Below are 57095 nucleotides of genomic sequence, written 5' to 3' on the forward strand. Positions count from 1 at the left end.
AGTTGAACGTGCCGTTCGCCGCGGGGGTGCCCGCAATCGTGCCGTTGGTCAGCGTCAGGCCCGCGGGCAGGGCACCGGCCGTGATGGCAAACGTGTAGGGAGCCGTGCCGCCCGCAGCCGACAAGGCCTGGCTGTAGGCCGTGCCCTGCGTGCCGTTGGGCAGCGTAACCGGCGCAATCGAGATGGTGGGGGCCGCCACGGTCAGCGTGTAGCTAAGCGAACCGGTGTAGGGGCCGCCGCTGGCGCTGGTCGAGGCATCGGTGGCCGTTACCGTGAAGGTGAACGAACCGCCCGCCGTGGGCGTACCGGCCAGCACGCCGGCTGAGGAAATCGTCAGGCCCGCCGGCAGCGCGCCGGCCGTGATGGCATAGCTGTAGGGAGCCGTGCCGCCCGTGGCGGTGATGGTCTGGCTGTAAGCAGCCGCCACCGTGCCCGCCGGCAACGTCGCCGGAGCCAGCGTAATAGCGGGAGCGGCAATGATGAGCGTGTAGCTGCGCGAGCCGCTGTACGGGCCGGGAGCCGACGAGGCATCAGTCGCCGTCACCGTGAAGGTGAACGAGCCGCTCGCTGCGGGCGTGCCCGACAACGTACCGGTCGAAGAGAGCGTCAGGCCCGAAGGCAGGGCGCCGGCCGTGATGGCGTAGCTATAAGGAGCCGTGCCGCCCGAGGCCGTGATGGTCTGGCTGTAGGCCGTGCCACGCGTGCCGCCGGGCAGCGAGGTCGGGGCCACCGTGATGGTCGGGGCCACGAACTGCACGCTCGCCGTGTTGGTACCCGTGTTGCCCGTGTTGTTGTCGTCGAAGGCCACATTGTCGGCCAGGGTCACCGACACGATGCCGAATCCGCTCGGCGTTACGGTGAAGGTGTAGGTGCCGGCGCCGCTGCCGCCGAAGCTGCCGCTGGTCAGCGTACCGCCCGTCACCGTCACGTCCGAGGCCGTGAAGGTGGTGCCCACGCTCTGCGTGAAGCTCACCGAGAACGGAATGGGGGCGGTACTGGTCGTCGGGCCGGCCGGCCCGCTCACCGTGGCCGTCAGGGCCGGGGCTGTCACGTTGAAGGCGGCCGAGGTGAAGGTCGCGTAGAGGCCAAGACCACTAGTCTCGGGCTGAATGCTGCCCAGAAACACGTTATCATTGACGTTATTCACCAGGTACACGTTCAGCACCTGGTCGTCGTTCCGGCCGTTGTTGGTCCGCTGGGCAGTCCGGAAGCCGACCCGGTAGCCGCCCGTAGGCACGGCCAGGTTCTGCGCCACGTTGCCGTTGAGGCCGGCCGTGCTTTGCAGGAACGCCACCGCGGTGCCATCGGTGGCCGACGAGCCGAAGCCGCTGTTATTGCGCGACACCCCGGCCTGGGGGCCAAAGCTCCAGGGCGCGGCGACGACGCCTTGGCTTTGATACAGAAAATTACTTTGTGGTACATTGTTGGTCTCGAAGCTGCCGTTCTGCAAGCCGTTGGCGAAGGCCGCGGTGCCGCTCGTGCCGCTCAGCACCTTCACCTCGTCCACGAAGGCCGTCACGTCGTTGAAGCCACTGGGGCTGCCCACGCCCTGAATGCGCAGGGTGGGCTTGGCCAAGAAGCTCTTGTAGATGGTGTAGCTGGGGCCGCTTACCGGCAGGCTGCTCACCGTGGGGGATACTCCCGTGCTGTTGACCAGCTGCAGCACCAGATTGCCGTTACCCGTGCCCGTGTTCACGACCACGTCGTAGGTCGTCGTGCTGCCGCTCGCGGCGGTTACGCTGACCACCGAGGCCCCGCTCACCGTCGTGCCGCTGTTCGCCACCGAGAAATTGCCCGTGTTCAAGCCCGTGACGCCGCCGGAGAAGGTAACCCGGTAGGTCAGCGTCGCCGTCGCCGTCGGCGACGGCGTCACCTGCGTTAGGGTTGCCGTGACGGGCGGCAGCGAATAGGTAAACGAGTAGGTGCTCGAAGCCGGGTTGAGGTTACCGGCCTGGTCCTGAACGGTGTTGGCCAGCACCTGCACCGTCACGGTGCCCGCCCCACTGGGCGTCACCTGGAAGGTGAAGGTGTTGCCGCTGCCGGCCGTCGGGCCGGTGGTCACCGTGCCGCCGCTCACCGCGATGTCGCCGCTAGCGAAGCCCGTCACCGGCTCGCTGAAGGTAGCCGTGAACAGCACCGGCGAGGTCGTGGTCGAGCCGTTGTTGGCCACCGTGCCGCTGGTCAGGCTCGTCACCGTCGGGGCTACCAAATCCACCGTGAAGGTGTTGGTGTTCGAGTTGGCGCTCACCGTACTTCCGCTGGTCTGGGCCGTGGCATACACTTGGTAGCTGCCGCTGGTCAGGGCCGAGGGCTGGGCCAGGGAGAAATTGCCGCTGGCGGTGGCCGTGGTCGTGCCGATGGCGGAGGCCGCACCGGAGGCCGGGCCGACGTACACCGTGATGGTGCTACCAGCCGGGGCCGTGCCCGAGTAGGTCGGCTGCGAATTATTGGTCAGGCTGCCGTTGGCCGGCGCGGTGATAACCGGCGCCGCCGTCACCGGCTGCTGCACCGTGAAGGCGGAGGTCAGGGTTTGCGCGCAGGGAGCCGTCACCGTCAGGTTGCCGGCGCCGGTGGTGGCGCCGGCGGGCACCACGAAGGTGAAGCCGTTAGCCGTCAAGTTGCTCACGGTCGCCGTCGCACCGTTCACCGTCACGCTGTTCACGCCGCTCAGGTTGGTGCCAGTTACCGTCACCGGGGCGCCGCGCGGGGCCGAGGTGGGGCTCACGTTCGAAATCGTAATGGTGGGCGACGGGTTCACCGTCACCTGGGCTACCGACGTGCTGGTGCTGGTGCCGTTGGTCACGGTGAGCAGCACGTACTGGGTTTTGTTGGCCTCGCTGCAGTCGTAGGTCAGGCTGGTCGCGTCGGCCGAGTAGGCGGCCTGCACGGCCAGTCGCTTGGGCGTGCCCGAGCAGGGGTCGTCGAGCACGGGGTTGTTGCGGGTATCCGTGTTGCTGGCGTACATACTGCCGGTGCTGCGGCCCCCGAACGAGTTTTGGGCCGTGACCACGCTGTTGGGGGCGTTGCAGCTGCCCAGGGTGTAGTTGCCGTTGCCGTTGTCGTTCGGCGTGCCGTAGCTGGCAAAGCGGATGGCGTTTGTGCTGAGGAAGTTGCTGCCATTGGGCGTGCTCAGGGTCAGGGTCTGGCCTTCCGCTACCTGCCCGTACACGATTTTCTGGATGGTGTAGGTGAGCGTGCCCGGGCCGGTGCTGCCGTTGTTGACGCTGCTGGCCGCCAGCGTGCCGTTGCCGCTGGCATCCAAGTTCACGGTCACGGCCTGCGAGGAAGCCACCAGCGGCTGCCGATAGGTGACGCTGTACTGCGAAGCCGCCGTATTGCCGTTGCCGGCCTGGTCATTGGCCACGTTGGCCGCTACGTTCACCGTCACGGTGCTGCCGCTGCCGCTGGGCGTCACGTTGAAGGTGTAGGTGCTGCTGTTAGCGAAGAAGCCCGATAGAGTGCCACCCGTCACCTGTACGTCGCTCGACGTGAAGTTCGACACGTTTTCCGTGAACGTCACCGTGAAGGCAATGGGCGTGGTGGCCGTTGTGCCGCCGTTGCTCACCCCCGGCGTCGTGCTGGTGATGGTCGTCGTCGGGGACGTTGTGTCCACCGTGAAGGTGTTGGTATTGCTGTTGGCGCTGGCCGCGCTGCCGCTGATAGCCGCCGTAGCGTACACCGTGTGGCTGCCCTGGCTCAGGGCCGTGGGCTGAGTTTTGCTCCAGTTGCCCGACGCGTCGGCTGTCACCGTTCCGCTCAGGGCCGAGCCGTCCACGTACACCGTCACCGTTGAGTTGGCTTGTGCCGTGCCCGTGTAAGAGGGAGTGACGTTGTTGGTGGCGCTGCCGTTGGCCGGCGTCAACACCACCGGCGCACTGGGCGGGGTAGTGAACGTTGCCACCGCGCCGTAGCTGGTGCCCACCGAGTTGGTGGCATAGGCCCGAACGTAGTAGGTGGTACCGGACGTGAGGCCCGAGATGGTGGCCGAGAATGTACCCGTGCCCGTGCCGTTGGGGGCCTGCGTCACGCCGGTGCCGCCGATAGCGGGCGTGGTGTTGGTAGCGCTATAAACTACACCGCGGGCAGTTACCGAAGCCCCGCCGTCGGAAGACACGTTGCCGCCCAGCACCGCGCTGGTATTCGTAATGGTATTGGCCGCGGCTGTTGTCACCGCCGGAGGCGAAGCAAAGCTTACCCGTGCCGCGTAGGAAGTGCCCGTGGTCAGCGAGGTGCCGAAGTTCGCCGTGGGCACCATTTTGCCGCCAACCACGCCTTGGGTGCCGTTCACGGCGATGCCGAAGCTGCTATCGCTGCCGGTGCCGCCACCGCTCACCGCCCCGTTGCCGACGAAGGTGGTGCCGTTATCCGTGTATTTGGCAACAAACGCATCAGATGCGCCCGCGCTTGTCAGGGGGGTACCGGCGATGTTGGTCGTGCCATCGTAATCGGAAGTTATGTATACCAACGTGCCGTTCACCGCAATGTCTCCCCCAATTGAGCCGTCGACAGTGTCTTCGGAGTTAGCACCACCGTCGGCGATGGCATAGCCATTCACCAGGGCCGTGCCATTGTCAGTGTATTTCGCCACAAAAATATCGGTGCCTCCCGCCGTTGTCAGGGTACTGCCGGCTACCGAAACCACGCCTGCGGTGGCGGCGGTAACGTTACCCGTCACATAAATGGCGCCGCTCGCATTCACAGCGATGCCTTGGGCTCCGTCGGTACCGTCGCCCCCGCCCTTCTGGGCGTAGTTGGCGACGATGCTGCCCGTTGTGGTGGGAGCATTGTCGGTGAAGCGGGCCACGAAAATATCGTTCCCCCCCCCGTTCGTCAGGGTGCTGGAGCCGAAGACAGCCGTACCGGAGCTATTGAAACGCCCGCCGATGTAGATGTTGTTGCCGTTGAGGGCCAGGCAGGTGGCAATTTCGCCACTGGCACCACCGGCGCGGACGGCGCCACCGTTCGATAACGTTGTCCCGTTGTCGAGAAACTTCGCCACGTATACGTCGGCCGAGCCACCGCTTGTAAGCGCTGTGCCGCTGATAGTGGCATTTGGCAAAGAAGTAGAGCCGAAGTAGCCCGTCACGTACACGTTGCCGTTGGTCGGGTTCACGGCTATTCCATACGCATACTCCTGCGATGCGCCGGCGGTGCTGCCCAGCAGCCCACTCGCCGTAACGCTGGTGGTGTTATCGGTGAACTTGGCCACAAACATGTCGTAGCCCCCATTGTTGGTCAGCGTGCCGGCCCCCGTTGTAAACGTGGTGGCCCGGTATATGCCCGTCACGTACACGCGGTTGCCGTTCACAGCAATGGCATTGCCATAGTCGTTGGCATCGGTGCCGCCGGACGTGCCGCCGCCGCCGCTCGCGCCCCAGGCCCAGGTGCTGGCCCCGGAAGCCCACTTGGCCACGAACATATCCGCGTCGCCGGTGCTGGTGAGGGTGTTAGAGCCGAACGTAACCGAGCCCGTGAAAGAGCCGGTCACGTACACGTCGCCGCTGGCGGTGATGGCCACGTCGCGCACGTCGACGGCCGCCGAACTGAGCGCGCTTTGCCAGGTGGGGGCCTGCGCACGCGCGCCCCAAGCTGCCAGCAGTAGAAGCAGCAGCAGCAGTAGTTTTTGTCTCATATATTGAAGAGAAGCAAAAGTGAAAGTTAAATTATTAAAAATCAATTAATTAGAATTATACATGAACAGGCAATGCCACCGACACGGGTGCAGACACCATGCCCAGCACTTCGCCTACCTGCACGCCCATACCGGCCAGTTGCCCGCCGGTAAAGTATCCTTCGTCCAGGGCCAGCACGTCGAGTTGTAGCACCTGGTTTTCGCCGCAGGCTACCAGCAGGGCCTGGCCGGGGGCAGCCAGCACCACTGTGCCGGGGGCGGCCGCCACGGTTTCGGGCCGGGGCGTGGCCACCAGCAGCCGCAGCAGCTGGCCGCGCAGCGTGGCCAGTGCGCCGCGGTTCCAGGGGTTGGCGGCCCGCACCAGCCGGGCAATATCGGCGGCCGGCTCCTGCCAGTTGATGGCTACGTCGGCCAGGCCGGCGCGGGGCCAGTAGCGGGCGGCGGCTTCGTTTTGGGGTTGTTCGGGCAGGGGCAGTTCGCCGCGCAGGCCAGCCAGCAGCTGGCGCCCTGTTCCCACAGCCGCCAGGGCCAAATGGCCCCGGTGCAGGCCGTGCGTGTCGTCGGGTCCAATGGGTACCGGCGTGGCCAGCAGCACCGGGCCGGTATCGAAGTCCTCGGCCATGCGGTGCACCGTGACGGCCCCGGCCGGTTCGCCGTGGCGCAGCTGCCAAAACGTGGGCTCGGGCCCCCGGTAGCCCGGCAGGGCTGCAAAGTGGAAATTAAGAAAGCCCCGCGGCGGCAGGGCCAGCACCGCGGCCGGTATGCGCCACGGAAACGTGAGCACCAGTACGGCTTCGGCCCCGGTCGCGGCCACCCATTCGGCCAGTGCGGGCCCCAGGGTGGCCCGCGCCAGTGTGCGCGGCACCACGCCGGCCTGGGCCAGCAGCGCGGCTACCTGCCCGGCTTCCTCGCGGCCGCTGGCGGGCATGGCCACACCTGCCACCACGCCCTGGCTCAGCAGGTCTTGCAGCAGGGGCCAGCCCAGAAGACTACTAATGATGACGGCAACGCGCATAAAGTTTTTGGGGAAAGGAAAAAACACTGCCCGTCGGAGACCCGACGGGCAGTGTTTAGGCACGCGAGGGGTAGATGCCGGTCAGCGCGATGATGTAGTTGATGCCCAGCACCGGCTGGCGGTTCTCGTGAGGCTGGCTACTGCCGTTGTTACCCGATGTGCCCTGGGCGGCGCTGCCCATGGTGGCATTGGCCGGACCGGCCCCGTACTGGGCGTTGTTATCGGCCGTCAGGTAATTGCCTTTGGGGGTGCTGGGGTCGCCGAGCTCCGCCGTTTGCATGGTACCCGTAATGGGGTGCGTGTGGGCCGGAATCTGGTTCGTCGTCAGGGGCACCGACTCAACGCCTCCAGTCTGGCCCTGCGTGTAGGTAGAGCCACCCGTAAGCTGCCCACTGCCTACCGGCACGCGGCTGCGCAGGTCGGGCAGGTTGAAAGTTGTGACACCGTTGCCACCGAAGGTGACGCCCAGCAGGGAAAAGAGGGCCTGGTTCTGGTTGACGGGCAGCGCTTGCCCTTGGCAGAAAGCCCAGTTTCTGGGAGCGAAGGGAGCGCTCCAGGGGCGAATTTCGCCGATGTATGGTTCGTCCATATTATATAAAGACTGAAAAAGCTGGTGACTGGATAGGACTGGAGATGGAAAAGCCGGCCAGCCTTACGGCTGAGGCGGATAGATGCCTTCCGTGGAGATGATGAAATTCATGGCCAGCGAGGGCTGCAAGTTGCTGTGCGGCTGGCTGCCGCCGGTCACGCCCAGGGTCGCCGTCAAAGCCTGGGGGCTCAGCGTAGCGCCAGCCGTGGCCGCGGCCGCATAGGGCTTGGCGATGGGGCTGGTGGCCGGGAACTTGCCTACCGGGCCGGCAGATGCGGTGCCAGTAGTCACGGCTTGCAGCGGGGCATTAGCCGTGTGCCCGTGGACGGGCAACTGGGAAGTGGTCAGTGTCACGTTTTCTGTTCCCACCGTTGTTCCCAGGGAGTAGCTGCTAAGGCCTGGCCCTTGGCCTTGGGCTCCGACCGCCAGCCGACCGTTCATGTTGGGCACCGCGAACGTAGTTATACCATCGCCCCCGTAGGTAGTGCCTATCAAGGTGAAGAGGGTTTCGTACTCGGCGATTTGCAGTAGTTGGCCATTGCAGGCCACATAGCCCACGGGGGCAAAATTGAAGCCAACGGCGATAACCTGGCCGATATATGGAGTTGACATAAATAACCGCTTAAGCGCTGTTAGAATGGTGAAAGAGGAACGCCCGGTGGTTATTGCCGCTGCGGAAAAACACCCTGCAGGGCAATGCAGTAGTTCAGCGTCAGAAACGGCATGCGGTTTTCGTGGGGCTGGTTGCCCCCGACGGAGGAGCTAGTGCCGTTGAGCAGGCCCGCGGCCATGTTGCCACCGCCCCCCGAATCGCCGTACTGCGAGCCGAGCGAGGCGAAGTAGCCCCCAGCCGGCGTGGTGCTGGTGCCCGCGTCGGTGCTCACAGCCACCGTCGCGGCGAGAGTGTGGTTGTGTGCGGCCAACTGCGTATTGTTCAGCGTCACGCTTTCCGTCCCCGTCACGGTTCCCTGCGGATAATTCGAACTCATGCCCATCATGGCCCGGCCTCGCAAATCGGGCAGGGCAAAGGTGGTGGTGCCATTGCCACCGTATCGGGTGCCCAGCAGCGAAAACAAGGCAGTATTCTGGCTGATTGGCAATATGGCACCGTTGCACAGGGCCCACCCGTAGGGGGGGTAGCTGTATGGCAGCAGGCGAATTTCTCCAACAAAAGGGTCCATAGGTAAAAAGGGGTAAGAGTGGAAAATTGGCGTCAGCAAGCTGCTGGCGCTTGGAAAAACTATCAATAGATGGCCCCTTCGAGCGCCGAAAAAGCCAGCACCGAACGGTCCAACCTTGCCACCTGCTGCCTATACTGCGGTGTGGCGGGACCGATGCAGGTGCGCTAGGCGCAGCTCCAACACGGCGGTGGTAGTGGCCGGGGCATTGGCCACCTTAATGGCGAAGAGCTGCCCCAGCGGCGCTGCCCCAGCGGGCTGACGGTCGGCCGCGGCCTTCATCGTTGCCATTTCCTGGCGCAGGTCGGGCAGGGCGAAGGTGCTGCGGCCGTTGCCGCCGTAGGCTGCGCCCAGCACGGCAAACAGCGCCGGGTGCTGGGCCACGGGCAGCTCGCGGCCGTCGCAAAGGGCCCAGCCCGAGGGCAGCTCGGTGCCGGCCAGCAGCTTCACCACGCCAATGTATTCATCGCCGCCAACTACGGCCGAGGCCGGCTGTGGGGCTGCGGCCGTGGCTACTGGGCTGGCCAGCAAGGCCGTAGGCGTGGCCAGCAGACCGGTTCCGAGCAGGGCGCTCAGCCCTTTCAGCCAGCTCCGGCGCGACGCAAGTTGGGGCTGGGCCAGTGCCGAAACCTCTGAAGTAGTAACCTGAGTAGGGTGTGTAATCATATTTTAAATGGGATTCTAGTAGGAAAAGCAAGGTAAAGGTACACCTTGCCACACCATAACAAGCTGCTCAACATTAATTAATCTTAAGATTTAGAAGCCAGTGCATTTTGAGCGTGTTGCAAACGCAAATCCATCGCAAAAAAACAAACACTTTATTCCTATACTATCATCTTAAAAAGACGCTCAGCGCACTGGAAAGGCAGTTTGAAGAAGCATTTCTTCGTGTTTGGCATAGTACGCCCACGTTTACATAATAAATATATTATTTTATCGATATTACTTTAAAGTGGACCCAAAGTAGCCTGAAGGCTTCAAGAGCCAACAACACCACAAAATACCGGCACTGGCATCTGTGATAATAGCGTAGAAATACGTGGTTCGTGAACCCGACCCGGATGATTTTATCAATGCTGCAAAAGCATAACACCCACCGGTTTCGGCTGCCAGCGCAACCGAAACCGGTGGGTGTTATGAAGTTCTAAGGGTAGCTAAGTCCTTAGCCGAGCGCCGTTACGCCGGGCAGTTCTTTGCCCTCCATGTACTCCAGCAGGGCGCCACCGCCGGTGCTGATGTAGCTCACCTGGTCGCCGAAACCGAGCTGCTGCACGGCCGCGGCCGAGTCGCCGCCGCCGATGAGCGAGTAGGCCCCGGCCGCCGTGGCCTCGGCAATGGCGCGGGCCACGAACTCGGTACCGAGCGAGAAATTGCTCATCTCGAACACGCCCATCGGGCCGTTCCAGAGGATGGTTTTGCTGTTGCGAATGACTACGGCGAAGGCCTCGCGCGAGTCGGGGCCGAGGTCGAGGCCCATCCAGCCGTCGGGGATACTGGTGTTGGCAGCCACATCCACGTTGGCGTCGTTGGCGAACTTATCGGCGATGAGCGAGTCGCTGGGCAGCATCAGGTTCACGCCCTTGTCCTTGGCTTTCTGCATAAGCTGGCGGGCCAGGTCCACCTTGTCGGCCTCCAGCAGCGAGCTGCCGACGTGGCCATTCTCGGCCACGGCAAAGGTGTAGGCCATGCCGCCGCCGATGAGCAGGTTATCCACCTTATCGAGCAGCTTTTCGATGATGAGAATCTTGTCCGAAATCTTGGCCCCGCCCATGATGGCGGTGAAGGGCCGCTCGGCATTGTCCAGCACCTTTTTGGCGTTGTCAATTTCGGACTGGAGCAGGTAGCCGCCCACGCGGTCCTGCGGAGCGAAGCTATTGGCCATCACGGCCGTGGAGGCGTGGGCGCGGTGGGCGGTGCCGAAAGCATCGTTCACGTACACGTTGCCGAGCGCGGCCAGCTTGGCGGCGAAGGCCGGGTCGCCGGCTTCCTCCTCCTTATAAAAGCGCACGTTGTCGAGCAGCAGCACTTGGCCGGGCTGCAACGCGGCGGCTTTCTGGGCCGCTTCGGCTCCGAGCACGTCGCCCCCGAACTGCACCTCGCGGCCGTATTCCTGCGAGAGGCGCGCCACCAAGGCTTCGAGCGAATATTTCTGTTCGTAGCCGTCCTTGGGCCGGCCTAAGTGCGAGAGCAGCACCACGGAGCCGCCGTCGTTCAGGATTTTCATCACCGAGCGGGTGGCCATGCGGATGCGCGTGTCGTCGGTGATGCGCAGGTCCTTGTCGAGCGGCACGTTGAAATCGACGCGCATCACGGCGCGCTTGCCGGCGAAATTGTAGGTATCGAGGGTGTTCATGGGGTTGTGGGGACTTGGGGTGATACGGGCGCAAAAGTGCAGCGCTTTCGCAGATTTACCTGCTTACCGGCAAAACTCATTCGGGGTTGGGCGCAAGGTGATGGCGCACCAGCGCTTCAATCGGTGTTTCCAGAATCTGGCCCACGGCCATGCCGTGGCGGGCCGCCGCCGCAGCCAGCGCCTCACGGAAATGGTAGCCGATAGAGCCCACGCAGTTGAACGTATAGTTTTGGTAATCGGGGTATTGCGTAACGATTTGCGCAAAAAATGCGTCAAACGCCTCACCTACCACGGCCTGGCAATAAGGCTCGGCATAATGCTGGCCGGCAAACCGGGCGAAGCCGGCCAGGAAGCGGTTGGGCAAAGTCTGGTTGTAGAGCCGGTCCAACACTTCGCTGACTTCGCCCAACTGGTAGGTCTCTTTAAATTCATCGGCCAGGTTCTCGGGCAGTCGGCCGCGCAGGTAGTCGCGCAGCAATATCCGGCCGATGGACGTGCCCGAACCCTCGTCGCCCAGCGAGTAGCCCAACGACTCCACCACCTGCGTAATGCGCTGGCCGTCATACAAACAGGAGTTGGTGCCCGTGCCCAATATGGCCGCAAAACCCGGCTGGTGGCCCAGCAGTGCCCGTGCCGCCGCCAGCAAATCCTCGGCTACGTGCACCTGCCGCGCCTGCGGAAACACCTGGCGCAGCGCACCTGCCACTACTTCGGCCTTAGCCGGCGAGAGCACACCGGAACCATAATAATAGATGGCGCTGATGGGGGCCTGGCGCACCGCTGCGGGCACGCCCCGCGCCAGCGAGGCGGCAACGGCAGGCGTGTCCCAGAAATAGGGATTGTAGCCTTCGGTGCTGAAATAAACAGAGTTGGCGGCGTTAAGCAGGCACCAGCTGCAGGTGGTCGAGCCACCGTCGGCGAGGAGTAGCATAGTGCAGCGAAAGTACGCGGGAGCTGGCGGCTGGTGTATCTTTCGCCGTCTCAATTTATCCTGTTGTTATGTCGTCTCGCCGGAAATTTCTGCACACTTCCGCCGCCGGGCTGGCCGGGCTGGCGGCGGCTCCACTCGCCGCCGTGGCCTTGCCGGCCGCTCCAGCGGTGGGCAAGCCCATTGTGATTTCGACCTGGGACGCGGGCGTGAATGCCAATAAAGGCGCCTGGAAAATTCTCGGCCCGGGCGGTTACGCCCTCGATGCCGTGGAGGCTGGTGTGATGGTAACCGAGGCCGAGCAGGGCTGCTGCGTGGGCCTGGGCGGCAACCCCGACCGCGACGGCGTGGTGACGCTGGATGCCTGCATCATGGACGAAAAATTTAACTGCGGCGGCGTGGCCGCGCTGGAGCGCATCAAGCACCCCATCAGCGTGGCGCGGCGCGTGATGGAGCGCACGCCGCACGTGCTGCTGGTGGGCGAGGGCGCGCAGCAGTTTGCCGTGGCCCAGGGCTTTCCGCTGGAACCGCGCAAGCTGAGCGCCGATGCCGAGAAGGCCTATAAGAAGTGGCTCGAAACCAGTCAGTACAAGCCCGTAGTCAACATCGAGAATTCTAAAAGCCGGCCCAACGGTCCCGTGGGCGGCCCCCAAAACCATGATACCATTGCCATGCTGGCAATGGATGCGCAGGGCCGCATCTGCGGCAGCTGCACCACCAGCGGCATGGCCTTCAAGATGCGCGGCCGGGTGGGCGACTCGCCCCTCATCGGCTCCGGGCTGTTTGTGGACCCGGCCGTGGGCGCCGCCGCTGCCACCGGCCAGGGCGAGGACGTGGTGCGCATTGCCGGTGCCCACACCGTGGTGGAGCTCATGCGCCAGGGCCGCTCGCCGCAGGCTGCTTGTCAGGAAGCCATCGGGCGCATTGCCGCCATCAAAGGCGTGAAAGCGAAGGATATTCAGGTGGCCTTCATTGCCCTGAACAACCAGGGCCAAACGGGGGCCTACGCCCTGCAAAAGGGCTTTAACTTCACGGTGAGCACCACCGACACGCCGGTACTGCGCGACAGCGAGTTCCTGCTGAAATGAGCCGGCAACTGGAAATCTGTGCGGCTTCCCTGCCTTCGGCGCAGGCGGCACAGGCGGGCGGCGCACACCGCATCGAGTTGTGCCAGAACCTGGAGCAGGGCGGCATCACGCCGTCCTACGGCCTGATTAGGGAGGTGCAGGCACAAGTAAGCCTCCCGGTTTTTGTGCTGATTCGGCCCCGAACCGGCGGTTTTGCCTATAATTCCGACGAATTATCCATCATGCGGGCCGATGTTGGCATTTGCCGCGAACTGGGCTGCGCGGGCGTGGTGCTGGGCGTGCTCGACGAGGCCGGGCGCGTAGCCATGGCAGCCTGCCGGGCTCTCATAGCCGTGGCCGCGCCCATGCAAGTCACCTTCCACCGGGCTTTCGATGCCTGCCACGACCAAGCCCAGGCTTTGGAAGACGTTATTGCGCTGGGCTGCCAGCGCCTGCTCACTTCCGGAGGACAGGCCACGGCCGAGGCCGGTCAGGCCCGATTGGCGGCGTTGGTAACGCAGGCGGCTGGTCGTATTTCCATCATGCCGGGCGCCGGCATCACCGCAGATAATATTCAGGCACTTGCGAATAGGACCGGAGCGCATGAATTTCATGCCAGCGCCAAGCGGCGGGTGCCAGCCGACCCGGCCGCTGGGCTGTTTCGGGCCGAACGTTTTGAGACGGACGCGGTTTTGGTGGCCGAGCTCGTAGCAAAGCTGTAGCGCGGTCGTACCCGGCAGGGACTTTTAGCCCGCGCAAGTCGGTTGTTCACGCGCGGAATGAAAGTCCGCGCTACGGGTTCTTACCTTTGCCACACTTATGAAAATCGGTATTTTTTTCGGAGGCACTTCGCGCGAGCGGGAAATTTCTTTCGCCGGCGGTCGCACCGTGTTTGATAACCTGGACAAGGCGCTGTTTCAGCCCGTGCCCATCTTCGTTGATAGCCTGGGGCAGTTCATTCTGCTCGACTGGCAGTTTATTTACAAGGGCACCATTCGGGACTTTTACCCGCCGGTGAGCTCGCAGCCGCCGTCGCTGCACCATTTGCAGGTGTACATCGAAAGCCTGGGCGAGCTCAGCCACGACGAGAAATTTGAGGCCATTGCCAAAGTAGGCCGCAAGATTGACGCCGAGCAGCTACCGCTGCTGATGGATTTTGCCTTTCTGGCCCTGCACGGGCCGGGTGGCGAGGACGGCGCCATCCAGGGCATGCTGGAGTGGCTGGGCATTCCATACTCGGGCTCCGGCATTCTGCCTTCGGCGTTCGGCATCGATAAAATCGCGCAGAAAAACCTGCTGAAAGCGCTGGGCCGGCCCACGCCCGATTTCCGGGTCATCACGGCCGAGGAATGGGACCGCACCGACCACGCCGCCACCCTCGCCTATCTGGTGCGCGAGCTGGGCCTGCCGCTGGTGCTGAAGGCGCCGCGCCAGGGCTCCAGCATCGGCGTGAGCATCCTGAAAACCGACGATTTGTCCAAGTTCGAAGCCGCCATTGAGCGCAGCCTGTTCCGCAAAACCCTGACGCGGGCCGACTGGCAGCGCCTGGGCGAGCAGGACAAAGTGGCCTGGGTCCAGCATCTCACCGACATCCGCGAAGGCATCGGCCTGCCCGTGATTATGGAGGAAGCGGGAATCAGGAATCGGGAAGCGGCCCACTCCCCGCTTCCCGATTCCCGCTCTACTATCTACCATCCCGAAACTTTGCTCTTCACCCTCGACCAGGCATTCGAAACTGCTGAAACGGTGCGCCTGACCAATGTGGACGGCGAAACCCAGGTGCTGGTAGAGAGCTTCGTGGCTGGCCGCGAGTTCTCGTGCATTGTGGTGGAAGACCCCGACGGCGCGCCGCTGGCCCTCCCCCCCACCGAGATTGTAAAGGGCGAGGAGATGTTCGACTACCGCTCAAAATACCTGCCCGGCCTGGCCCGCAAAGTCACGCCCATTGACCTGCCGGAGGACAAAATCCAGGAAATCCGCGAGGCTTGCGAGGAGATGTTCCGCACGTTCGGCTTTCAGGTGTATGCGCGTCTGGATGGTTTCGTAGGGCACGATGGCCGGTTGTTCCTGAATGACCCGAACACGACTTCGGGCATGCTGCCGGCCTCCTTCTTCTTCCACCAGGCGGCCGAGATTGGGCTGAACCCCAGCCAGTTCCTCACTTACCTCATTCGCACCTCGCTGGCGGCCCGCCGCCGCGCCGGCCTGCGCCCGGTGAAGCTCGGGACGCTGCTGGAGCAACTCGATACAGCTGTGGCTGGCCGTCAGCACGAGGCCACCGAGCGCATCCGCGTGGCGGTGATAATGGGCGGCTATTCCTCGGAGCGCCACATTTCGGTGGAAAGCGGGCGCAATATTTTTGAGAAGCTGAGCTCGTCGGCCAAGTACGCGCCGGTGCCGGTATTCCTCACGGGCTCGGCCCAAGAGCACAAGCTCTACGTGCTGCCCATCAACGTGATGCTGAAGGACAACGCCGACGACATCCGCGAGAAAATCGAGCACGCCGAGGCCGGCGAGGCGCCGCATCCCATCCTGGCGCGCATCCGGCAGGAGGCCAATGTCATCACCAGCACCTACGCTGGGCAGGCCCTGGCCCTGCCGCGCCGCATTTCGTTCAAGGAGCTGGCGAGCATGGTTGATGAGGTATTCATTGCCCTGCACGGCCGGCCGGGCGAGGATGGTGCATTGCAGCAGGAACTGGAACGCTTCAACCTGCCCTACAACGGCTCGGGCGTGGCCAGCAGCAGCGTCACCATCAACAAATTCGAAACCAACAAGCGCCTGCGCGAAGCTGGCCTGCTGGTGGCCGAGCACCGCATGGCCAACAAGCTGGAGTGGCAGGCCGATGCCGAAAGTTTCTACCGCTCGCTCGAAACGCAGTTCGCCTACCCCTTCATTGCCAAGCCGGCCGACGACGGCTGCTCCTCGGCGGTGAAGAAAATCAAGAACCGCGCGGAGCTGGAAGCCTTTTGCCAACTCATCTTCCGCACCGAAGAAGACCTGCTCGAAGGGCCGGCCGAGGTGTTGCACCTGGGCTTTAAAGAAGAATTCCCGCGCAAGGATGCCTTCCTGGTCGAAACGCTCATCAGCCGTGACGGGGCGGCGCACTTCCTTGAAATCACAGGTGGCCTGCTCACTTCGTATGATGAAGACGGCCTGCTCGACATCGAGGTTTTTGAAGCCAGCGAAGCCCTGGCTACCGGCGAAGTGCTGAGCCTGGAGGAGAAATTTCTGGCCGGCGAAGGCCAGAACATCACCCCCGCCCGCTACGACGCAGACCCCGTGGAGCGCCAGCGCATCTCGAACGAGGTGAAGGCCGTGCTGCGCCGCGTGGCCGAGGTGCTCGATATTCAAGGCTACGCCCGGATTGACGCCTTCGTGCGGGTGCGCCAGGAGGGCGAGGTGGAGGTGCTCATCATCGAGGTAAACTCGCTGCCGGGCATGACGCCGGCCACCTGCATCTTCCACCAAACGGCCTTGGCGGGCTACACACCCTACCAATTCATCGATCGGATTCTGGAGTTCGGCAAGGAGCGGGCCGAAAAGGCAGTGAACAGTTAACAATGAGCAGTTATCAATGCGCAATGGCTCACCATTTCCCAACGCTGTGCCTCTTATCTTCCCAACCAACCATATCTGTTAACTGCTCACTGTTAACTGTTCACTGAACTTCAAATGGCTTTCCTCACCTCTAATACCCCGCTCGACGTTGTGAAGCACCTCGTGCTCATTGCTGTGGCGGGCCTGCTGCTCGTGCTGGGCTTTTTCTACGTGTATTTGCCCGTGAGCACCCACCACGGCGAAACCATCACCGTGCCCAAGGTGACGGGCATGAACGTGGCCGACCTCGAAGCCTACCTCGACGAGCGCAACCTCAACTACTTCGTGGACGATTCCAGCTACAGCCCTAACATTCGCCCCTTCACCGTGCTGGTGCAGGACCCCGCGCCGGGCGAAAAGGTGAAGGAAGGCCGTAAAATCTACCTGCAGGTGAGCATGAAAAACCCGCCGGTGATTAAAATGCCCAAGCTCACCGACGGCTCTTCCAAGAATGCCATGCTCATCCTCAAAAGCTATGACCTCGTGGTGGGCCAGATTCAGTTGGTGCCCGACCTGGCTTCCGGCGCGGTGCTGAAGCAGCTGGTGAATGGCAAAGAAATCGCGCCCGGCGCGCCCATCGCCAAAGGCACCAAAGTGGACCTCGTGGTGGGCGACGGCCAAGGCAACCAAACCTTCGCTGTGCCCAACCTCATCAACATGCCCGAGGATGAAGCCATTACCTTGCTCGTGGGCCAGGGCCTGCAAAAGGGCGAAGTATTTGAGCAGCCCGCCGAGGAAGGCCAGACGGCCGGCACGGTGGTGCGCCAGCGCCCCGTGGCCGGCCCCGATGCCACCATCCGGATGGGCCAGCTGGTGGATATCTGGGTGGCAAAATAAGTTGTTAATTTTCAACGCAAAGCGGTGCTTTGCGTCGCCGTACCCGGGCAGTTTTTTTCGCCGGGACGGCGGCGCGGGGCACCGCTTCGTCGTAATGCACTTTTCCGGACGCTTCAGTCGTTAGGCTCTCAACCTTCTGCTAACTATATGATGACACGATTCCACACGTTGTCCCGGCTTTTACTGCCGGCGTTGCTGCTGAGTGCGGGCACGGCGGCAGCCCAGCTTTCCCCATCCGAGCCCCTGTCGGCCGACCCGGGCCGGGCCGCTTTCGCGCCCACGGCCGCCTCCCGCGCCCAGTTGCGCGGCACTGCGGCCCTGACTCTGCCCTTTTTTGACGACTTTACCACGCCGCTCAACGGTGCACCCAACCCACTGAAATGGATGCCCACCGGCGGCGCGTTTGTGAGCAACCGCCTGGCCATTCAGCCCCTTACCCGCGGGGCCGCCACCCTCGACGGCCTCCGTGCCAACGGCCAGAGCTACAGCGGCCAGGTCAACAGCGTGTATGGCCCCATCGACTCTCTGGTGTCGCAGCCCATCGGCCTGGGTGGCCTCACGGCCAACGACAAGGTGGCGCTCAGCTTTGCCTGGCAGGCCGGCAGCATCGTGAGCGCGCCCAACTCCAACGGCAGCACCACGCCCGTGCGGCTGGAGCTGTTTGTGAAAACCGATGCCAACGCCTGGGAGCAGGTCTGGGTGTACAACGCCCAGCGCGTGCGTACCGGTTTCCGGCAGCAAGTGGTGCTGCTGAACCAGGCCAAATACCTGCACGGCAATTTCCAGTTCATGTTCGTTGCCAGCGGCAACAATTCCGATAACCACGACAATTGGAGCGTGGACTATGTCCTGCTGGACCGGGGCCGCACGGCCGGCCTGGCCGATACCACGTTTCAGGATTCGGGGGCCGGCGGCGGCCTCACGGGCGGCAATCCTTCGGGCGGAATGCGCAGCCCCCTGCGCCGGTTTGCCTCGATGCCCGTCTGGCAATTCAACGCCGCCACGCCGCCCAGCAGCGAGCTGGCCGCCAGCCTGGGCGTGAACTACAGCAACCTGCGCAGCAGCCTGGCCCCGCTCAACGTGAACGTGCTGGGCACCGTGCAGCAGCTGCCGGCCGGCCCGGTTATCGGCACCTGGCTGCAGCGGAGCCTGCCCCTGAGCACGCTGCCCCGCCTCACGCCCGTAACCGGCGCGGCCAGCGCCGTGGCCCCGCCCGCCACCCCCGATGCCAAGCGCCTGCGCTACACCATGGCCTTGAATTCGCAGGAGCAAAACCCGCTCACGCTGCCCAACGACACGATTTATCGGGACGTGGAGCTGGCTAATTACTATGCCTATGACGATGGCACCGCCGAAAGCTTCACCAACCTGCTGCCCTACCCCACCGGCCAGCAGTCGGCCTTCGCTTACCGCTTCGACCTGAACCAGCCCGACTACGTGCGTGGCCTGCGCCTGTACCCAGTATACCCCGGCTCCACGGCAGCCGCCGGCAACCGGACGTTCGACTTTGATGCCCGCCCCGTCACCATTAGCGTGTGGGGCGATTTGAACGGCCGCCCCGACCCCACTCCCCGGGCTTCCAAAACGGCCACCATCCCGGCCGCGGCCAATATTCCCGCCGGCTGGCAGTACTATCAGATTGACTTCGACCAGCCCGTGCCGGTATCGGGTATCTTCTACGTGGGCTTTTCGCAGCCTTCTACCTCGGCCGGCCGCATCCTGCCCTATGGCCTCGACCTTAACAGCAGCTTCCCGGCCCAGCACTTGGTACGCCGGGACAATGCTGGCGTGTGGGACACCACCAATTTCGCCTCCGGCCGCGGCGCCCTTATGATGCGCCCTGTGATGACCAATAACGTGGCTACCGCCACTACTGCGGGCCGCGCTGCCGCTGCCTACAGCCTCTACCCCAACCCCGCCGGGCACGCCCACGGCACCGTGAGCATTGCCGGGCCGGGCTTTGAACGGGCCGCGCTACTCGATGCGATGGGCCGTGTGGTGTGGGAGCAGCCCGCGGCCCAGGCCGGCAACACCACCCTGCCCCTGCCCGCACTGCCCGCCGGCCTGTATACTGTCCGCCTGACCCTGGCCGATGGCCGCACCATCGGACGAAAGCTGGTACTGGAATAGCCCCGCCCGGGTTTGTCAGTCAACAAAAAAGCCGTCCGGAATGTCCGGACGGCTTTTTTGTTGGGCTGCGAAAGCTGGTTTAGCCGAATTATTTGGCCGGCATCAGCACGGTGTCAATTACGTGGGTCACGCCGTTGCTCGACATCACGTTTGGGATGGTCACGGTGGCCATGCCGCCTTTGGCGTCTTTCAGCATCACGCTGCTGCCCGATTTCATTACCGTCAGCTGCTCACCTTCCACAGTGGTCAGCACCTGGCCATTTTTGAGGTCGGCGGCGGTGAGGCGGCCAGGCACTACGTGGTAGGTCAGGATTTTGGTGAGCGTGGGCTTCATCTCGGGCGTCACCAGCGAGTTCACAGTACCGGCGGGCAGCTTATCGAACGCGGCATTGGTGGGTGCGAACACGGTGAAGGGACCGGCGCTTTTCAGGGTCTCAACCAAGCCGGCAGCTTTCACGGCGGCTACCAGCGTGGTGTGGTCGGCGCTGCCGCCGGCGTTGTCCACAATGTCTTTGTCGGGGGTCATCATGGCCCCGCCCACCATTACGCCGCCGGTGCTGCTCATGGCGTCGCCGCTCATGCCCATGTCCCCCTTGCGGGGCATGGTTTTGGCCTTCATCTTGTCGCCGGCGTCCGATTTGCCTTTCACTTTCATTTTGCCGTCGTCGGCCATTTTTGTCTTCGTCGTCATGCCATCGGCTTTGGTCTTGGTCTTGTCGTCATCGCTCTTGGTTTTCATGTCCTGCGCAAAGGCAGTGGCTGAGCAGGCTACGGTGAGGGCAAGGGCAGTGAAGATGGTTTTCGTGTTCATGGTGATGGGAGTTGGAGTGAGAGATAGTGTCCAGGCTATACGTCGGCACGGCGCCGTTGGGTTTTAGCCTCCCGCGCTCACCAGCAGTAAAATAAATATAAAATATATTTAATATTTAACCTTCCATCTGTTGTCAGCTTCTGAATTTTCCGCGGTATTTCGGGCTTCCCGGTCTGGAGAAGGAGGTTGCCGCGGTGCGTTAAATAAAAAACCCCATTTCCGGGCTGGAAATGGGGTTTGTGGTGGCCACGTTAGGAATCGAACCTAAATCAAGAGCTTCGGAAACTCTCATACTATCCGTTGTACGACGTGGCCGGTACTTGATAGGAGTGCAAAAGTAGCCGCAAAAGCTCGGAGGGCCAAATTATGCTTCATTTTTCTGGCTAACGCTTTTGGCACCACCGCAACCCTGGCGTGCAAAAGCCGGTTAAGTCAATCAATAAGCTGCATTCTTTCACCTCCAATTCCTTCCCATGAAAAAGAACCTGTATACGGCCGATGCCTCGGCCGTGGGTGGCCGCAGCGGCCACGTGCGCTCCGCCACCGGCATCATCGACCTCGACATGTCGGTGCCCGAGGGCCTCGGCGGCAAGAAAAATGCCACCAATCCTGAAGAGTTATTTGCCGCCGGTTACGCCTCGTGCTTCCAGCAGGCGTTGCTCGTCATTGCCCAAAAAGGCGGCGACCGGCTCGACCCCGAAACCACCGTGCAGTGCTCCGTCACGCTGTTTCAGGACGGCGAAGCCTACGGCCTCAGCGCCGTGCTCGACGTGGACCTGAAAGCTTTCGACCGCGACAAAACCATCGACATGGTGCGCAAAGCACACGAAATCTGCCCTTACTCGGTGGGCACCCGCGGCAACATGGAAGTAGAGTTGAAGGTGAAAGGCGAACCAGTACCTGCCCTCACCGACAGCAAATAACTCCCGCACCCCAACACAAAAAAGGCCCGCCTGAATCATCAGGCGGGCCTTCTTATTTCGCGCTTTTCCTTCGCCCTTAGGCGTTGGCCAGCACTTCTTTCACGCGGGCGGCGGCATCCTTCAGCAGCACGGCCGAGTACACTTTCAGGCCGCTTTCGTCGATGATGCGGGCTCCTTCCTCGGCGTTGGTGCCTTGCAGGCGCACGATGATGGGCACGCGGATGTCGCCGATTTTCTTGTAGGCTTCCACCACGCCGTTGGCCACGCGGTCGCAACGCACGATGCCGCCGAAGATGTTAATCAGGATGGCCTTCACGTTCGGGTCCTTCAGGATGATGCGGAAGCCGGCTTCTACCGTCTGAGCGTTAGCTCCACCGCCTACGTCGAGGAAGTTGGCAGGCTCGCCGCCGCTCAGCTTGATGATGTCCATGGTGGCCATGGCCAGGCCGGCGCCGTTCACCATGCAGCCCACGTTGCCGTCGAGCTTCACGTAGTTCAGGTTGCTGTTCGATGCCTCTACTTCCAGCGGGTCTTCCTCGTTGAGGTCGCGCAGGGCAACGAAATCCTTGTGGCGGTATAGGGCGTTTTCGTCCAGCGTCACCTTGGCGTCAACGGCCAGGATTTTGTTGTCCGACGTTTTCAGCACGGGGTTGATTTCGAACATGCTGGAATCGGTTTCGTCGTAGGCCTTGTAGAGGGCCGTTACGAACTTCACCATTTCCTTCTGCGCCTCACCTTCGAGGCCGAGGTTGAAGGCAATTTTGCGGGCCTGGAAGCCCTGCAGGCCCACGGCGGGGTCCACGTGCTCGCGGTGGATTTTCTCGGGATGCGCCTCGGCCACTTCCTCGATGTCCATGCCGCCCTCGGTGGTATAGATGATGACGTTTTTGCCCAACGTGCGGTCCAGCAGCACGCTCATGTAGAATTCCTTGGTCTCCGAAGGACCGGGGTAGTACACGTCCTGCGCCACGAGTACTTTGTGCACCTTGCGGCCTTCGGCACCGGTTTGCTTGGTCACGAGCTGCATGCCAATGATGTCGTTGGCAATGTCCTTCACCTTATCGATGCCTTTGGCGAGCTTCACCCCGCCCCCTTTGCCCCGGCCACCGGCGTGAATCTGCGCCTTGATGACGTACCAGCTGGTGCCGGTTTCGGCGGTCAGCTTTTCGGCGGCGGCCACGGCCTCCTCGGGGGTGTCGGCGGTGATGCCTTCCTGCACGCGGACGCCGTATTTTTTCAGGATTTCTTTGCCCTGATATTCGTGAATGTTCATAAAAACGGGTAAGGGGTGGTGTTGAGCTACGCTACCTCGCGGTTTGGTGGCACGAAAGTACGGCGGCCGGCCCTGATTGTAGCAAACGAATGCGCGCCGCACGAACTTACTGCCCGTACCAGCGGGCCAAAACGGCCTCGGCGGGCTTGTGCTGGGGCGTGAAGTCGGCGTGGCGGCGGGCCGGGCCGTCGGCCGCCAGCCCGGGGTACCACTTCCAGATAAACATGCCTTTCAGCCACGGCAAGCCCCAGCAGGCCCGGAACAGGGCCTCGTAGCAGCGGGCCTGGGTGGCTTCGTCGGGCGTTTGCAGCATGGCCGTGCGCTCGGGCCATTCCCAGGGCCGGGCGGCGGCATCGGGAGTAGTTTTGTAACCCACTTCGGTGAAGACTATGGGCTTTTTGATTTTTTTCTGCCACCGGGCCAGCTTTTGCAGGTGCGGCTGCCAGCCACGCAACAGCGTATCGAGCGGCGGACTGGCAGCCGCACTCAGCGGAAAATACGCCTGAATGCCCACGTAGTCCAGCGCGTCCCAGAACCGGATTTGCTCGTACTCGCCGCTCCAGTTGGCGGCGTAGGTGAGCGGGCCGTGGTACACCCGCCGAATCTGTCGGATGAGGCTGCGCCAAGCTTTTTCGTGGGCCGGCTCGGTGGCGTGCTGCAGCTCGGTGCCGATGCACAGGCCGTCCAGGTGTGCGGCTTCGGCCAGCGCGGCATAGTGCAGCATAAAGGTGGCGTAGCTGGCAAACCACGCGTCCCAGGCGGCCGGGCTGGTCATGTTGATGTCGCCGGGCCAGGTGCTGCGGCCGCGCACCCATAGGTGCGGCTTGAGCAGCGTGCGGATGCCCTGCGCCCGCGCCAGCCGAGCAGTATAGTCAATGCCGGCGTCGCTTTCGCCCCACAGGCCGAAGCGGCCGCCGGGCCGGGCAGTGTGCAGTTGCACGGCGGGCTCGGCGGGGCCGGCCTGCCAGCCGAAGGGCATTTGGGAAATCCAGCTCACGTGGTCGCGCAGCAACGGGGCCAGCTCGGCAGCCGCGATGGAGTCGCCACCCACCCAGCTCACGCCGCGCATCAGGGTGCTGTCGACTACGAAGACAGGCTGCGTCACATTCTTGGACGGCGCAACGGCGTACTCCGCATCTATTGCGCGGGCGACCGGGCCACTTTCGCTGTGGTACGTCAGCCAGCAGGTCATCAGCTTATCCAGCCCGAATAAAGCGACCATCCCCAGCGCCAGCACGGCCATGAGGCGGCGCCACGAAAACGCAGGAACCGGCATGGGGGAAAACATTCTTATAAATGACACAGCTCAAAGCTACGCGCTGGCCAAAATTGCGTATAGTGGCGGGCTGCGTACCGTTCGGGTTTCTGCGTAGCTTTGTCCCTACCGCATTCTTCACGTCTATCGCTGCCCGCCGTTGCTGCAAGCTATCAACATTCACAAGAGCTACAATTCCCTGAACGTACTCAAGGGCATCGATTTGACGATTGAAAAGTCGGAAATCGTGAGCATTGTCGGTTCCTCGGGGGCCGGCAAGAGCACGCTGCTGCACATTCTGGGCACGCTGGACTCGCCGGATTCGGGCGATATCCTCTTTGATGGCGAGTCGGTGAGCGCGCTGGGGCGCAACGACCTGGCCCGGTTTCGCAACCGCCACATCGGCTTCATCTTTCAGTTTCACAACCTGCTGCCCGAGTTCACGGCCCTCGAAAACGTGTGCCTGCCCGCCTACCTGGCCGGCCGCTCCGAAAAAGAGGTGCGCGTGCGCGCCCGCGAATTGCTCGGCATGCTCAACCTGGAGCACCGCGCCGAGCACAAGCCCAGCGAGATGAGCGGCGGCGAGCAGCAGCGTGTGTCCGTGGCCCGCGCCCTGATTAACTCGCCCGAAATCATCTTCGCCGACGAGCCCAGCGGCAACCTCGATACCAAAAACGCCCAGGAGCTGCACCAAATTTTCTTCCTGCTGCGCAAAGAGCTGGGCCAGACCTTCGTCATCGTGACGCACAACGACCAGTTGGCCGAGATGGCAGACCGCAAGATTGTGATGCGCGACGGCCACATTCTGGAAGGCGGCTAAGGGCTAAGGTCCGTTTTCCAATCGTTGGTTAACAAAAAAGAACGTCAGGCCGTGCCCGCCGTCGCCCTCCTGCAATAGGGCGGCCGGCAGGTTTGGCCTGACGTTCTGGTTTTACGCGGGGCGGGCCTCAGGGCGCAGCCACGTACCATTTATCGCCGGAATCGTCGAAATCGTGGCCTTCGGCGTGGCCGCGGGTGGCGTTATCGCCGGCGTAGTAGTAGAGCGGGTGGCCTTTGTAGGTAAGCTGCTCGCGGGTGCCAGTGCTGTTGCCGTAGGGGCCGCTCGCAACGCTGGCTTCGCGGGTAATGGTGGCAAAATCAGTCGTTTTCAGGGATGAGGGCGCAACCGGCGTGCTCAGGTACAGGGCAGGCCAGATGGTGGCGCAGCCTCCCGTGCAGTTGGTGGGCTGAGTGGTGGGGCTGCTGTTGTCCTTGGCGAAGTAGTAAAGTGTCCGGCCCTGCCCGTCCACCAGAAATGTTTTGCTGGATACCACGTGCGTGGTTTTGTCCTCCACGTTTTTGCTGGCCAGCAGCACGTTGTAGGCCGGGTTCACCACGTGCCAGATGCCGCCAATGGCGTTGCCGCCGGTAAGGCCGGGGGCTTCGCGGGTGTTGGCGCCGCCGGTGGCCGGGGCGTAGTAGTAGAGCGGCCAGCCCTTATAAGTGGTTTGCGGACGCCCGTCGGGGGTATTCTTGGTAGCAAAATCAGTTGCATTCAAGCCTTTGGGCGCTTTCACGCTGGCTTCGTAGTACACCGGCCACTGGGGGTTGCAGGTGGCGCTGGTGCAGGTGTTGGTGCCGTCGATGTCGCGGGCGAAGAAGTACAGCGTGTTGCCGTTGGCATCGGTGAGGTAGTTGCCGAGCGTAGCCGAGGTGGCCACCTTCACGTTGGCCACGGCATCCGGGTCGTCGGGCGTGGCGGTGGAGTCCTTTTTGCAGCTGATAACCAACAGGCTCAACAAGCACAGGAAGGTCAGGCCAAGGCTAGCCGACCACAGGCGCAACGACGGATTATTTATTGATTTTAGCATGGCGAGTAAGGTGTAAGTAGTTGGTGTAAAATGGTTTGCATGAAAAATCACAGGTAAAAAACAGGCGCAGGAAAGCCCATACTCCCTTGGCCGGTAAAGCCGGGGAACAGCCACAGCAGTGCCGGGCACAGGAAAAATTGGGGGTAACAACAGGCAGCGCCAGGAGCAGCCGGGAGCGCAGCGCCGGCTTCCCAGGCCGGGCGCTGTTGGGCGGGCTTTGCTGAGCGCGTCTCCACGCGGGCCCTGGGAAGGCCCGCTGGCGTCGGGGTACATTCTCCTACTCGGAGCGGGACGGCAAAAGGTTGTTTGAGCAACGGTAAAATCAGTTGGCCGGCCCCGATGGCTACTGGTTTCGGGATGGCGTGCCCGTGGGCGCATTGTTAGCAAAGCTTACTTTCACCAACACGGCACCCATCCCAAGCGTATTAGTTTTAACTGATTTCACCAATGCGCACAATACACTGATAAACAGCAATAAAATTTACCAATATTTTTGGCAATTATGGCACGTTTCTTTCTACCTTTCGGTTATAAACCCGAACATCAGTTGGACACATTGCTAAAGAACAAAGCCATGAACGAGGCCCCTAAAACCACCAAGGACATTACCAAAAAAGTTAAAGTCGAGAGCTTTGATATCGCTCGCTCCGATGAAACGCTGGATTTGGCGAAGGACCTCGCTAAGTTCATCAAGGATAACAAGCTCACCACCAACGTACAAGGCAAGGAATTTGTGAACGTGGAGGGCTGGCAATATGCCGGTTCGCGCCTGGGCATCGTGCCCATCGTGGAGCACGTCATCAACGTGAGCAGCCCCGAGGAAATGAAGTACCAGGCCAAAGTGACGCTGTTTGACCTGCGCCACGGCGCTACGGTAGGCGCTGGCTTTGCAGTATGCTCGAACAAGGAGAGCGGCAAGAAATTCTATCAGGAATTTGCCATCATGAGCATGGCCCAGACCCGCGCTATTGGCAAAGCCTACCGCAACTGCCTGGCCTGGATTATCCGCGCCGCTGGCTACGAGCCCACGCCCGCCGAGGAAATGGACTACGACACTAACAAGTCCGTTGCGGCCCCCGCGCCGGTGGCCGCCCAGCCGGTACCCGCCATGCAGGTAGTGCCCGCCGAAACGTCGGCTCCGGCCGCTGCTGAGGCTGTTGCGCCGGTGCACTACGCCACGGCTTCGCAGAAGGAGGAAATCATTCGTCTGCTGAACCACCCGGTGATTACCCGTCCGGAGAAAACCAAGATGCTGCTCAACATCAACCGCCTCGATGAGGAGCGCGCCGTGCAGGCCATCGCCAAGCTGCGCAAAGCCATTGACGACCGTGAGAACGGTGAGAAGGTGGCCGCTTAATTAATCATTGTCCTTTCTTTCTTCTGCCAGCCCGGCGCCGCAAGGTGCCGGGCTTTTTTGTGGTCAGACGGCAAACCCACGGGGTACCTACTCTAACTCATGCGGTGCGACCAACGATGCTATGCCTTGAGATTCTTCCGTGAATAATTTTAAATCAGTAGCCGACGCAAGCCCAGCGCTCTGAGAAAGGTATTGGCTTCGTTGCATAGCAAACCGCAATAGGCTGCCAACAGCCAGCACTGAGCACCGAATCCAGGCAGGAAATCTCGCGTTTTTGGCTTGCCGACCAGGAGCAAAAGGGTAGGCTTGAATTTATTCCGACTGATGAATGGATTTCTGAAAAAAGATTCGTTTACTTTGCAATACAAAGTAATTTGAAAAACAATGAAAGACATCATCATTTCCTACCGGGAAGAGCATTCTTTCCGCGAGCGGGCCCTGCTGTGGCTGCTCGATAACGTCGTCACCGTGCATGCCATGGTCTACCGCCGCCGTCCGGTGTGGGGCCTGCTGCGCGAGGATATGCTCCGCTACCCCACTGGCACGTTGGGCCACGAGCTGGGGCGCTTCCTCACGCAGGAAAGCCTGCAGCCCGTCGACCGCATTGAACGGCACGACGCCTTCCACATCCTGCTGGATTTCTCGACCAGCCTGGATGACGAAGCGGCCATGCAGTTCTTTCTGGTAGCCAATGGCAAGATTTCGCCCTTTACCCTAGCCACTGCCGCGTTTACGATGCTGGTGATGCCGGATAAATGGGGATTGTTCATCCAAGCATTCCGCCGCGGACGCCGCGCTCGGTCCATTGCAAACTGGGATTTTTTATCCCTGCTGGACGAACCTTTTGCCGATGTGAAGGCGGCCATTTTTCAGCAGCCCGTTAGCAATGAGCGCCTGTTGAGCAAAATCCGTCCGCACGCGAAGGATAGAGCACTTCCTGTTCAGCTTTAATGGCTGGTCATTTCGACAATATTCGTCAAATGCCTCTTTCTTAATTTATTGGCAGCAAATTGAGGAAGAGGCATTTTGGGGTCGTGCGAAAAGGGGCTTTTGCATTTCCAGGTGCATAAGGCCGAGGATGTATCTTCGCCTCATGTCCTCCGCTCCTACCGAAACCTCCCCTCTGGCGCTGCTGCGCGAGCATTGGGGGCACACGGCGTTCCGGCCGGGGCAGGCAGAAATCATTGATTCCGTACTGAAAGGGCACGATACGCTGGCGCTGCTGCCCACGGGCGGCGGCAAGAGCATCTGCTTTCAGGTGCCGGCCCTGGCGCGGCCGGGCATTTGCATCGTGGTGTCGCCGCTGATTGCGCTGATGAAAGACCAGGTGGACAACCTGCGCAAGCGCGGGCTGAAAGCCGAGGCCATTTACGCGGGCATGAGCCACCAGGAAATCGACCACGCACTGGACAACTGCGTGTACGGCCGCAGCGTGAAGTTCCTGTACGTAAGCCCCGAGCGGCTGCTCACGGAACTGTTTCAGGTGCGGGTGGCCAAGATGCACGTGGGCCTGCTGGCCGTGGATGAAGCGCACTGCCTTTCGCAGTGGGGCTACGATTTCCGGCCGCCCTACCTGCGCATTGCCGAGCTGCGCGAGAAGCTACCGCCGGGCACGCCGGTCATCGCCCTCACGGCCACGGCCACGGCGCAGGTGCAGGCCGATATTGTGGAGAAGCTGAAGTTTGGGCCGGGCTCGGGGGTATTTCGGCAGAGCTTTGCGCGGCCCAAGCTCTCGTACTCGGTGCTGCACACCGAGGACAAGCTGCGCCGGCTGCTGGAAGTGGTGCGCGGCGTGGGCCCCAACAAAACCGCCATCGTGTATGCCCGCACCCGGCGGCAAACGGAGGATACGGCTGCGTTTCTGCAGCAGCACCGGTTTGCGGCAGCGGCCTACCACGCCGGTTTGCCTTCGGAAAAGCGCAGTAAAGTGCAGCAGGACTGGATTGCCGATAAAATCCGTCTTATCGTGGCCACTAATGCTTTCGGCATGGGCATCGACAAGCCCGACGTGCGCCTCGTGGTCCACCTCGACGCGCCCGACACCCTGGAAGCCTACTACCAAGAAGCCGGGCGCGCCGGGCGCGACAACCAGTTTGCCTTCGCCGTGCTGCTGGCCGGTCCCAACGATGCCGACGAGTTGCGCCGCCGCACCAACCAGTCGTTTCCGCCCCTGGATACGGTGAAGCGCGTGTACCAGGCCCTGGCCAACTACTCGCAGACGGCGGTGGGCGGTGGCGAGCTGGCCGCGTTCGAGTTCGACATGCAGCAGTTTGCCGAAACCTACCGCATCAAGGCCGTGGACGCGCACAACGCGCTGAAGATTTTGCAGCGCGAAGGCTTCGTGCAGCTCAACGAGGCCGTGAACCAGCCGGCGCGGGTGCATCTCGTTCTCAATCATCAGGATTTGTACGCCTTCCAGGTGGCCAATGCGCAGCACGATTTGCTGATAAAGGCGCTGCTGCGGCTGCACGGCGGCGAGCTGTTTTCCGATTTCCAGACCATTTCGGAGAATGCGCTGGCCACGCACCTGCGCCGCAGCGTGGTGGAGGTGCGCCAGCAGCTGCGCTACCTGCACACGGCCGGCATTCTGCACTACCAGCCCAAGCAGGAGTCGCCGCAGGCCATGTTCACCACGCCGCGCTTCGACTCGGCCAAGCTGCCCATCGACCAGGTGCGCATGACGGCCGCCCGCGACCTGGCCCGGACCAAAACCCACGCCGTGGCCCAGTACCTGAGCGGCACCCGCTGCCGCCAGATTCTGCTGCTCACGTATTTCGACGAGGCCGACCCGGCCCGCTGCGGCGTGTGCGATATCTGTCTGGCCGAGAAGAAAGCCGCGCAGGCGCTGGCCCAGGCACCCTCATTGCGCGAGCCGCTGCTGGCGCACATTCGGCAGGCGGCGGTTTTGCCGCGCGAACTGCTGGCCGCTTTTCCGCCCGCGCAGGCAGGTGCCATCACGGCGGCGGTGCGCGAGATGGTGGACCGGGGCGAGCTGGCGTATGCAGCCGATGGAAAATTGATACTGCCGTAGAGACGCATATTTGCGTCTCGTCGCGTGGGCCTCCCTGTCCGGTCGTTCATCAACACCGTTCAACGACGAGACGCAAATATGCGTCTCTACAATTGTTCTATTTCCTATGACTTTTCTGCATTGGCTGGCCGCGTTGCCGCTTTTCGCCGCCCTTATTGGTACCGATGCGCCCAGCCCGGCCAACCCCGGCCGCCTGGAGCACCTGGCCGATTTCCCCTCCAAATTTGTGAAGGCCCGCAACGTGGACGTGTGGCTGCCCGCGGGCTACCCGCAGCCCGGCACCCACTACGCTGTGGTGTACATGCAGGACGGCCAGAACCTGTTCGACCCCAAAAATGCCTACGGTGGCGTGGCCTGGGAAGTAGACAGCACGCTGGCGGCCCTGGGGCCGGCGGTGCGCCCGTGCATCGTGGTGGGCATCTGGAACACCGAGCGGCGCTTTCCCGAGTACACCCCGGCCAGGCCTTATGCGGCCATGAGTGCCGCCACAAAGGCGAAAATCGAGCAGGAGCGCCCTGGCGCACCGCTCTCCGATGCCTACCTGAAATTTGTGGTGCAGGAGCTGAAGCCCTACGTGGATAAGCACTTTCAGACCTCGTCCCGGCGGGCCGATACGTTCGTGGCCGGCTCCAGCATGGGCGGGCTGATTTCGCTGTATGCGGCGCTGGAATACCCCAAAGTGTTTGGTGGGGCGGCGTGCTTCTCCACGCACTGGCCGCTGAGCCTCAAGGAAAACATGCCGGATTTCACCACGGCGATGGTGCAGTATCTGGATAAGCAGCTGCCCCGCAGCAGCAAACCCAAAATCTATTTCGACCACGGCTCAGCGACGCTGGATGCGTGGTATGCGCCGCACCAGTTGCGCATCGACAGCGTGATGCGCGCGCACGGCTACAATGCCAGCAACTGGCTGAGCCGGCGCTTTCCCGGCGCGGCGCACAACGAGGCCGCCTGGAAAAAGCGCGTGGGGCCGGCGCTGCAGTTTCTGCTGGGACGGTAAGTAGGGTGCGGGGCTTGCCCCCGCCCGTCGTTGAATGGCTACTCTAGCTTCGTTCAACGACGGGCGGGGTAAAACCCCGCACCCTACGTTAATTAACCGGCCGAGTACTCCGTGAAGCCGCCCAGCAGGTTGCGCACATTGGTGAAGCCCTGCTGAGTGAGGTAGGCTTTGGCCTGCGAGGAGCGGCCGCCGCTTTTGCAATGCACGATGACTTCCTGGTCTTTCCAGGCGTCAAGGTCGTCGAGCTTGTCGGGCAGGGAGCTGAGGGGGATGTTCTGGGCGGTATCGATGCGGCCTTCTTCGTGCTCCCAGGGCTCGCGCACGTCGATGAGGTGGGGGGTTTCGCCGGCTTGCAGGCGCTGGCGGAGTTCGGTGGTGGTGATGTCGGCCATGGAATCAGGACGGGGTGAATTGGAGGGAATTGCGGGGCGAAAGTACGGCCGAAGTCTTCTTGGTTTCGTAATGGCCGGGCGGTCAGCCACCCGGCGCGAATCCATTATCTTTACAGCTTCCCTCTGCCCCCGCGCTTATCCCTCATCCCATTATCCCCTTCTCCGGTTTCGTATGAAACAACTTTTCGCTTCGCTGCTGGTGGGGCTGGCCCTGGTGCCCGCCGCGCTGCAAGCCCAAACCTTCCCGGCCATGCCGGCGGCTCCGCCCACCAACCTGCAGGGCCAGGCCCTGCGCGACTGGCTCCGCACCAACTGGTACGACGGCAAGCGCACGGTGCTTTCCTACGCCGGGGCCCGGGCCAAAATGTATAACTACGCCGACAACTACAACAACTCGGTGACGTGCGTGTACTCGGGCTACAACACGCCGGTGCCGCTCAACTTCAACAGCTCGAACTCGTCGCCGGCGGCCAACATCAACTGCGAGCACAGCATTCCGCAGTCGTGGTTCAGCTCGGCCAACCGCATGGTGTCCGACATGCACCACCTCTACCCCACCTACATTCAGTGGAACTCGAACCGGGGCAACAACCCCTACGCCGACATTCCGGACGCCACCACCACCCTCTGGATGCGCAATACCAGCAGCCAGACCACCATCCCGACCACCAACATCGACGAGTACAGCGAGGACACCAACTCGCAGTTTGAGCCCCGCGAAGACCACAAGGGCAACGTGGCCCGCACGGCCTTCTACTTCTACACAATGCACGACACCCAGCCGGAGCTCATTGCCACCGGCCACCAGAGCATCACCTCGCTGGCCCCGCTGGCCACCCTCTACGCCTGGCACCTCGCCGACCCGGTCGATGCCCACGAGATTGAGCGCAACCGCCGCGTGGCCGCCAGCCAGGGCAACTACAACCCCTACATCGAGCACCCCGAGCTGGTAGCCCTGGCCTACGGCCTGGCGCCTCCCGGCCCGGTGTTTACGTTTGCCTCGGCCACGGGCAGCATCACCGAAGGCAACACCGGCACCAGCACCTACACCTTCACGGTGAACCTGAGCCCGGCTGCCACCACCGCCACCACCGTGCAGGTAAACTTTGATGCCATGAACTCGACCGCTACCAGCGGTACGGATTTCACCTTCGCCTCGCCCGCTACCGTGACCTTCCCGGCCGGCAGCACCAGCCAGACCGTGACCCTGACCGTGAACGGCGACACCCAGCCCGAAGCCGATGAAACGGTGGTGCTCAACCTGACCAACCCCGCCACCGGCACCAGCCTGGGCGGCCCCAACGTGCACACCCTCACCATCACCAACGACGACGGCACGCCGTCCACGGTTAGCTTCGCTTCGGCCACGGGCAGCATTGTTGAAGGCAACACCGGCACCAGCACCTACACCGTGAACGTGGCCCTGACCGGCGCGGCCATCACCAGCGCCCTCACCGTACCGGTGAGCGTGGACGTGGCCAACAGCACCGCCACTTCGCCCTCCGACTACACCCTGAATACTACCAGCGTGACCTTCGCCGTGGGCGGAGCCACCACCCAGGCCGTGACCGTGACCGTGAACGGCGACGTGACCTTCGAGCCCAACGAAACCGTGCGCCTGCGCCTGGGCACGCCCTCCACGGCCACTGTGCTGGTGGGCCAGCCCAACGCCCACGTCCTCACCATCACCAACGACGATGCGGCCCCCGTGGGTGCGCCCTGCACCAAGCCGTATTTCTCGCAGTACACCGAGTCGAACGCGGGCAACACCAAGGTGCTCGAAATTTATAACCCCACCAACGCGCCCATGCCCCTGGCCGGCAAGAGCGTGGTGCTGTATGCCAACGGCGCTACCACCGCCACCACCACCCAGGCCCTGACCGGCACCATTGCCCCCTACGACGTGTACGTGATTGCCAACACCGGCGTGACCGATGCCGGCGTGGCCGCCCAAACCGACTTGCAGAGCGGCGTGGCCTTCTTCAACGGCGACGACGCCATTGCCCTCTTCAACGGCACCGACACGCTCGACGTGATTGGCGTGATTGGCCAGCGCCCCACCGAATGGACGGTGGCCGGCGGCGGCTCGACCCTGAACAACACCATGGTGCGCCTGCCCAACACCAACCAGGGCGGCCGCTGGAACGGCCCCTACGGCGCCGCCACCTGGACCGGCAACGGCGTGGATAACTACGCCGGCGTGGGCAGCTACACCAGCACCGCCTGCGGCACGGCCACGGCCACCCGCACGGCCGCCAACCTGCGCACCGCCCTCGAAATTTACCCCAACCCGGCTTCCGGCAGCGTGCAGCTCCGCCTGCCCGGCCAGTCGGCCGCCCTCTCCGCCACGGTGGAAGTGCGCGACATGCTGGGCCGCACCGTGCGCCAGCGCACCGCCCTGCTCAGCGCCACCGAGGCCGCTTCGGTGGACCTGCGCGGCCTGCCCGCCGGCCTCTACGCCGTGCGCGTGCTGAGCGCCGGCGTGGAATACGCCGGCCGCGTGGTGGTGCAGTAAACGGCTTCGCTCATAAAAAAAGCCCCCGGCCGGTTGGTCGGGGGCTTTTTTGTATCCAGCGAGGTCGGGTTTAGGCCAGAATATCGGCATACTCGGCGTGGTGTTTTTTCACGAAAGCGGCCATGAACTTGCAGCTGGTTTTGACCTTGAGCTTTTGGTCGCGGGCGTAAGTCAGGGCGGTGCGGGCCAGCTCGTCGGCCAGGCCCTGGCCGCGCAGGGCCTCGTCCACGAAGGTGTGGGTGAAGTCGATGACGCCCTCGGCGGGGCGGGCGTAGGCCAGCTCGCCGTCGTGGCCGTCTTGGCTGATGGTGAATTCCTGGTTTTCGGTATCGTGCTTGATGGGCATGGGTTGGGGGATTGAAGGGCGAAAAGCTGCGGCCTATACGCAAAAGCCAACGGCCGCCGCCGAATTGCGTACAGAGATACCAAAGCGGGCCCGGCCCGTTTGGTTTTCAATCCCCCTTCAATTTCTTCTGCATGGATACGCCCACTTCCCCCCTCCCGCCCGACAACGACCACCGGCCCCTCGACCAGCAGGACCGCGCCGCCGCCGCCCGCCTCAACCCCAACGACCCGGCCGTGACGGCTGCCAGCCCCGCCTTTGGTAGCTTCGGCCATGCCACCAATACCCCCACCAACGAAGGCCCCGGCCGCAGCGGGGCCAACGACAACCCCGACGAATTCAGCGAATTCTCGGACCGCGAAAAAGAAGCCCAAAACGCCCCCGATAATCCCGAGGACCAGCCCGGCCACGTCACCCAAAACCAGAACCCCGAGTTGGTGCGCGAGGTGCAGGCCGAAGGTGGTGACAACGCCGAGCTGCGCAAAGCCTGGGCCGAAGACGACCCCCGCTACGCCGGCGGCGGCACCCACAACACCCGCGAGGAACCCGCCGACGCCAACTACCCCACCAAAGACGAATAATTGTCCGTCATTGGCGCGCCCTTGCGCTCCGATGACGCCCACCATCAAGCCCCCGCCCTCATGGCTACCAACCCCAGCAACCCCAGCGACGAAACCTTCGACCCGCAGCCGTCGGAAGACGGCACTTCGACCCCTATGCTCGACGCAGCCACCTACGGTCAGCAGCTCGACGACAACAACGCCTCGGGCCAGGAGAAGGCCGACGAGATGGACGACTCCCTCCGCTCCGACACCGCTGAGATGCGCGCCGCCAACGGCCCCGCCCCTGCCTCATCCGACAACATCCCCAAGGAGCTCACCGACCCCAGCGACCGCGCCTTCACCCTGCCCGAAGAGCAGAAGTAATAGTAACCAGCTTCCCTTTCTTAAAAAGGCTTTCATCGTTTGATGAAAGCCTTTTTTTATGTCCGGCTGGCGGTCCGGCCAGCGGCTTGATACTGCCTGTAAGCTCAACTCTATGAATTGCTTCCAGCCTTATAAGCTTTTGACCGGCATCACACGATTGAATATAAATAATATTGTATATTTATTATATTTAAAACACGCCCGAACTATTTCCGCATTATGCAAGCGGATGAGGGCAAACAGCATAGCCACGGTGGTGAGCCGGGTGCATGCGCAACCACTAACCTAAGCCCGTTCGTTTGTTTTTCACCCTTTACCTCTCCTCCCAATGGATACGCCAGCAGCCCCCGCCCCGGCCCCCCAGCCCACCAACCAGAACCCCGCCCCGGCCGCGCAAGCCACGGCCCCAGCTGCAGAAGCCGCCGCCCCAATAGCGGAAACTACGCCCGCTGCGGCTCCCACAACAGCGACGGGTCCGGCTGCTCCGGCCGCCGTCATCGTTCCCGCGGCCGCTCCGGCAACGGCTACCGTTCCTGCTGCGGCACCAGCGGCGGCGGCTCCGGCCACGGAGGTCACCGCCCTCAACCACCTGGAAGTAGGCACCGCCGCTGCTGCCGCGGAGAACGCCACCCGGCTCACGTTTTCCATTCCGATTGAGATATCCGTAAGTACTCCACTGCAACAGCCCACCAACCCGCTGGGGCAACCGGCCAACGCCGCCCCTGCCCCCGCCGCCCCAACGGCCACTTCCCAGGCGCCAGCCCCCGAAAAGGGAGCCATTGGCTTCCAATACGCCGCGGCCCGCAACGACGCTCCCGATGCCCCAGCCAACCAGACACCCGCCGAGCCAGCCCCCCAGTAAGCACTGCACATCAACGCGAAAAAGGGCTTTCATCCATGGATGAAAGCCCTTTTTCGCATCTACCTACTAGCCCTACCACCGCCAGCTCAGCTGCGCGCCGCCGTACCACGCCCGGCCCGGCGCGGGCTGGAAATACCGCCCGCCAAAGGCGTTTAAATCATTTCCTAGGCTGTAGCGCCGGTCGGTGGCGTTATCAATGCCCGCGTAAACGTTGGTTTCCAGATGCCGGCCCAGCGGGTGCCGCCAGCCGCCCCGCGCCCCGAACACCCAATAGCCGGCCGCTTCCTCGGTGTTGGCATCGTTGAGCACGATGCGGGCCTGGTGGCTCAGGCTGGGGCTGAGGTAGAAGCCCAGGCGCTGGCTGAAATCGAGCCCCGCGCTCAGGGTGTGCGGCGCGGTGCCGGTGAGGCGGTTGCCACTCAGGTCGGCCCCGCCGCTGGCGTAGCTGCCGAAGCGGAAGTCGTTGTAGGCATAGCTGGCCCAGGCGCGAAGGCCGCGCCCGGTGGTTTGCACGTTGTCGGGCAGGTTTGGTATCTCCTCTACTTCGCGCCACAGCCAGCTGCTCAGGGCTGCTTCGAGGCCGCGCTGGTGGGTGCTGCCGGTGTTGCGGAACACGACCGTACCCTGGTCGGTGGTGCTGCTGACGATGGTTTGGCGCAGCTCCAAGTCGAAGAGGTTGATTTCGTAGGTCAGGTTGTTGCGGAAGAAACTGCCCCGCGCGCCCACCTCGTAGCTGGTGCCGCGCTCGGCCTGCAGGTCGCTATTGAGGTGGCCATCGGAAGTCCGGATTTCGTCGGTGGTGGGCGGCGAAAAGCCGGTGCTCACGCTGGCATACACCGACATGCTGGGGCTGAACTCGCGCAGCAGTGCCACGCGGGGAGACACCACGGGCCGGAAATCGCGGCTGAATTCATAGCCGTCGGGGTTGGTAGCGGCGTCGCTCACCCGCGCGGTGCGGTGGCGCAGGCGGTTGTAGCTGGCGGCCACGGTCAGCTGGAAACTGGCCGGCAATTCATAATCGGCCTGGGCAAAGGCAAAGCCGGTGGTGGTGGTGATTTCGTCGTCGTAGCGCAGCGCGCCGGGCGTGCCGCCGTTGTTTTGGTAGCTGCGCCCGTCGGTGAAGCCGGCCTGAAACTCGCCGCCGCCCTGCAGCCGCAGCACGCGCCCGGCCAGCGCCGTGCGGTAACTCAGGGCCGTGCGCCCGCCCAGCCCCACGCCAGTATTCCGCTCGTAATCGACCAGATACGGAGTCCGAATGACGGTGCCGCTACCGTACAGCGTGGTTTGCAGCTCCAATTTCTCACTGAAGCGGTACTCGTGCGTGAGCCCCAGCAGGCCCGTGCGCGAGGCATAAAATGCCCGCTGTGCCACGGTACCGGGCGCGGCGGCCGTGCCTGGGCGCGCCTGCCGCGGGTCGGCCGCCAGCTGGGCGCGGGTGAGGCCGCCGGGCAGCTGGTAGCTGATGTCGGTATAAAGCAGGTGGGCGGCCAGCGTAGTTTTGGGGCCGGCCACGGTGCGGGCATCGAGGGCGAAAACGTCGCGCTGCAGGGCGCTTTGCTGGCGGTAGCCGTCCAGGCTTTGGTGGGCGTACTGGGCACGGATGCTGCTGGTGGCGCTGCCCGTTTCGGCCGCGATGGTGCTGCGGCGTAGGCCGTAACTGCCCACTGTGGCCCCGGCCGCCACCCGGCTCACGCCCGCTGCTACGGCGGGCGTGCCAAACAGCGCCACGCCGCCCGTGCCCGCGCCGTACACGCTGCCGGCCGGCCCCTTCATCACTTCCAGCCGCCCGATGATGGCGGGGTCGAGCAGGTTGAGTGGCGTGCTGCCGCCAGCCTCAGTGAAGGGAATGCCGTTGTAGTACACCTTCACGTTGCGCACCCCAAACGGCGAGCGCAGCGTGCTGCCCCGGATGCTGAGCCGGTAGCTGGCCGTGGCGCGCTCCTCCAGCCGCACGCCGGGCAGCGTGTTCACGGCCTGCGTGAGCGCCGTGGGGCTAAACTGCTCAATCACATGGGCACCAATCACGCCCACGGCGGCGGCGGTGCGGCGCAGCGGCAGGCGCTGGCCGTAGCCCGTCACGGTAGCTTCGGGCAGGGCCACGGCGCGGGTAGTGTCGGGCCGGGTTTGGGCGCGGGCGGGCAGCAGCGGCAGCCAAAGCAGCAATAGCAACGGGTATCGGAAGGGCATAATGGGCAGGGCAAGCAGCACGACGCAGACCAGCGGAATACGTGAATTGTTGCCGCCTGACGAACGGTAGCGCGAACTAAAAGTTCGTACTACGCCCCGGCCTGCCCGTTCTTCCCCACCAGCAGCGCGTCAATTTCGGCCGCGTCGGGCAGGCCGGGGCGACGCCAGAGCTCCACGCCGTGGTGCATGAGCACGCTGGTGGGCAGCTGGGTCGGCGCAAAGCTGCGCAGGATGGCGGGGTAGCTGGCTTCGTCGATTTGCAGCACCTGCACGGCGGCCCCCAGGCGGGTTTGCAAGGTGGCGAGGTCGGCCGCAAAACCGCTTGGGGGCTGGGCCAGCGGGTACCGGACCGGCGGCAGCATCACCAGCAGCACAGCTGCCGGCGGGCGCTCAGGCTCAACGGCTTGGAAACCAGTCATGGCAGGGATTAAAACGCGGGTAAAATCTTTGCAGCAAAACTAGGCTGCCCCCCAAGGAGCAAACATGACAGCCGTCAGGCCGGGGCCCTGACATCCATCAGGCCGTTTCGCCGGCCGCCATTCCGGTGTTACTTTACCGAATCAATTGCCTGCCATGCCGCTCGACTTTTACCGCAACCCGCTCACCGACATTCTGTTTGAGCAGACCAGCAGCTTCGTGGGCCTGTACGACGTGCAGGCGGCCTGGTTTACGCGCGTGAACACTGCCGGCTACCGCCAGCTGGGCTACCCCTCGGCCCAGGCCCTCTACGACGACCCGGTGCGCACCCTGCTGCTGCACCGCCTCAGCCCGGCCGAGTGGGAGCAGCTGCGCGACGAAACGCTGGCCGCCGGCCACTACGAGCGCGAAGTGGAAATCCGGCGGCACGTGGGCACCCCGTTTTGGGGATACATGGAGCTTACCAGCCTGGCGCTGGAGGGCAAAGATTATTTCCTCGTGCGCCTCACCGATACCGGCCGCCTGCACGAGGCCGAGCGCAACCTGGCCCAGAGCGTGCGGCGCTTCGAGGCCGTGTTCACCCACGCCACCATCGGCATCATTGTGGCCACGCGGCAGGGAAACATCGTGCTGGCCAATGAGAAATCGCATCAGCTGTTCGGCTATCCGGCCGGGGCATTGGCCGAGCAGTCCATCGAAGTGCTGGTACCCGATGCCGTGCGCGGCCGCCACGAACACCTGCGCGCGTCCTTCAACGCGCACCCGGCGGTGCGGGCCATGGGCTCGAACCGGGCGCTGCTGGCCCGCCGCCGCGATGGCTCGGTGTTTCCCGTCGAAATCAGCCTGAGCTATTTTCACCTCGATGAGGAGCTGTACGTGGTGGCCTACGTGGTCGACATCAGCGCCAAGCAGGAGGCCGAGCAGGCCCTGCAGGCTGAGCGCCAGCGCGTGGACCGCCTCAACACCGAGCTGGAGCAGAAGGTGGCCGACCGCACCCACGCCCTCATGACCACGCTGGCCCAGCTGGAGCGCCGCTCCGAAGAGCTGGCCCAAGCCCTGGCCGCCGAGCAGGAACTGGGCGAGCTCAAGTCGCGCTTCGTGGCCATGGCCTCGCACGAGTTCCGCACGCCACTCACGGCCGTGCTCACCTCGGCCACGCTGGTGGAGAAGTACCCGGCCGCCGAGCAGCAGCCCCAGCGCCTGCGCCACCTCGACCGCATCCGGGCCTCGGTAAAGCATCTGACCGACATTCTGGAGGAGTTTTTGTCGGTGGGCAAAATCGAAGAGGGCAAGATTGAAGCCCATCCGGCCCAGCTGGCCGTGCCCGCCCTGCTGCGCGAAGCCGTAGCTGAAGTGCAGGGCCTGCGCAAGCCCGGCCAGCACATCGAGCTTAGCACCGACGGCCCCGAAACGGTGTGGCTCGATGCCTCGCTGCTGCGCAAGGTACTGGTCAACCTGCTGTCCAACGCCCTGAAATATTCGGCCGAAAACACCACCGTCCGGCTGAGCGCCACGGGCCGGCCCGGCCGCCTCACGCTGCTGGTGCAAGACCAAGGCGTGGGCATTTCGGCCGAAGACCAAGAGCATTTATTTCAACGGTTTTACCGGGCCCGCAACGTGGCCAATACGCCCGGCACGGGCCTGGGCCTCTACATCATCACCAAATATCTGGAGCTGATGGGCGGCACCATTGCCCTGCACAGCGAGCTCAACGTGGGCACCACCGTCACCCTTACCATTCCCTATGAAAACCATTCTGCTGATTGAGGACAACGACGTCATCCGTGAAAACACGGCCGAGATTCTGGAGCTGGCCGGCTACGCCGTGCTCACGGCCGAAAACGGCAAAGTAGGCGTGGAAAAAGCGCTGAGCACCAAGCCCGATTTGGTGGTGTGCGACATCATGATGCCCGTGCTCGACGGTTACGGCGTGCTCCACATTTTCAACCAGCACCCGCACCTGGCCGGCGTGCCCTTCATCTTTCTCACCGCCAAAACCGAGCGCACCGACCTGCGCCGCGGCATGGAGCTGGGCGCCGACGACTACCTCACCAAGCCTTTCGAGGAAACCGAGCTGCTGAGCGCCATCAGCAGCCGCCTGCACCGCTTCGGCAAGCTGCAGGCCGACTACGACCTGCGCGCGCCCGAGGGCCTGGGCAACTTCCTGGACGATGCCGCCGCCGCCGGCCAGCTCAGAGACCTCACAATTGACCGCCGCCCGCACTCGCTGCGCAAAAAGCAGGAGGTGTACGCCGAAGGCGACGAGCCCACGCGGCTCTACTTCGTGCAAACCGGCCGCGTAAAAACCGTGCGTCGCACCCCCGGCGGCAAGGAATTAATCACGGGGGTATACGGTCCCGGCGAGTTCTTCGGCTACCTGCCGCTGCTGGAGCAGGGCCCGCACGCCGACACTGCCCTGGTGTTGGACGATGCCACGCTGCTCTACATCCCAAAAGCCGATTTCATGGCCCTGCTGCACCGCAACGCGGCCGTGGGCCAGCAGTTTGTGCGCCTGCTGGCGGGGCGCGTGAGCGAGCGCGAGGAGCAGCTGCTGGGCATGGCCTACGGCTCCATCCGCCGACGCGTGGCCGACACGCTGCTGCGACTGCACGAGCAGGCCGGGGCCGCGCCGGAGGCCACCATCCAACTCTCGCGCGATGACATGGCCGCCGTGGTGGGCACCGCTCCGGAGTCGCTGATTCGGACCCTGAGCGAGTTCAAGCAAAGCGGCCTGATTGAGCTCACCAGCCACGGCATCAAGCTCTTGCGCCCCGAAAAACTGCGCCAGCCCAACTGGTAGTCCCACAGGCCTACTGAGATTAATCAGGCCCGTGGGCTGACATTCATCAGGCGGGGGGCGGGTGCGGGGCCGGAGCTTTGGGGTTGCCATTAGCCCCCTTTTGCCCGTGCCCGTTGCGCCTGCCCTTGCCCCTCCCCCGCCCCATATTAGCGTAGCCTGCACGCACTGCGGCGACGCCTGTCCCGATGCCCCCATTCGCCTGCCGGCCGAGCCCGGGCTGGCCTTTTGCTGCCAGGGCTGCCGGGCCGTGTACGAGCTGCTGGCCGCCAACCGCCTCTGCACCTACTACCGGCTCGACGCGCACCCCGGCCAAAAAATGAAAACCGTGGAGCTGCCCGGCCGCTTCGACTACCTCGATGCCGAAGCGGTGCAGGCGCAGCTGCTGGCTTTTCGCTCGCCCACGCTGGCGCGGATTACCTTCAGCATCCCCCAGATGCACTGCGCCTCGTGCATCTGGCTGCTGGAGAACCTATTCAAGCTCGACCCGGGCATTTCGTCGTCGCGGGTCAATTTCCTGCGCAAAGAACTGACGGTGAGTTACCAGCCCGCCGCTACCACGCTCAAAAAAGTGGTGAAGCTGCTAGCCGCCGTTGGCTACGAGCCGCAGATTACGCTGGCTGAGCTGGGCGCGCAGCCCCACGCCGCCAGCCGCACGCTGTACTACCAGCTCGGCATCGCGGCCTTCGGCTTCGGCAACGTGATGCTGCTGGCTTTTCCGGAGTATTTTTCTTTTGCCGGGCAGCTGCAAAGCACGTTTGGGCGGTTTTTCGGTGGGCTGAGTTTCCTGCTGGCACTGCCGGTGCTGCTGGTGAGCGCGCGGGGTTTCTACCGCTCGGCCTGGCAGGGGCTGCGGCAGCGCTACATCAACCTCGATTTTCCCATCAGCCTGGGGCTCACAGCGCTATTCATGACCAGCGTGTTTGAGGTGCTGACCCAGCGCGGGCCGGGCTATTTTGATTCGTTCACGGGGCTGGTATTTTTTATGCTCATCGGCAAGTGGGTGCAGCAGCGCAGCTACGACGCCCTGCGCTTCGACCGCGACTTTACGTCTTACTTCCCGGTGGCCGTGACGCGGCTCACGACGGCGGGGGAAGAATCGGTATCGGTGAAGGAGCTGCGGGCCGGGCAGCGCATCCGGGTGCGGCACCAGGAAATCATTCCGGCCGATGCCGTGCTGCGGCGCGGCGCGGGCCAGATTGATTACAGCTTCGTATCGGGCGAAAGCGAGCCGGTGGCCCGCCAGGCCGGCGACCTGCTCTATGCCGGCGGCCGCCAGATGGGCGAGGCCGTGGAGCTGGAAGTGGTGCGCGAAGTGTCGCAGGGCTACCTCACCCAACTCTGGAACAACCCCGCTTTTCAGAAAGAAAAACAGCCCTCGCTGGAAACCTACGCCGATAAAGTGGGACGCTACTTCGTGGGCCTTACCCTCACGCTGGCACTGGGCGCGGTGGCCTACTGGTACCCCCAAAACCCGGCCATGGCGCTGCGGGCCTTCACGTCGGTGCTCGTAATTGCCTGCCCTTGTGCGCTGTCGCTGGCCACGCCATTTGCGCTGGGGGCTGCGCTGCGGGTGTTGGGCCGCCGCAAATTCTACCTCAAAAACTCGGCCGTGGTAGAAACTCTAGGACGCGCCGATACCCTCGTATTCGACAAAACCGGCACGCTTACGGACGTAAAGAAATCGGTAGTGGAATACGTCGGCCCGCCGCTCAGCCCTGGCCAGATGCAGGCCGTGGCAGCGGTGGTGCGCCAGTCCACACACCCGCTCAGCCAGCGCCTGGCGACGGAGTTGCCGGCCAGCTCGCTGGCTGTGGCTGACTTTACCGAGACGCCCGGCCAGGGCGTGCGCGGCACCGTGGCCGGCGTGGTGGTTCGGGTAGGAACGGCGGCATTCGTAGGCGCAGCCGCCGCTGAGGCTGCTACCGAAGCGGCGGGGCCGGCGCAATCCGGCGTGTATTTCAGACTTGGGGAAGCCAGTGGCCGCTACCTTTTTCGCAACGTGTACCGCGACAGCCTGCGGCCGGTGCTGGCCGCGCTGGGCACGCGCTACCGCCTGGCCGTGCTCTCGGGCGACAATGATACAGAGCAGGCCCGGCTGCGCGAGCTGTTCGGTCCAACGGCCGAAATCCACTTCCGCCAGACGCCACAAAACAAGCTCGAATACATCGCGCAGCTCAAAAAAGCAGGCCGCACCGTAGTAATGGTGGGCGACGGCCTGAACGACGCCGGCGCCCTGCAATGCGCCGATGCCGGCATCGCCCTTACTGATACGCTCACCAATTTCTCGCCCGCCTGCGACGCCATTCTTGAAGCCGATAATTTCGGTCAGCTGGCCACTATGCTGGGCTTTTCGCGGACCTGCCTGCGCATTGTGCTGGCCACGTTCGCGCTGTCGTTCGTCTACAACGGCATTGGGCTCACGCTGGCGGTGCAGGGCCGGTTCACGCCCATTGTGTCGGCCATTCTCATGCCCATCAGCTCGTTGAGCGTAATGGTGTTTGCCACGTTGCTCGTGCGGCTGGCGGCACGGCGGCGCGGGCTCTAAATAGCCATTGGAACGATGTAGAGACGCAATATTTTGCGTCTCATCGTTGAACGGGCGGGACCGCGCCGAACCATGCAGTCATAGTAACATCAGCAACGACGAGACGCAAAATGTTGCGTCTCTACATCATTCAACCATGTCAATCATATTCCTGCTTATCGGCATCAGCTTGTTGGTGGCGCTCACGTTTCTGGGGGCGTTTTTCTGGGCCGTGCGCTCGGGGCAATACGAGGACGACTACACGCCCGCCGTTCGGATGCTGTTTGAGGAAGAAACGGAACCGGATATTCCGCCCGGCGGTTCGGCTGCCTGACATCAATCACGCCGTCGACCTGACTTTTGTCAGCTTTTCGATGCCAGCGCACCGGGACCTTTGGGGTACTAAAAATCCAATTCCCCCTTTATGCAGGCCGAACCGCTAGCTCCCGTTGCTGCCCCGCGCGCGCCCCTGATTCCAAGCGCTGTGAACCGGGCCGTTGACACTTTTTTTTACGACAACAAGATTGTTCGCAACTTCGGCATTGCCACCGTTATCTGGGGCATTATCGGCATGGCGGTGGGCGTGCTGGCCGCTTTCGAGCTGGCCCGGCCCGAGGTGAACATGGGCACGGCCTACACCACCTTCGGCCGCATCCGGCCGCTGCACACCAACGCGGTGATTTTCGCCTTCGTCGGCAACGGCATTTTTACTGGCGTTTACTACTCCTTGCAGCGCCTGTGCAAGACCCGGATGTTCTCCGACGTTCTTAGCAAAATCCACTTCTGGGGCTGGCAGCTGATTATCCTGTCGGCAGTGGCTACGCTGCCGCTGGGCTTCACCACGAGCAAGGAATACGCCGAGCTGGAATGGCCGATTGACATCGCCATCACCCTGATTTGGGTGGTGTTCGGCTGGAATATGTTTGGCACGATTGCCCGGCGGCGCGAGCGGCACCTGTACGTGGGCATCTGGTTTTACATCGCCACGTTCCTCACGGTGGCCGTGTTGCACCTCGTCAACTCGGCCGAAGTGCCCGTGAGCTGGCTCAAAAGCTACTCGGCCTATGCCGGCGTGCAGGATGCGCTGGTGCAGTGGTGGTACGGCCACAACGCGGTGGCCTTCTTCCTCACCACGCCCTACCTGGGCCTGATGTACTACTTCATGCCGAAGGCAGCCGAGCGGCCCATCTACTCCTACCGCCTGAGCATCATTCACTTCTGGTCGCTGATTTTCATTTACATCTGGGCCGGACCGCACCACTTGCTCTACACCGCCCTGCCCGACTGGGCCCAGAGCCTGGGCGTGGCCTTCAGCATCATGCTGATTGCGCCGAGCTGGGGCGGCATGATAAACGGCCTACTGACGCTGCGCGGCGCCTGGGACAAAGTGCGCGAGGAGCCCGTGCTCAAGTTCTTCGTGGTGGCCATCACGGCCTACGGCATGGCCACTTTCGAAGGCCCCATGCTCTCGCTGAAAAATGTGAATGCCATTGCGCACTTTACCGACTGGATTGTGGCGCACGTGCATGTGGGCGCGCTGGGCTGGAACGGCTTCCTCACCTTCGGGATGCTGTACTGGCTGTGGCCGCGCCTCTACAAAACGCCGCTTTTCTCGAAGAAACTGGCCACCACGCACTTCTGGCTGGGCACGCTGGGCATCCTCTTCTACGCCATTCCCATGTACTGGGCGGGCTTCACGCAGGGCCTGATGTGGAAGCAGTTCAACGGCGAGGGCATGCTGCAATACCCCAACTTCCTCGAAACCGTGCTGCAGCTGGTGCCCATGTACTACCTGCGCGGCATCGGCGGGGTGCTCTACCTCAGCGGCGTGTTTTTGTTGATGTACAACCTGTATAAGACGGCCCAGGCCGGCACGCTGTTGGCCAACGAAAAGGCCCAGGCCCCGGCGCTGCTGCCCGAAGCCCAGGACCCGCACGTGCAACCCGGCCACTGGCACCGCTGGCTCGAGCGCCGGCCCTTCCAGCTGGCCGTGGGCGCCACAGTGGCCATTGCCATCGGCGGAGCGGTGGAGATGATTCCGACTTTCTTGGTGAAGTCGAACGTGCCCACCATTGCCTCGGTGAAGCCTTACCGGGCGCTGGAATTGCAAGGCCGCGACCTCTACATCAAGGAAGGCTGCTCGAACTGCCACACCCAGATGGTGCGCCCCTTCCGCTCCGAAACCGAGCGCTACGGCGAGTACAGCAAAGCCGGCGAATACGTGTACGACCGGCCCTTCCTATGGGGCAGTAAGCGCACCGGACCCGATTTGCAGCGCGTGGGCCAGAAATACCCCAATTCCTGGCACTACAACCACATGTTGGACCCCACCAGCATGTCGCCCGGCTCCATCATGCCGCCCTACCCGTGGCTGTTCGAGAATACCATCGATTACAGCACGCTGCCCAACAAAATCCGGGTGCTGCAAGGCTTGAACACGCCCTATCCCGCCGGCTTCGATAAACTGGCCGTGGCCGATGCGCAAGCCCAGGCGCGGGGCATCGTGGCCGAGCTGAAAAAGGAGGACATCGAGGTGAAATCGGACAAGGAAATCGTGGCCCTGATTGCCTACCTCCAGCGCTTAGGCACCGACATCAAGGTGAAACAGTAGCGTGGACTTTTAGTCCGCGACCTCTCCACGACCTCAACATTCGCGGACTAAAAGTCCGCGCTACAACCATGGACAAGAACGTTTTGCAATCCATTGCCGGGATAGAAATCTACCCGCTTATCTCGCTGGGCATCTTCGTGCTCTTCTTCCTGGGGCTGCTGGTGTATGTGCTGCTGAGCAGCCGCCAGCACCTGCGCACCATGAGCGAGCTGCCCCTGCTCGACGACGAGGCAACTATCCAATCAACCCTAAACCACGACGTGTTATGCTAACCACCCGCACCCTCTCGCTGACTTTCCTGGGCCTGCTCACCAGCTTCGCGGCCGCCGCCCAATCCGCTACCCCAAACGAGGCTCCCAACTCAACTACTGTGCTGAGCTGGGTGGTGTGGTGGGCCGCCGGCGTGGTGCTGCTGATGGCCGTCGTGACCGCCGGTTCGGTGACTTCGGCCGCCAGGTACCGGTACGCAGCACAGCAGGCCGAGCCGGAAGCCACTGCCGCCCCTGAAGCCGCTCCCGCCATCGCGCCCAGCCAGGCCGTGCCTGTTGCAGCTGCGCTGGTTGAGGCCGCGCCGGTCAAAACTGCCACCCAGGAAGAGGTTTACGCATGATACGCCCCCACCAATTGCTACTGGGGGTTGGGGCGGTGCTATTGACTGCCCGCCCCGCCCTGGCCCAGGCGGCCGAAGCCAACGCGCTGTCAAGCCCCGATTCGCAACGAACCATGCTCTGGTTTGTGCTGAGCACGCTGGTGCTGGTACTGATGGTGTTTTTGCTGCTCTTCGTGGCCGTGATTGCCTGGCTGCGGCCGCAGCTGCGCCAGCTTTACGCCCTGCCCACGGTGCACGACACCTGGAGCGGCCGCGTACTAGGCCTGCTGGTAGGCGATGCCCGCCTAGTGCAGGGCGACGTGCGCGACGAGCTAATGGACCACGAATACGACGGCATCCACGAGTTCGACAACGACCTGCCGCCGTGGTGGAAGTACAGCTTCTACGCCACCATCGTCTTCGCCATCGGCTACGTTACGTATTACCACGTCCTCAAAACCGGCCAATTGCAAGGGGCCGAATACGCGGCCGAGATGCAGCAGGCCGCCCTGCTCATCGCCGCCACCCCCGACGACCCCAACCAGCTCACCACCTACCAGCCCCTGCTGGTACCGGCCGAGCTGAGCAGCGGCAAGGCCATTTTTGCCACCAACTGCGCGCCCTGCCACGGGGCCGGCGGCGAGGGCAAAGTAGGCCCCAACCTGACCGACGAATTCTGGCTGCACGGCGGCGAGGTAAACCACGTCTACAAAACCATCAAGTTCGGCGTGAACGGCAAGGGCATGGTGGCCTGGAAAGGCAAGCTCTCGGGCAAACAGATTCTGCAGGTGGCCTCCTACGTGCTTAGCCTGCAAGGCACCAAGCCCGCCAACGCCAAGCCCCCACAGGGGGAGAAGGAAGCACCAGGCAAGCCGGTAGCGAAGCTGTAACGCTATACCCCACCCCCCGGCCCCCTCTCCTTGGGGAGACGGGGGGCCAAACGACAAACAGAAGAAATCACCAAAAAGACCTTCGCCGCTCTGGCTCCTCCTCTCCCCAAGGAGAGGGGGCCGGGGGGTGAGGTGAACGCCAAAACAATGCCCGCCACCCAATTCAAGCCCGACGACTCGTACCGCGACTCCATTGCCACGATAAGTGCGGCGGGCGAGCGAGTGTGGCTCTACCCCAAGAAGCCCGCCGGCCGCCTCTACCGCTACCGCAAGGCGCTGAGCTACGGCTTTCTGGCGTTGCTGTTTGCCGGGCCGTGGCTGCGCATCCACGAGCTGCCGGTGCTGCTGCTCAACCTGCCAGCCCGGCGCTTCATCATCTTCGGGCAGATTTTCTGGCCCCAGGATTTTTTTATTCTGCTGCTGGCCACGCTCACGTTTCTGGTGTTCATCATCGTATTCACGGTGGTGTACGGGAGGGTGTTTTGCGGCTGGGTATGCCCCCAAACCATCTTTCTGGAGATGGTATTCCGCCGCATCGAGTACTGGCTGGAAGGCGACGCGCCCCAACAAAAAGCCCTCGACCGCCGCGCGCTGGACTTCGACAAGTTCTGGCGCAAAACCACCAAGCACGCGCTGTTTCTTGGCGTCTCGTTTTTAATTGCCAACACTTTTCTGGCCTACATCATCGGCACGGAGGAATTGGCTAAAATCATCACCGATTCGCCCACGGCCCACCTGGGCGGGCTGGCGGCGCTCACGGTTTTCACCGGACTGTTCTACGCGGTGTTTGCGCGGTTTCGGGAGCAGGTGTGCACCATTGTGTGCCCGTATGGCCGCTTGCAGGGCGTTTTGCTTGACAAGGACAGCCTCGTGGTGGCCTACGACTACCAACGCGGCGAACCCCGCGAAAAGCTGCGCAAAAACCAGCTGCGCACCGCCGGCGACTGCATCGACTGCCACCAGTGCGTGCAGGTGTGCCCCACGGGTATCGACATCCGCAACGGCGCCACCCAGCTCGAATGCACCAACTGCACGGCCTGCATTGACGCCTGCAACAACATCATGGCCCTGATTGAGAAGCCGCCGGGCCTCATCCGCCACGCGTCGGTCAATGGCATTGCCGAGGGCACCAAATTCCGCCTCACCGGCCGCGTAAAGGCGCTTTCCGGCGTGCTGGCTTTCCTGCTGATTGTGCTCACCGGCCTGCTGGTGTCGCGCTCCAACGTGGCGGCTACGGTGCTGCGCACGCCGGGCCAGCTGTTCCAGAAAACCGACCACGGCACCATCACCAACCTCTACAATATCTCGGTCATCAACAAAACCAACCAGCCCTACCCCCTCACGCTGCGCCTGCTGGAACCGGCGCAGGGCACCATTTCCCTGGTCAGCACCACCCGGCTTTCGCTGCCCGCCCAGGGCATTGCCGAGGGCGTGTTTTTCGCCGAACTGCCCCGCGCTGCGTTGCACCACACCAACCAGAAAATCCGCATCGGCCTGTTCAGCGGCGCCACACTGGTGGCGGAGGCGAGCACGAAGTTTCTGGGGCCGGTACAGTGATTTTTTGAATAAAGCAGCCCGTCATGACTCCCACCAAACCCCGCACCATCTGGCCCTACGCCGTTATTGCCGTGTTCGTGCTCTTTGCCGGCTATATCGGCTTTATGGTGCAGCAGGCCATGCGCACGAGCGTCGACCTCGTGAGCCCCGACTACTACAAGCAGGAGCTGGCCTACCAGCAGCGGATGGAATCGGTGGCGCGCACCGCCGCCCTACCCGCGCCCGTGCAGCTGCACCACGATGCCGCCGCTCAGCGCCTCACGCTGCAGCTGCCCGCCACCCTGGCCGGCCAAGCGGTGCGGGGCAGCCTCCACTTTTTCCGCCCTTCCGACCAGAAGCTGGACTTCACCCTGCCGCTGCAAACCGGCCCGGACCAGCAGTTCAGCACCGCCAAAATGCGGCCCGGCTACTGGCGCGTGCGGGTCGATTTCACGGCCGACAACCAGGCTTATTTCGTCGAGAAAGAGCTAATTATTCGCTAAAAACATGCTTTGGGCTGGCTTTTTATTCGGGTTGCTGGGCAGTTTTCACTGCGTGGGCATGTGCGGCGCCATTGCGCTGGCGCTGCCCGGGCCGGCGGCCGGCACCAGCCGGTTCCGTTACGTGAGCGGCCGCCTGCTCTACAACCTGGGCCGGGCCACCACCTACGCCGCGCTGGGCGCGGGCGCGGGCCTGCTGGGCCAGGGGCTGCGGCTGGCGGGCGTGCAGCAGGGGCTGTCCATTGCCTCAGGCGTGCTGATTTTGTTGCTGGTAGCGGTGCCGGAGCGCCACACGGCGCGGCTGGCGGGCCTGCTGGGTTTTGGCCGGCCATTGGGCTGGGTGAAGAACACACTGGGGCAGTTGTTTCAGCAGTCGGCCCTGCCAGCGCTATTTGCCACCGGGCTGCTCAATGGCCTGCTACCCTGCGGGCTGGTGTACTTGGCGCTGGCCGGGGCCCTGAGCGCGCCGGGCGTGGCGGGCGCGGCGGCTTACATGGCCCTGTTTGGCCTGGGCACGCTGCCGCTGATGCTGGGCCTCTCGCTGAGCGGGCAGTTGGTGCCGCTGGTGTGGCGCGGGCGCATGCGGCAGGCTGTGCCCTACGCGGCTTCGGTGCTGGCGGTGCTGTTCATCGTGCGTGGGCTAGGGCTGGGCATTCCTTATCTGAGCCCGCAACTAGCGGCCCCGGCCGTGGCGGCCGGGCCTCAGCCGACTACCGTTCATTACTGTCATTGAAGCACTTACAGAACATATTCAACTGCTCACAAAGCAGCTTTTCAATCACCTAACCCGGCATTCTGCGCTGCCAAAACCGCTTCCCGCTGTTCCATGAAAACCATTCTCGTTCCCCTCGACCACACCGCCGCCACCGAAGCCACCCTTGCCTACGCCAACAAGCTGGCCGTGCGCTGGCCGGCCGAGATTGTGCTGCTCTACTGCCAGCCCCTGGACGTGGTCACCAGCCTCGAAGCCCGGGAGCAGCACCTGCAGAGCCTGGTGGAGCGCCTGCGCTACCAGCAGCTCACCCGGCAGGACGGCCGCCGCATCCGCTACCACTACCGGGTGCTGGCCGGCTGCCTGCACGACCACATCCGCGCCGAGGCTACCCGCTGCGCCGCCGACCTCGTGGTGATGGGCCTGGAGCACATCGACTGCGGCCGGCAGGAAGCCCCTGGCAACCACGCCGCCGCCCTCACCGAACTGGTGGCCTGCCCCGTGCTGGTGGTGCCGCCCGGCCGCCGCGCCCTGCCCCAGCGCCTGGTGTTCCTGGCCGATTTTGGCGCCCTCAACCCCACCGTGCTGCCCCGCTTGGCCACGCTGGAAAGCGCTTTCCCAATGGCCCCACTCGACTTGGTGCAGTTCTACGCGCCGGCCCAGCGGCCGCAGCGGCGCAGCCTGCGCCAGGGCGTGGCCAAAGCCGCCGCCCAGCTGGCCTGGACGGCGCCCAGCGCCCTACACCTGCTCGAAGACGACGCCCCGCTGGAAGGCATCAGCGAGTTCTGCGCCCATATTCAGGCCCAGCTGCTGGTGATTGCGCCCGCCAGCCCGGCCCAGCTGCTGCGCTATTTCGATGCCTGCTACACCACCACGCGGGCCTACCACACCCAGATTCCGGTGCTGGTGCTGCGCGCCGCCGAGCGCCAGCCCGCCGTGCAGTGCTGCGACAAATGCGCCGAGCGCCTGGCCCGGCAGGCGGCCCCGGCCGGGGCCACGGCCGCTGCCGGTAGCCGCGCCGCCTACCACGGCGTGAACTGGGTATAGTCGCCGCCCCCGCCGGTTTTCTCTTCTTGTTTTTTGCTGATTTCACTTATGGAACCCTCCGTTTTACAACCCCAAACCCTCCCTGCTGCTGCGCCGCGCGCTATGGTTGAGCAGTGGATGCGGCAGTTTCAGGACTGGCTGTGCCACCGCCTTGAAGCCGCCGACGGCAGCGGCCACCGCTTCGTGCCCGAAGACTGGACCCACGCGGGCGGGGGCGGCGGCTGTACCCGTGTGCTGCAGCACGGCAACATTCTGGAAAAGGGCGGCGTGGCCTTCTCGGCCGTGTGGGGCGAGATGAGCGAGGCCGCTGCCCGCCAGCTGCTCATGCCCGACCGCCGCTACTTTGCCACCGGTGTGAGCGTGGTGCAACACCCGCGCAGCCCCCGCGTGCCCATCTCGCACATGAACGTGCGCTACTTTGAGGCCGGCAATGGCGAAGCCTGGTTTGGCGGCGGGCTCGATTTGACCCCGATTTACGTGGATGCGCTGCAGGCCCGCTGGTTTCATGAGCAGCTGTGGGAGGTGTGTCAGCGCCATAATCCCGACTATTACCCGCGCTTCAAGGCCTGGGCCGATGACTACTTCTACCTGCCCCACCGCCAGGAAACGCGGGGCGTGGGCGGCCTCTTTTTCGACCGCCTCACGGTGGGGCGCGACGGTCTGTTTGAGGAATTGTTTGCCTTCGTGCAGGACGTGGGCGAGCTGTACGGCCGCACCTACAGCGCCATCATGCGCCAGAACGCCGCCCTGCCCTACACCGAGCGCGAGCAGCAGTGGCAGCGCGTGCGCCGGGGCCGCTACGCCGAGTTCAACCTGGCCATCGACCGGGGCACGCGGTTCGGCCTCGAAACCGGGGGCCGCACCGAATCCATCCTCATGAGCCTGCCCCCACAGGCCGACTGGCACTACAACCTCGCCCCCGAGGCCGCCTCGCCCGAGGCTGCCTCGCAGCAGTGGCTGCGCCCGGGCATCGACTGGCTGGCCGTGGGCGCAGACGGGGTGGCGGCTTAGGCGGGCACCACCGTCAAGCGCACCGGAGCCGGCGTGAGGGGGATGGGCTTTTGGCCTGGCTGCGGGGCTGGCACCGCGGTGGACACCCACCCCACGCCCCAAGCCGCCGAAACCGTGGACGACACAAAAACCAGTTGCAAATGGTCGGCTGAAACTTGCATACGCCTGGCAGGGAGCTTTTGAACTCCTGCATTAATGGATAAAACAGCCCGATTTTGCGCGGCCCCAGCCCGTCAGCTGACTGGGCCTCAGGGTGCGCAATCAGCCGCGTGAGTACAGCCCTAAAGCTGCCTCATCCACCCGTGATGTTCCATAACCAGCATCACACCAAAAGCTGATTTTTATCACTTTTTCCAGTCGATGACTGGTTGAAGCCGGGCGGCGGTAGTGGTTCAGCCGGCCACACCGTCCGGCGCTCAGTCGCGCGGGTGGGCCGAGAGCAGCAGCACCGGCACCTTGGTGTAGCGCAGCACATGGTCAATCACGCTGCCGCTGACCAGCTTGTGCATCCAGCCGTGGCCCTGGTCCAGCAGCACCAGCAGGTCGGCGTTCAGGTCGTGCACCGCCTGCAACACCCCTGACGCGGGCAGCTCACTTCGCACCGGGCGCAGCTCGCGGCCGGGTGCGGCAGCCGCTAGCCCGCACGCCTGCGCCGCCGCAAAGCCAGCCCCAGTGCCGGCCGGAGCCCCCGGCGGCTGCACCGTCACGGGCAGAATTTCGCAATCCAGGGCATGGAGCACCGGAATTACGGCCGTGGCGGCGGGCTCCAGCCAGAAGGCCTGGTCGGCCTCAAGGGCCAGCACCACGCGGCGGGGCGGGTGCATGGCGGCATCGGGCAGGTGCTCGGGCACGAGCAGCAGCGGAAAGTTGGTTTGGCGCACCAGGGGCAGGGTGCGGTTGCTCAGCCACTCGTCGAGGTAGCCGCTGGTGGCCGTGAGGCCGGACACCAGCAGCAGCGGGTGGTGCTGGCTGAGGGCTTGCTCGATGGCGCTGGGCCAGTCGGCTTCCAGCAGCTCGGCGGTGGCGTGCACGGGCAGGGCATTGGCCACCTGCTGCAGGCTGCGCCGGGTAGCAGGCACGTACTGCTCGTCGAGCACGGGCAATACCGTGCCGTATTCGCTGACGATGGGCTGCGGCAGGAAAACGTGTATCAGGTGCAGGTCGGCCTTGAGGGGCGTGGCCAGGGCCGCCGCGTACACCCGGGCGCGCTCGGCCGCGAGCGAAAAATCGGTGAGGACAACGAAGTTGGGTTGCATAGCTTAAAGGAAGAAAAGGCGGCAGGGCAGCGGAGTCGATACTCCCGCAGGATTTTAGCTCATGCTGGGCATCCAGTCGGGCAGTTCGGAGGCTTCGGCGGGCAGCAGCAGCACGGGCACGGGCGTGTGGCGCAGCACCTGGGCCGTGACGCTGCGGTGGAACAGCCGACCCAAAAAGCTGCGCGTGCGGGCGATGAGCACCAACAGGTCGATGCGCGGGCCGTAGAGCGCCTCCACAATGCCGGTGGCCGGACTAGGATGGTGCGACTCCTGCAGCACCAGCGACGTGGCGGGCGGCAGCAGGTGGCTGGCCCGCACATCGGCCAGGGCCATGCGGCTGGACAGGGCCAGCGGCTCGGGGGCGGACGTGACGTGCACCACGGTGTAGGAGGCATGCCAGGCCGCCATGAGCGGGGCCAGGGCCCGGGCAGCGGCACTAAGCCGGAAGGGCTCGGCATCGACGGCGATGACTACGCGGCGCGGCAGGCGGGGCTCGGGCGCGTCTTCGGGCACCAGCAGCAAGGGGCGGTGGGTGGCGCGCAGCGCGGGCAGGGCGCGGTTGCGCAGCAGGTGGTCGAGCAGGGTGTGCTCCTCGCTCAGGCCCAGGGCCAGCAGCAGCGGGTGATGCTGGTGCACGGCGGCCGCCACGGCTTCGGCCAGGGGCTCGTGGGTGATGGTGACGCCGGTAGGCGTGGCCAGCTGTTGGCCCAGGGCTTCCAGGGCCTCAGCAGTTTCGGCCTGGCTTTCTTGAGCGTAGATACTGGCCAGGGTTGCCGGCTCGGGGTCCGACTCCGGGCCCTGGTAGAGATGCAGCAGCTCGAGCTGGGCCCGGAGCGGCGCCCCCAGCACGGCCGCCCACCGCGTGGCCTGCGCTGCCGAATCCGACAGATTGGCGAGTACCAGAACAGAAGGATTCATGACCGTGAACCGAAAAGAAATGACGTTTAAACACTGCGCACGCCCCTGCCCGGGCTACTCCTCGGCGGGCAGCACCAGCACTGGGACGGGGCTTTCCTGAATGAGCTGCGCCGTGACGCTGCGGTGGAACAAGCCGCCCAGCAGGCTGTGCCGCCGGGCCACCACCACCAGCATATCGGCTTCCATGTCGGCGGCCTGCTGCAGCACGCCCCCCACCACGGTGGGCTGCTGCATGTGGTGCACTCGGTGGGCTTCTACCTCCTGCAGCATGCCGCGCGGATAGATGCCGGCCAGCACGTCCGGCGCATCGTCCGGCGCGGCTTCGGTGGCCACGTGCACCACGTCGAGCGTGCCTTGGTTGGCCCGGAGCAGGCGGCTTAGCAGCTGATGGGTTTCGGGCAGCTTGAAGGGCTGGCCATCCACGGCCAGCAGCAGCCGGCGGGGCGGGCGCACGTCCCAGCTCACGGTGGGTACTACCAGCAGCGGAAAGGGCGCGTGCCGCAGCAGGTCCATGGCCGTGTTGGTCACAATTTCGGCCGGCATGGTGGCCGAGCCGGGACGGCCCAGCACCAGCAGCAGCGGATGGTGGCGGCGCACCACGTCTTCCACCGCTTCGGGCAGAAAATCCTCCGAGATGTCTACTTCGGTGGGCACGTCCTGGCCGGCGGCCAGGTGCTGCAACTGCCTGGCCGTTTGCCGCTCGGTGCTGGTGGTGTGGTGGCTGTATTCGGCCGGGGCCAGCAGGCCGTCGCGGCGCACGTGCAGCAGCACCAGGTGGGCGTGCAGCGGCACCGCCAGCCCGGCCGCGTAGGAGAGCGTGCGGTTGGAAACCGCAAAAAAATCGGTGAGGACGACGAGGGCAGGCGAATGTTTCATGGCCAGAAAAAAAGCAAGCGAAGTAAGAGAAAACAGGCAGCGCCCGGCTAGCGAAAGCCGCCGCCGGAAACGAGCCGGCAGGCCGAAACCGGCGGCTTGGCGGCGCTAAGCCGAACGGCGGGCGTTGGCTTCCAGGCGCCAGCCCAGCAGGGTTAGCACCCCGGCCAGCAGCACCGAACACAGGAGAAGTAGCGGTTGCATAGGCAGCACTCTTGAGGCGGAGAAAACGAGTTGGGATTGAGCGGGTGGCCATTCAAATATCAAGAAGTCGCACCCTCGCCGCCGTGATGTTAATCGCCTTACAGCATGATTTTTATCATAAACCAGACAGTAGCGAAACCCGGGCTAGGGCCGCAGGCCGAAAAGGGCCTGGCGCAGCGATTCGTCGCGGTGGTACACATCGGCCATGAAGCGGAGCCGGCCGTTTTCGGCGGTGCAGGTGGCGTAGCGCACGTACAGGGGCAGCGGGCGGTTCAGGCGCACATCGCGCGGGCGCGGCATCTCGGCGCACTCATCTTCGGTGGGCAGCTGCACGGGGCGGCCTTCGCGGCGCAACAGGTAGGCGGCCAGTAGCATGGGGTTCTGCAGCCGGATGCAGCCGTGGCTGAGGGCCCGGCCGGCCGACTTGAACAGCGCCCGCGCCGGCGTGTCGTGCAGGTACACAGAGTACGGATTGGCAAAGCGAAATACGATGTTGCCCAATGCATTATCGCAGCAGGCCGACTGCCGGACGGTGTAATTGAAGTTCTCCTCCGTGACATTGGCCCAGTTGATGTGCCAGGGGTTGCGGCCCCGGCCCTGGGCATCGGTGAGGCGGTAGTTGTTGCGGTACAGGTAGCCGGGGTCCTTCTTGAGGCGGGGCAGGATTTCCTTGATGGCAATGGACTGCGGCACGTGCCAGTCGGGGGCCAGCGTGAAGTGGCTAAGGCGGCTGCTGAGCGTGGGCGTGGGGGTTTCGGGCTTGCCCACCACCACGCGGTGGCGCCGCTGCACCGAGTCGCGGGCAATGACCTCCAGTTCGTAAGCGGGCAGATTGATGAGAATGTATTCGGCCTCCGGCGGGATGTCGTCCCAGCGCCAGCGTTCCAGGTTCAGGGCCACCTGCTCGTACTGCGCCCGGCGCCGGGCCGCCGAGTCGGGCGGCACCGGGGCGGCCAGCCACTGCGCCAGTGCCTGCTGCAGCTGGCGGTACTCGCGGTTGGCGGGCTGGCTGGCCTGCAGGGCGGCGGGCACGTTGTGGCCGGCCAGCGCGGCACGCAGCACCGGAGCCGGCTGCCCGGCCGGCCCGGCGGCCTTCTCCCCTGCCGATGCCGTGTAGGGCCGCAGCCGCCCGCGCCGCAAGTCGCGCAGGAAG

Annotated in this window: 49 protein-coding genes and 1 tRNA gene (2 of these 50 only partly in view); 28 read left to right on the top strand and 22 right to left on the bottom strand. The window is 63.7% G+C overall.

Annotated elements, in window-relative coordinates; translation table 11 throughout:
• The 8 genes from I7X13_RS13255 to I7X13_RS13290 form a co-directional block, all read right to left on the bottom strand.
• Window positions 1–5632 carry the 5' portion of a putative Ig domain-containing protein gene (locus tag I7X13_RS13255; RefSeq protein ID WP_198075871.1) on the bottom strand. The gene continues 1985 nt to the left of window position 1, outside the view, so the window shows 5632 of its 7617 coding nt (coding positions 1–5632); its start codon is at window positions 5630–5632; its stop codon lies beyond the left edge, outside the window.
• Between the two features lie 55 nt (window positions 5633–5687).
• Window positions 5688–6647, bottom strand: coding sequence for a methionyl-tRNA formyltransferase (locus I7X13_RS13260; RefSeq protein ID WP_198075872.1), 960 nt, complete (start codon window positions 6645–6647; stop codon window positions 5688–5690).
• 55 nt (window positions 6648–6702) lie between these two features.
• Complete coding sequence (locus I7X13_RS13265) at window positions 6703–7236, bottom strand: phage tail protein (protein ID WP_198066500.1); 534 nt, start codon at window positions 7234–7236, stop codon at window positions 6703–6705.
• A gap of 63 nt (window positions 7237–7299) precedes the next feature.
• Window positions 7300–7848 carry a phage tail protein gene (locus I7X13_RS13270; protein WP_198075873.1) on the bottom strand — a complete coding sequence of 183 codons (549 nt, stop codon included), beginning with the start codon at window positions 7846–7848 and terminating at the stop codon, window positions 7300–7302.
• Between the two features lie 50 nt (window positions 7849–7898).
• Window positions 7899–8417 carry a phage tail protein gene (locus I7X13_RS13275; RefSeq protein WP_198075874.1) on the bottom strand — a complete coding sequence of 173 codons (519 nt, stop codon included), beginning with the start codon at window positions 8415–8417 and terminating at the stop codon, window positions 7899–7901.
• Between the two features lie 129 nt (window positions 8418–8546).
• Entirely contained in the window at window positions 8547–9080 is a 534-nt protein-coding gene (locus tag I7X13_RS13280) for a phage tail protein (protein ID WP_198075875.1), read from the bottom strand.
• A gap of 496 nt (window positions 9081–9576) precedes the next feature.
• The gene (locus I7X13_RS13285) at window positions 9577–10767 is read right to left on the bottom strand and encodes a phosphoglycerate kinase (protein WP_198075876.1); all 1191 of its coding nucleotides are present in this window, start codon (window positions 10765–10767) and stop codon (window positions 9577–9579) included.
• A 76-nt stretch (window positions 10768–10843) separates the two neighbouring features.
• The gene (locus I7X13_RS13290) at window positions 10844–11698 is read right to left on the bottom strand and encodes an N-acetylglucosamine kinase (protein ID WP_198075877.1); all 855 of its coding nucleotides are present in this window, start codon (window positions 11696–11698) and stop codon (window positions 10844–10846) included.
• A gap of 68 nt (window positions 11699–11766) precedes the next feature.
• Between I7X13_RS13290 and I7X13_RS13295 the strand changes: the two genes are divergently transcribed.
• The 5 genes from I7X13_RS13295 (at window position 11767) to I7X13_RS13315 (ending at window position 19329) form a co-directional block, all read left to right on the top strand.
• A complete protein-coding gene (locus I7X13_RS13295) occupies window positions 11767–12783 on the top strand; it encodes a N(4)-(beta-N-acetylglucosaminyl)-L-asparaginase (RefSeq protein WP_198075878.1) in 1017 nt (338 codons plus the stop codon).
• Window positions 12780–13484 carry a copper homeostasis protein CutC gene (locus tag I7X13_RS13300; protein ID WP_198075879.1) on the top strand — a complete coding sequence of 235 codons (705 nt, stop codon included), beginning with the start codon at window positions 12780–12782 and terminating at the stop codon, window positions 13482–13484. Before I7X13_RS13295 ends, I7X13_RS13300 begins: the two co-directional genes overlap by 4 nt.
• A 97-nt stretch (window positions 13485–13581) precedes the next feature.
• Window positions 13582–16323 carry a D-alanine--D-alanine ligase family protein gene (locus I7X13_RS13305; RefSeq protein ID WP_198075880.1) on the top strand — a complete coding sequence of 914 codons (2742 nt, stop codon included), beginning with the start codon at window positions 13582–13584 and terminating at the stop codon, window positions 16321–16323.
• 114 nt (window positions 16324–16437) lie between these two features.
• Window positions 16438–17199 (top strand): PASTA domain-containing protein, encoded by a 762-nt coding sequence (locus I7X13_RS13310; protein ID WP_198075881.1) that lies wholly within the window; start codon window positions 16438–16440, stop codon window positions 17197–17199.
• A gap of 147 nt (window positions 17200–17346) precedes the next feature.
• Window positions 17347–19329 (top strand): T9SS type A sorting domain-containing protein, encoded by a 1983-nt coding sequence (locus I7X13_RS13315; protein WP_198075882.1) that lies wholly within the window; start codon window positions 17347–17349, stop codon window positions 19327–19329.
• A gap of 88 nt (window positions 19330–19417) precedes the next feature.
• Here I7X13_RS13315 and I7X13_RS13320 read toward each other — a convergent pair whose 3' ends face one another.
• Window positions 19418–19933, bottom strand: a complete 516-nt coding sequence (locus I7X13_RS13320) for a fasciclin domain-containing protein (RefSeq protein ID WP_232342239.1) — start codon at window positions 19931–19933, stop codon at window positions 19418–19420.
• A 447-nt stretch (window positions 19934–20380) separates the two neighbouring features.
• A tRNA-Arg gene (locus I7X13_RS13325) sits at window positions 20381–20455 on the bottom strand.
• Window positions 20456–20613: 158 nt separating this feature from the next.
• Here I7X13_RS13325 and I7X13_RS13330 point away from each other — a divergent pair.
• On the top strand, window positions 20614–21063 hold the full coding sequence (locus I7X13_RS13330; RefSeq protein WP_198066511.1) for an organic hydroperoxide resistance protein: 450 nt from the start codon (window positions 20614–20616) through the stop codon (window positions 21061–21063).
• Between the two features lie 76 nt (window positions 21064–21139).
• Here I7X13_RS13330 and sucC read toward each other — a convergent pair whose 3' ends face one another.
• Window positions 21140–22336 (bottom strand): ADP-forming succinate--CoA ligase subunit beta, encoded by a 1197-nt coding sequence (gene sucC, locus I7X13_RS13335; RefSeq protein ID WP_198066512.1) that lies wholly within the window; start codon window positions 22334–22336, stop codon window positions 21140–21142.
• A gap of 106 nt (window positions 22337–22442) precedes the next feature.
• Complete coding sequence (locus I7X13_RS13340; protein WP_198075883.1) at window positions 22443–23612, bottom strand: glycoside hydrolase family 113; 1170 nt, start codon at window positions 23610–23612, stop codon at window positions 22443–22445.
• A 139-nt stretch (window positions 23613–23751) separates the two neighbouring features.
• Here I7X13_RS13340 and I7X13_RS13345 point away from each other — a divergent pair, with 139 nt between their 5' ends.
• Window positions 23752–24411, top strand: coding sequence for an ABC transporter ATP-binding protein (locus I7X13_RS13345; protein WP_198066514.1), 660 nt, complete (start codon window positions 23752–23754; stop codon window positions 24409–24411).
• Between the two features lie 127 nt (window positions 24412–24538).
• Here the strand turns inward: I7X13_RS13345 and I7X13_RS13350 are convergent, their stop codons facing one another.
• Window positions 24539–25441, bottom strand: a complete 903-nt coding sequence (locus I7X13_RS13350) for a hypothetical protein (RefSeq protein ID WP_198075884.1) — start codon at window positions 25439–25441, stop codon at window positions 24539–24541.
• Window positions 25442–25988: 547 nt separating this feature from the next.
• On the opposite strand from I7X13_RS13350, the gene I7X13_RS13355 reads away from it, so the two are divergent.
• The 4 genes from I7X13_RS13355 to I7X13_RS13370 all read left to right on the top strand — a co-directional run bounded on the left by I7X13_RS13355 (window position 25989) and on the right by I7X13_RS13370 (window position 30829).
• Window positions 25989–26798 carry a hypothetical protein gene (locus tag I7X13_RS13355; RefSeq protein ID WP_233454782.1) on the top strand — a complete coding sequence of 270 codons (810 nt, stop codon included), beginning with the start codon at window positions 25989–25991 and terminating at the stop codon, window positions 26796–26798.
• A 384-nt stretch (window positions 26799–27182) separates the two neighbouring features.
• Window positions 27183–27749, top strand: coding sequence for a hypothetical protein (locus I7X13_RS13360; RefSeq protein WP_198066516.1), 567 nt, complete (start codon window positions 27183–27185; stop codon window positions 27747–27749).
• 142 nt (window positions 27750–27891) lie between these two features.
• A complete protein-coding gene (locus I7X13_RS13365; protein WP_198075885.1) occupies window positions 27892–29829 on the top strand; it encodes a RecQ family ATP-dependent DNA helicase in 1938 nt (645 codons plus the stop codon).
• 106 nt (window positions 29830–29935) lie between these two features.
• Complete coding sequence (locus I7X13_RS13370; RefSeq protein WP_198066518.1) at window positions 29936–30829, top strand: alpha/beta hydrolase; 894 nt, start codon at window positions 29936–29938, stop codon at window positions 30827–30829.
• Between the two features lie 92 nt (window positions 30830–30921).
• Here I7X13_RS13370 and I7X13_RS13375 read toward each other — a convergent pair whose 3' ends face one another.
• Window positions 30922–31221 (bottom strand): rhodanese-like domain-containing protein, encoded by a 300-nt coding sequence (locus I7X13_RS13375; RefSeq protein WP_198066519.1) that lies wholly within the window; start codon window positions 31219–31221, stop codon window positions 30922–30924.
• A 172-nt stretch (window positions 31222–31393) separates the two neighbouring features.
• On the opposite strand from I7X13_RS13375, the gene I7X13_RS13380 reads away from it, so the two are divergent.
• On the top strand, window positions 31394–33736 hold the full coding sequence (locus tag I7X13_RS13380) for an endonuclease (protein WP_198066520.1): 2343 nt from the start codon (window positions 31394–31396) through the stop codon (window positions 33734–33736).
• 70 nt (window positions 33737–33806) lie between these two features.
• On the opposite strand, the gene I7X13_RS13385 is transcribed toward I7X13_RS13380, so the two are convergent.
• Window positions 33807–34082: a GNAT family N-acetyltransferase gene (locus I7X13_RS13385; protein ID WP_198066521.1), complete on the bottom strand. Its 276-nt coding sequence runs from the start codon at window positions 34080–34082 to the stop codon at window positions 33807–33809.
• Between the two features lie 131 nt (window positions 34083–34213).
• Between I7X13_RS13385 and I7X13_RS13390 the strand changes: the two genes are divergently transcribed.
• From I7X13_RS13390 to I7X13_RS13400, 3 genes are all read left to right on the top strand, one after another.
• Window positions 34214–34660 (top strand): hypothetical protein, encoded by a 447-nt coding sequence (locus I7X13_RS13390; RefSeq protein ID WP_198066522.1) that lies wholly within the window; start codon window positions 34214–34216, stop codon window positions 34658–34660.
• Between the two features lie 60 nt (window positions 34661–34720).
• Window positions 34721–35005 (top strand): hypothetical protein, encoded by a 285-nt coding sequence (locus I7X13_RS13395; protein ID WP_198066523.1) that lies wholly within the window; start codon window positions 34721–34723, stop codon window positions 35003–35005.
• 328 nt (window positions 35006–35333) lie between these two features.
• Window positions 35334–35867, top strand: a complete 534-nt coding sequence (locus I7X13_RS13400; RefSeq protein WP_198075886.1) for a hypothetical protein — start codon at window positions 35334–35336, stop codon at window positions 35865–35867.
• A 72-nt stretch (window positions 35868–35939) separates the two neighbouring features.
• Here the strand turns inward: I7X13_RS13400 and I7X13_RS13405 are convergent, their stop codons facing one another.
• On the bottom strand, window positions 35940–38054 hold the full coding sequence (locus I7X13_RS13405; RefSeq protein WP_198075887.1) for a TonB-dependent receptor family protein: 2115 nt from the start codon (window positions 38052–38054) through the stop codon (window positions 35940–35942).
• 89 nt (window positions 38055–38143) lie between these two features.
• A complete protein-coding gene (locus I7X13_RS13410; RefSeq protein ID WP_198066526.1) occupies window positions 38144–38473 on the bottom strand; it encodes a thioredoxin in 330 nt (109 codons plus the stop codon).
• Window positions 38474–38627: 154 nt separating this feature from the next.
• On the opposite strand from I7X13_RS13410, the gene I7X13_RS13415 reads away from it, so the two are divergent.
• The 13 genes from I7X13_RS13415 to hemF all read left to right on the top strand — a co-directional run bounded on the left by I7X13_RS13415 (window position 38628) and on the right by hemF (window position 52691).
• Window positions 38628–40238: a sensor histidine kinase gene (locus tag I7X13_RS13415; protein ID WP_198075888.1), complete on the top strand. Its 1611-nt coding sequence runs from the start codon at window positions 38628–38630 to the stop codon at window positions 40236–40238.
• Complete coding sequence (locus I7X13_RS13420; protein ID WP_198075889.1) at window positions 40216–41271, top strand: response regulator; 1056 nt, start codon at window positions 40216–40218, stop codon at window positions 41269–41271. The genes I7X13_RS13415 and I7X13_RS13420 overlap by 23 nt, the downstream gene beginning before the upstream one ends.
• 106 nt (window positions 41272–41377) lie before the next feature.
• On the top strand, window positions 41378–43816 hold the full coding sequence (locus I7X13_RS13425) for a heavy metal translocating P-type ATPase (RefSeq protein ID WP_317191574.1): 2439 nt from the start codon (window positions 41378–41380) through the stop codon (window positions 43814–43816).
• A gap of 136 nt (window positions 43817–43952) precedes the next feature.
• Window positions 43953–44129, top strand: coding sequence for a cbb3-type cytochrome oxidase assembly protein CcoS (gene ccoS, locus I7X13_RS13430; protein WP_198066529.1), 177 nt, complete (start codon window positions 43953–43955; stop codon window positions 44127–44129).
• Window positions 44130–44279: 150 nt separating this feature from the next.
• Complete coding sequence (gene ccoN / locus I7X13_RS13435) at window positions 44280–46406, top strand: cytochrome-c oxidase, cbb3-type subunit I (protein ID WP_317191575.1); 2127 nt, start codon at window positions 44280–44282, stop codon at window positions 46404–46406.
• A 68-nt stretch (window positions 46407–46474) separates the two neighbouring features.
• Window positions 46475–46678 carry a hypothetical protein gene (locus I7X13_RS13440; RefSeq protein ID WP_198066531.1) on the top strand — a complete coding sequence of 68 codons (204 nt, stop codon included), beginning with the start codon at window positions 46475–46477 and terminating at the stop codon, window positions 46676–46678.
• The gene (locus I7X13_RS13445) at window positions 46672–47016 is read left to right on the top strand and encodes a hypothetical protein (protein WP_198075891.1); all 345 of its coding nucleotides are present in this window, start codon (window positions 46672–46674) and stop codon (window positions 47014–47016) included. Before I7X13_RS13440 ends, I7X13_RS13445 begins: the two co-directional genes overlap by 7 nt.
• The gene (locus tag I7X13_RS13450; protein WP_198075892.1) at window positions 47013–47885 is read left to right on the top strand and encodes a cbb3-type cytochrome c oxidase N-terminal domain-containing protein; all 873 of its coding nucleotides are present in this window, start codon (window positions 47013–47015) and stop codon (window positions 47883–47885) included. The genes I7X13_RS13445 and I7X13_RS13450 overlap by 4 nt, the downstream gene beginning before the upstream one ends.
• Before the next feature lie 147 nt (window positions 47886–48032).
• A complete protein-coding gene (gene ccoG, locus I7X13_RS13455) occupies window positions 48033–49442 on the top strand; it encodes a cytochrome c oxidase accessory protein CcoG (RefSeq protein WP_198075893.1) in 1410 nt (469 codons plus the stop codon).
• A 23-nt stretch (window positions 49443–49465) separates the two neighbouring features.
• Window positions 49466–49924: a FixH family protein gene (locus tag I7X13_RS13460; protein ID WP_198075894.1), complete on the top strand. Its 459-nt coding sequence runs from the start codon at window positions 49466–49468 to the stop codon at window positions 49922–49924.
• A 4-nt stretch (window positions 49925–49928) separates the two neighbouring features.
• Complete coding sequence (locus I7X13_RS13465; protein WP_198075895.1) at window positions 49929–50654, top strand: sulfite exporter TauE/SafE family protein; 726 nt, start codon at window positions 49929–49931, stop codon at window positions 50652–50654.
• A gap of 93 nt (window positions 50655–50747) precedes the next feature.
• On the top strand, window positions 50748–51680 hold the full coding sequence (locus I7X13_RS13470) for a universal stress protein (protein ID WP_198075896.1): 933 nt from the start codon (window positions 50748–50750) through the stop codon (window positions 51678–51680).
• Between the two features lie 48 nt (window positions 51681–51728).
• The gene (gene hemF, locus I7X13_RS13475) at window positions 51729–52691 is read left to right on the top strand and encodes an oxygen-dependent coproporphyrinogen oxidase (protein WP_233454783.1); all 963 of its coding nucleotides are present in this window, start codon (window positions 51729–51731) and stop codon (window positions 52689–52691) included.
• On the opposite strand, the gene I7X13_RS13480 is transcribed toward hemF, so the two are convergent.
• The 5 genes from I7X13_RS13480 to I7X13_RS13500 form a co-directional block, all read right to left on the bottom strand.
• Complete coding sequence (locus I7X13_RS13480; RefSeq protein ID WP_198066538.1) at window positions 52688–52852, bottom strand: hypothetical protein; 165 nt, start codon at window positions 52850–52852, stop codon at window positions 52688–52690. The two genes, hemF and I7X13_RS13480, sit on opposite strands and share 4 nt — an antisense overlap.
• A 255-nt stretch (window positions 52853–53107) precedes the next feature.
• Window positions 53108–53947 (bottom strand): universal stress protein, encoded by an 840-nt coding sequence (locus I7X13_RS13485; protein ID WP_198075897.1) that lies wholly within the window; start codon window positions 53945–53947, stop codon window positions 53108–53110.
• 54 nt (window positions 53948–54001) lie between these two features.
• Window positions 54002–54865, bottom strand: a complete 864-nt coding sequence (locus I7X13_RS13490; protein ID WP_198075898.1) for a universal stress protein — start codon at window positions 54863–54865, stop codon at window positions 54002–54004.
• Window positions 54866–54919: 54 nt separating this feature from the next.
• A complete protein-coding gene (locus tag I7X13_RS13495) occupies window positions 54920–55741 on the bottom strand; it encodes a universal stress protein (protein ID WP_198066541.1) in 822 nt (273 codons plus the stop codon).
• A gap of 345 nt (window positions 55742–56086) precedes the next feature.
• Window positions 56087–57095 carry the 3' portion of a L,D-transpeptidase scaffold domain-containing protein gene (locus I7X13_RS13500; RefSeq protein WP_198066542.1) on the bottom strand. It continues 464 nt past the right edge of the window, so 1009 of the gene's 1473 nt are visible here — the last part of the coding sequence; its start codon lies beyond the right edge, outside the window; the stop codon is at window positions 56087–56089.

The organism is Hymenobacter negativus, assembly GCF_016056375.1.
Lineage (GTDB): Bacteria > Bacteroidota > Bacteroidia > Cytophagales > Hymenobacteraceae > Hymenobacter > Hymenobacter negativus_A.

What these genes read in the sequence shown, in the direction of transcription:
- I7X13_RS13260 (WP_198075872.1), bottom strand. Translation starts at nt 6,647, where the DNA reads ATGCGCGTTGCCGTCATCATTAGTAGTCTTCTGGGCTGGCCCCTGCTG.
- I7X13_RS13265 (WP_198066500.1), bottom strand. Translation starts at nt 7,236, where the DNA reads ATGGACGAACCATACATCGGCGAAATTCGCCCCTGGAGCGCTCCCTTC.
- I7X13_RS13270 (WP_198075873.1), bottom strand. Translation starts at nt 7,848, where the DNA reads ATGTCAACTCCATATATCGGCCAGGTTATCGCCGTTGGCTTCAATTTT.
- I7X13_RS13275 (WP_198075874.1), bottom strand. Translation starts at nt 8,417, where the DNA reads ATGGACCCTTTTGTTGGAGAAATTCGCCTGCTGCCATACAGCTACCCC.
- I7X13_RS13280 (WP_198075875.1), bottom strand. Translation starts at nt 9,080, where the DNA reads ATGATTACACACCCTACTCAGGTTACTACTTCAGAGGTTTCGGCACTG.
- I7X13_RS13285 (WP_198075876.1), bottom strand. Translation starts at nt 10,767, where the DNA reads ATGAACACCCTCGATACCTACAATTTCGCCGGCAAGCGCGCCGTGATG.
- I7X13_RS13290 (WP_198075877.1), bottom strand. Translation starts at nt 11,698, where the DNA reads ATGCTACTCCTCGCCGACGGTGGCTCGACCACCTGCAGCTGGTGCCTG.
- I7X13_RS13295 (WP_198075878.1), top strand. Translation starts at nt 11,767, where the DNA reads ATGTCGTCTCGCCGGAAATTTCTGCACACTTCCGCCGCCGGGCTGGCC.
- I7X13_RS13300 (WP_198075879.1), top strand. Translation starts at nt 12,780, where the DNA reads ATGAGCCGGCAACTGGAAATCTGTGCGGCTTCCCTGCCTTCGGCGCAG.
- I7X13_RS13305 (WP_198075880.1), top strand. Translation starts at nt 13,582, where the DNA reads ATGAAAATCGGTATTTTTTTCGGAGGCACTTCGCGCGAGCGGGAAATT.
- I7X13_RS13310 (WP_198075881.1), top strand. Translation starts at nt 16,438, where the DNA reads ATGGCTTTCCTCACCTCTAATACCCCGCTCGACGTTGTGAAGCACCTC.
- I7X13_RS13315 (WP_198075882.1), top strand. Translation starts at nt 17,347, where the DNA reads ATGATGACACGATTCCACACGTTGTCCCGGCTTTTACTGCCGGCGTTG.
- I7X13_RS13320 (WP_232342239.1), bottom strand. Translation starts at nt 19,933, where the DNA reads ATGCCCCGCAAGGGGGACATGGGCATGAGCGGCGACGCCATGAGCAGC.
- I7X13_RS13330 (WP_198066511.1), top strand. Translation starts at nt 20,614, where the DNA reads ATGAAAAAGAACCTGTATACGGCCGATGCCTCGGCCGTGGGTGGCCGC.
- sucC (WP_198066512.1), bottom strand. Translation starts at nt 22,336, where the DNA reads ATGAACATTCACGAATATCAGGGCAAAGAAATCCTGAAAAAATACGGC.
- I7X13_RS13340 (WP_198075883.1), bottom strand. Translation starts at nt 23,612, where the DNA reads ATGCCGGTTCCTGCGTTTTCGTGGCGCCGCCTCATGGCCGTGCTGGCG.
- I7X13_RS13350 (WP_198075884.1), bottom strand. Translation starts at nt 25,441, where the DNA reads ATGCTAAAATCAATAAATAATCCGTCGTTGCGCCTGTGGTCGGCTAGC.
- I7X13_RS13360 (WP_198066516.1), top strand. Translation starts at nt 27,183, where the DNA reads ATGAAAGACATCATCATTTCCTACCGGGAAGAGCATTCTTTCCGCGAG.
- I7X13_RS13365 (WP_198075885.1), top strand. Translation starts at nt 27,892, where the DNA reads ATGTCCTCCGCTCCTACCGAAACCTCCCCTCTGGCGCTGCTGCGCGAG.
- I7X13_RS13370 (WP_198066518.1), top strand. Translation starts at nt 29,936, where the DNA reads ATGACTTTTCTGCATTGGCTGGCCGCGTTGCCGCTTTTCGCCGCCCTT.
- I7X13_RS13375 (WP_198066519.1), bottom strand. Translation starts at nt 31,221, where the DNA reads ATGGCCGACATCACCACCACCGAACTCCGCCAGCGCCTGCAAGCCGGC.
- I7X13_RS13380 (WP_198066520.1), top strand. Translation starts at nt 31,394, where the DNA reads ATGAAACAACTTTTCGCTTCGCTGCTGGTGGGGCTGGCCCTGGTGCCC.
- I7X13_RS13385 (WP_198066521.1), bottom strand. Translation starts at nt 34,082, where the DNA reads ATGCCCATCAAGCACGATACCGAAAACCAGGAATTCACCATCAGCCAA.
- I7X13_RS13390 (WP_198066522.1), top strand. Translation starts at nt 34,214, where the DNA reads ATGGATACGCCCACTTCCCCCCTCCCGCCCGACAACGACCACCGGCCC.
- I7X13_RS13395 (WP_198066523.1), top strand. Translation starts at nt 34,721, where the DNA reads ATGGCTACCAACCCCAGCAACCCCAGCGACGAAACCTTCGACCCGCAG.
- I7X13_RS13400 (WP_198075886.1), top strand. Translation starts at nt 35,334, where the DNA reads ATGGATACGCCAGCAGCCCCCGCCCCGGCCCCCCAGCCCACCAACCAG.
- I7X13_RS13405 (WP_198075887.1), bottom strand. Translation starts at nt 38,054, where the DNA reads ATGCCCTTCCGATACCCGTTGCTATTGCTGCTTTGGCTGCCGCTGCTG.
- I7X13_RS13410 (WP_198066526.1), bottom strand. Translation starts at nt 38,473, where the DNA reads ATGACTGGTTTCCAAGCCGTTGAGCCTGAGCGCCCGCCGGCAGCTGTG.
- I7X13_RS13415 (WP_198075888.1), top strand. Translation starts at nt 38,628, where the DNA reads ATGCCGCTCGACTTTTACCGCAACCCGCTCACCGACATTCTGTTTGAG.
- I7X13_RS13420 (WP_198075889.1), top strand. Translation starts at nt 40,216, where the DNA reads ATGAAAACCATTCTGCTGATTGAGGACAACGACGTCATCCGTGAAAAC.
- ccoS (WP_198066529.1), top strand. Translation starts at nt 43,953, where the DNA reads ATGTCAATCATATTCCTGCTTATCGGCATCAGCTTGTTGGTGGCGCTC.
- I7X13_RS13440 (WP_198066531.1), top strand. Translation starts at nt 46,475, where the DNA reads ATGGACAAGAACGTTTTGCAATCCATTGCCGGGATAGAAATCTACCCG.
- I7X13_RS13445 (WP_198075891.1), top strand. Translation starts at nt 46,672, where the DNA reads ATGCTAACCACCCGCACCCTCTCGCTGACTTTCCTGGGCCTGCTCACC.
- I7X13_RS13450 (WP_198075892.1), top strand. Translation starts at nt 47,013, where the DNA reads ATGATACGCCCCCACCAATTGCTACTGGGGGTTGGGGCGGTGCTATTG.
- ccoG (WP_198075893.1), top strand. Translation starts at nt 48,033, where the DNA reads ATGCCCGCCACCCAATTCAAGCCCGACGACTCGTACCGCGACTCCATT.
- I7X13_RS13460 (WP_198075894.1), top strand. Translation starts at nt 49,466, where the DNA reads ATGACTCCCACCAAACCCCGCACCATCTGGCCCTACGCCGTTATTGCC.
- I7X13_RS13465 (WP_198075895.1), top strand. Translation starts at nt 49,929, where the DNA reads ATGCTTTGGGCTGGCTTTTTATTCGGGTTGCTGGGCAGTTTTCACTGC.
- I7X13_RS13470 (WP_198075896.1), top strand. Translation starts at nt 50,748, where the DNA reads ATGAAAACCATTCTCGTTCCCCTCGACCACACCGCCGCCACCGAAGCC.
- hemF (WP_233454783.1), top strand. Translation starts at nt 51,729, where the DNA reads ATGGAACCCTCCGTTTTACAACCCCAAACCCTCCCTGCTGCTGCGCCG.
- I7X13_RS13480 (WP_198066538.1), bottom strand. Translation starts at nt 52,852, where the DNA reads ATGCAAGTTTCAGCCGACCATTTGCAACTGGTTTTTGTGTCGTCCACG.
- I7X13_RS13485 (WP_198075897.1), bottom strand. Translation starts at nt 53,947, where the DNA reads ATGCAACCCAACTTCGTTGTCCTCACCGATTTTTCGCTCGCGGCCGAG.
- I7X13_RS13490 (WP_198075898.1), bottom strand. Translation starts at nt 54,865, where the DNA reads ATGAATCCTTCTGTTCTGGTACTCGCCAATCTGTCGGATTCGGCAGCG.
- I7X13_RS13495 (WP_198066541.1), bottom strand. Translation starts at nt 55,741, where the DNA reads ATGAAACATTCGCCTGCCCTCGTCGTCCTCACCGATTTTTTTGCGGTT.